The sequence below is a fragment of the Acinetobacter sp. 826659 genome (assembly GCF_000588515.1).
Taxonomy (GTDB): Bacteria; Pseudomonadota; Gammaproteobacteria; order Pseudomonadales; family Moraxellaceae; genus Acinetobacter; species Acinetobacter pittii.
This window is the reverse complement of sequence record NZ_JFYD01000004.1, coordinates 346,028-403,698: the sequence shown is the minus strand read 5'-3', so window position 1 is coordinate 403,698 and position 57,671 is coordinate 346,028. Positions and strand designations below refer to the sequence as shown.

At 40.1% G+C, this 57,671-nt stretch carries 55 protein-coding genes and 3 tRNA genes (2 of these 58 running past the window's edge); 36 read left to right on the top strand and 22 right to left on the bottom strand.

Annotation, left to right across the window (positions count from 1 at the left end; translation table 11 throughout):
- The 4 genes from rpoB to J663_RS10950 all read left to right on the top strand — a co-directional run.
- Positions 1 to 1,799 carry the 3' end of a DNA-directed RNA polymerase subunit beta gene (gene rpoB / locus J663_RS10965; RefSeq protein WP_033849653.1) on the top strand. It extends 2,290 nt beyond the left edge of the window, so only the last 1,799 of its 4,089 coding nucleotides appear in the window; the start codon falls outside the window, past its left edge; it ends in the stop codon at positions 1,797 to 1,799.
- 86 nt (positions 1,800 to 1,885) lie between these two features.
- Positions 1,886 to 6,079: a DNA-directed RNA polymerase subunit beta' gene (gene rpoC, locus J663_RS10960; RefSeq protein ID WP_002114988.1), complete on the top strand. Its 4,194-nt coding sequence runs from the start codon at positions 1,886 to 1,888 to the stop codon at positions 6,077 to 6,079.
- Positions 6,080 to 6,259: 180 nt separating this feature from the next.
- Entirely contained in the window at positions 6,260 to 6,625 is a 366-nt protein-coding gene (locus J663_RS10955; RefSeq protein WP_033849651.1) for a hypothetical protein, read from the top strand.
- 205 nt (positions 6,626 to 6,830) lie between these two features.
- Entirely contained in the window at positions 6,831 to 7,187 is a 357-nt protein-coding gene (locus J663_RS10950) for a hypothetical protein (RefSeq protein WP_033849649.1), read from the top strand.
- A 44-nt stretch (positions 7,188 to 7,231) separates the two neighbouring features.
- Here J663_RS10950 and J663_RS10945 read toward each other — a convergent pair whose 3' ends face one another.
- Positions 7,232 to 7,717 (bottom strand): DUF4442 domain-containing protein, encoded by a 486-nt coding sequence (locus tag J663_RS10945; protein ID WP_005079397.1) that lies wholly within the window; start codon positions 7,715 to 7,717, stop codon positions 7,232 to 7,234.
- Positions 7,718 to 7,834: 117 nt separating this feature from the next.
- Between J663_RS10945 and J663_RS10940 the strand changes: the two genes are divergently transcribed.
- The 5 genes from J663_RS10940 to htpG all read left to right on the top strand — a co-directional run bounded on the left by J663_RS10940 (position 7,835) and on the right by htpG (position 13,715).
- Complete coding sequence (locus tag J663_RS10940; protein ID WP_080776836.1) at positions 7,835 to 8,713, top strand: alpha/beta fold hydrolase; 879 nt, start codon at positions 7,835 to 7,837, stop codon at positions 8,711 to 8,713.
- Between the two features lie 101 nt (positions 8,714 to 8,814).
- Positions 8,815 to 10,239: a Na+/H+ antiporter family protein gene (locus J663_RS10935; protein WP_033849644.1), complete on the top strand. Its 1,425-nt coding sequence runs from the start codon at positions 8,815 to 8,817 to the stop codon at positions 10,237 to 10,239.
- 329 nt (positions 10,240 to 10,568) lie between these two features.
- Positions 10,569 to 11,153, top strand: coding sequence for an OmpW/AlkL family protein (locus J663_RS10930; protein ID WP_033849642.1), 585 nt, complete (start codon positions 10,569 to 10,571; stop codon positions 11,151 to 11,153).
- A gap of 187 nt (positions 11,154 to 11,340) precedes the next feature.
- Positions 11,341 to 11,694 carry a lysozyme inhibitor LprI family protein gene (locus tag J663_RS10925; RefSeq protein ID WP_033849641.1) on the top strand — a complete coding sequence of 118 codons (354 nt, stop codon included), beginning with the start codon at positions 11,341 to 11,343 and terminating at the stop codon, positions 11,692 to 11,694.
- Between the two features lie 101 nt (positions 11,695 to 11,795).
- Complete coding sequence (gene htpG, locus J663_RS10920) at positions 11,796 to 13,715, top strand: molecular chaperone HtpG (protein WP_033849639.1); 1,920 nt, start codon at positions 11,796 to 11,798, stop codon at positions 13,713 to 13,715.
- An 86-nt stretch (positions 13,716 to 13,801) separates the two neighbouring features.
- Here the strand turns inward: htpG and J663_RS10915 are convergent, their stop codons facing one another.
- From J663_RS10915 to J663_RS10905, 3 genes are all read right to left on the bottom strand, one after another.
- Positions 13,802 to 14,695: a hypothetical protein gene (locus tag J663_RS10915; protein ID WP_033849637.1), complete on the bottom strand. Its 894-nt coding sequence runs from the start codon at positions 14,693 to 14,695 to the stop codon at positions 13,802 to 13,804.
- Positions 14,696 to 14,819: 124 nt separating this feature from the next.
- The gene (locus J663_RS10910) at positions 14,820 to 15,962 is read right to left on the bottom strand and encodes a hypothetical protein (protein WP_033849634.1); all 1,143 of its coding nucleotides are present in this window, start codon (positions 15,960 to 15,962) and stop codon (positions 14,820 to 14,822) included.
- 359 nt (positions 15,963 to 16,321) lie between these two features.
- The gene (locus J663_RS10905) at positions 16,322 to 17,023 is read right to left on the bottom strand and encodes a DsbA family oxidoreductase (RefSeq protein ID WP_033849633.1); all 702 of its coding nucleotides are present in this window, start codon (positions 17,021 to 17,023) and stop codon (positions 16,322 to 16,324) included.
- Positions 17,024 to 17,200: 177 nt separating this feature from the next.
- Between J663_RS10905 and J663_RS10900 the strand changes: the two genes are divergently transcribed.
- A complete protein-coding gene (locus J663_RS10900) occupies positions 17,201 to 17,959 on the top strand; it encodes a hypothetical protein (RefSeq protein ID WP_033849632.1) in 759 nt (252 codons plus the stop codon).
- 21 nt (positions 17,960 to 17,980) lie between these two features.
- Here J663_RS10900 and J663_RS10895 read toward each other — a convergent pair whose 3' ends face one another.
- Complete coding sequence (locus J663_RS10895; protein WP_033849630.1) at positions 17,981 to 18,346, bottom strand: MerR family transcriptional regulator; 366 nt, start codon at positions 18,344 to 18,346, stop codon at positions 17,981 to 17,983.
- Positions 18,347 to 18,417: 71 nt separating this feature from the next.
- On the opposite strand from J663_RS10895, the gene J663_RS10890 reads away from it, so the two are divergent.
- Both J663_RS10890 and J663_RS10885 read left to right on the top strand, forming a co-directional pair.
- Entirely contained in the window at positions 18,418 to 19,065 is a 648-nt protein-coding gene (locus tag J663_RS10890) for an RBBP9/YdeN family alpha/beta hydrolase (RefSeq protein ID WP_068972718.1), read from the top strand.
- Positions 19,066 to 19,308: 243 nt separating this feature from the next.
- Complete coding sequence (locus J663_RS10885; RefSeq protein ID WP_032005710.1) at positions 19,309 to 19,800, top strand: hypothetical protein; 492 nt, start codon at positions 19,309 to 19,311, stop codon at positions 19,798 to 19,800.
- Positions 19,801 to 19,847: 47 nt separating this feature from the next.
- On the opposite strand, the gene fadA is transcribed toward J663_RS10885, so the two are convergent.
- From fadA to J663_RS18935, 3 genes are all read right to left on the bottom strand, one after another.
- Positions 19,848 to 21,020: an acetyl-CoA C-acyltransferase FadA gene (gene fadA, locus J663_RS10880; protein WP_005065826.1), complete on the bottom strand. Its 1,173-nt coding sequence runs from the start codon at positions 21,018 to 21,020 to the stop codon at positions 19,848 to 19,850.
- 12 nt (positions 21,021 to 21,032) lie between these two features.
- A complete protein-coding gene (gene fadB / locus J663_RS10875) occupies positions 21,033 to 23,186 on the bottom strand; it encodes a fatty acid oxidation complex subunit alpha FadB (protein ID WP_017398716.1) in 2,154 nt (717 codons plus the stop codon).
- A gap of 150 nt (positions 23,187 to 23,336) precedes the next feature.
- Positions 23,337 to 23,453 carry a hypothetical protein gene (locus J663_RS18935; RefSeq protein ID WP_081404698.1) on the bottom strand — a complete coding sequence of 39 codons (117 nt, stop codon included), beginning with the start codon at positions 23,451 to 23,453 and terminating at the stop codon, positions 23,337 to 23,339.
- A 307-nt stretch (positions 23,454 to 23,760) separates the two neighbouring features.
- Between J663_RS18935 and lpxO the strand changes: the two genes are divergently transcribed.
- From lpxO to J663_RS10835, 7 genes are all read left to right on the top strand, one after another.
- Positions 23,761 to 24,675: a lipid A hydroxylase LpxO gene (gene lpxO, locus J663_RS10865; protein ID WP_000598899.1), complete on the top strand. Its 915-nt coding sequence runs from the start codon at positions 23,761 to 23,763 to the stop codon at positions 24,673 to 24,675.
- Positions 24,676 to 24,843: 168 nt separating this feature from the next.
- A complete protein-coding gene (locus tag J663_RS10860; protein ID WP_033849668.1) occupies positions 24,844 to 25,374 on the top strand; it encodes a peptidoglycan hydrolase in 531 nt (176 codons plus the stop codon).
- Positions 25,375 to 25,507: 133 nt separating this feature from the next.
- Complete coding sequence (uvrC, locus tag J663_RS10855) at positions 25,508 to 27,307, top strand: excinuclease ABC subunit UvrC (RefSeq protein WP_033849665.1); 1,800 nt, start codon at positions 25,508 to 25,510, stop codon at positions 27,305 to 27,307.
- Positions 27,308 to 27,428: 121 nt separating this feature from the next.
- Positions 27,429 to 28,223: a thioesterase family protein gene (locus J663_RS10850; RefSeq protein WP_033849628.1), complete on the top strand. Its 795-nt coding sequence runs from the start codon at positions 27,429 to 27,431 to the stop codon at positions 28,221 to 28,223.
- 118 nt (positions 28,224 to 28,341) lie between these two features.
- Complete coding sequence (gene pgsA / locus J663_RS10845; protein ID WP_002114808.1) at positions 28,342 to 28,929, top strand: CDP-diacylglycerol--glycerol-3-phosphate 3-phosphatidyltransferase; 588 nt, start codon at positions 28,342 to 28,344, stop codon at positions 28,927 to 28,929.
- 127 nt (positions 28,930 to 29,056) lie between these two features.
- The gene (locus J663_RS10840) at positions 29,057 to 29,911 is read left to right on the top strand and encodes a methylated-DNA--[protein]-cysteine S-methyltransferase (protein WP_033849626.1); all 855 of its coding nucleotides are present in this window, start codon (positions 29,057 to 29,059) and stop codon (positions 29,909 to 29,911) included.
- The gene (locus J663_RS10835) at positions 29,908 to 30,519 is read left to right on the top strand and encodes an alpha-ketoglutarate-dependent dioxygenase AlkB family protein (RefSeq protein WP_033849625.1); all 612 of its coding nucleotides are present in this window, start codon (positions 29,908 to 29,910) and stop codon (positions 30,517 to 30,519) included. Before J663_RS10840 ends, J663_RS10835 begins: the two co-directional genes overlap by 4 nt.
- 184 nt (positions 30,520 to 30,703) lie before the next feature.
- Here J663_RS10835 and J663_RS10830 read toward each other — a convergent pair whose 3' ends face one another.
- Positions 30,704 to 31,477, bottom strand: a complete 774-nt coding sequence (locus tag J663_RS10830) for an IclR family transcriptional regulator (RefSeq protein WP_002114686.1) — start codon at positions 31,475 to 31,477, stop codon at positions 30,704 to 30,706.
- A 367-nt stretch (positions 31,478 to 31,844) separates the two neighbouring features.
- Between J663_RS10830 and J663_RS18930 the strand changes: the two genes are divergently transcribed.
- From J663_RS18930 to J663_RS10815, 4 genes are read left to right on the top strand one after another with little or no spacing between them, the layout of a single operon-like run.
- Positions 31,845 to 31,976 carry a hypothetical protein gene (locus tag J663_RS18930; protein ID WP_014208220.1) on the top strand — a complete coding sequence of 44 codons (132 nt, stop codon included), beginning with the start codon at positions 31,845 to 31,847 and terminating at the stop codon, positions 31,974 to 31,976.
- Positions 31,967 to 34,066, top strand: coding sequence for an FUSC family protein (locus J663_RS10825; protein WP_033849623.1), 2,100 nt, complete (start codon positions 31,967 to 31,969; stop codon positions 34,064 to 34,066). Before J663_RS18930 ends, J663_RS10825 begins: the two co-directional genes overlap by 10 nt.
- Entirely contained in the window at positions 34,059 to 34,265 is a 207-nt protein-coding gene (locus tag J663_RS10820; protein ID WP_002115096.1) for a DUF1656 domain-containing protein, read from the top strand. The genes J663_RS10825 and J663_RS10820 overlap by 8 nt, the downstream gene beginning before the upstream one ends.
- 39 nt (positions 34,266 to 34,304) lie before the next feature.
- Positions 34,305 to 35,306, top strand: coding sequence for an HlyD family secretion protein (locus tag J663_RS10815; protein WP_033849622.1), 1,002 nt, complete (start codon positions 34,305 to 34,307; stop codon positions 35,304 to 35,306).
- A gap of 31 nt (positions 35,307 to 35,337) precedes the next feature.
- Here J663_RS10815 and ruvX read toward each other — a convergent pair whose 3' ends face one another.
- The 3 genes from ruvX to recN form a co-directional block, all read right to left on the bottom strand.
- Entirely contained in the window at positions 35,338 to 35,778 is a 441-nt protein-coding gene (gene ruvX / locus J663_RS10810; protein ID WP_002115066.1) for a Holliday junction resolvase RuvX, read from the bottom strand.
- Complete coding sequence (locus J663_RS10805) at positions 35,778 to 36,332, bottom strand: YqgE/AlgH family protein (RefSeq protein ID WP_002114753.1); 555 nt, start codon at positions 36,330 to 36,332, stop codon at positions 35,778 to 35,780. The genes ruvX and J663_RS10805 overlap by 1 nt, the downstream gene beginning before the upstream one ends.
- A gap of 125 nt (positions 36,333 to 36,457) precedes the next feature.
- Positions 36,458 to 38,125 carry a DNA repair protein RecN gene (gene recN / locus J663_RS10800; RefSeq protein WP_033849620.1) on the bottom strand — a complete coding sequence of 556 codons (1,668 nt, stop codon included), beginning with the start codon at positions 38,123 to 38,125 and terminating at the stop codon, positions 36,458 to 36,460.
- Between the two features lie 114 nt (positions 38,126 to 38,239).
- Here recN and J663_RS10795 point away from each other — a divergent pair, with 114 nt between their 5' ends.
- From J663_RS10795 to J663_RS10780, 4 genes are all read left to right on the top strand, one after another.
- Entirely contained in the window at positions 38,240 to 39,550 is a 1,311-nt protein-coding gene (locus J663_RS10795; protein WP_033849618.1) for a tetratricopeptide repeat protein, read from the top strand.
- A gap of 76 nt (positions 39,551 to 39,626) precedes the next feature.
- Positions 39,627 to 39,953 carry a pyrimidine/purine nucleoside phosphorylase gene (locus tag J663_RS10790; RefSeq protein WP_002115102.1) on the top strand — a complete coding sequence of 109 codons (327 nt, stop codon included), beginning with the start codon at positions 39,627 to 39,629 and terminating at the stop codon, positions 39,951 to 39,953.
- Between the two features lie 102 nt (positions 39,954 to 40,055).
- Positions 40,056 to 40,805 carry a 23S rRNA (guanosine(2251)-2'-O)-methyltransferase RlmB gene (rlmB, locus tag J663_RS10785; protein ID WP_005065863.1) on the top strand — a complete coding sequence of 250 codons (750 nt, stop codon included), beginning with the start codon at positions 40,056 to 40,058 and terminating at the stop codon, positions 40,803 to 40,805.
- Positions 40,806 to 40,840: 35 nt separating this feature from the next.
- Positions 40,841 to 41,755 (top strand): DMT family transporter, encoded by a 915-nt coding sequence (locus J663_RS10780; RefSeq protein ID WP_033849617.1) that lies wholly within the window; start codon positions 40,841 to 40,843, stop codon positions 41,753 to 41,755.
- On the opposite strand, the gene coaE is transcribed toward J663_RS10780, so the two are convergent.
- The 4 genes from coaE to pilB are packed head-to-tail and all read right to left on the bottom strand — an operon-like array spanning position 41,752 to position 46,175.
- Positions 41,752 to 42,348, bottom strand: coding sequence for a dephospho-CoA kinase (gene coaE / locus J663_RS10775; protein WP_033849616.1), 597 nt, complete (start codon positions 42,346 to 42,348; stop codon positions 41,752 to 41,754). The genes J663_RS10780 and coaE overlap by 4 nt on opposite strands.
- 1 nt (position 42,349) lies before the next feature.
- Complete coding sequence (locus tag J663_RS10770) at positions 42,350 to 43,210, bottom strand: prepilin peptidase (protein ID WP_033849614.1); 861 nt, start codon at positions 43,208 to 43,210, stop codon at positions 42,350 to 42,352.
- Positions 43,210 to 44,436 (bottom strand): type II secretion system F family protein, encoded by a 1,227-nt coding sequence (locus J663_RS10765; RefSeq protein WP_005065874.1) that lies wholly within the window; start codon positions 44,434 to 44,436, stop codon positions 43,210 to 43,212. The genes J663_RS10770 and J663_RS10765 overlap by 1 nt, the downstream gene beginning before the upstream one ends.
- A 26-nt stretch (positions 44,437 to 44,462) precedes the next feature.
- A complete protein-coding gene (gene pilB / locus J663_RS10760) occupies positions 44,463 to 46,175 on the bottom strand; it encodes a type IV-A pilus assembly ATPase PilB (RefSeq protein WP_005065876.1) in 1,713 nt (570 codons plus the stop codon).
- Positions 46,176 to 46,466: 291 nt separating this feature from the next.
- Here pilB and tpiA point away from each other — a divergent pair, with 291 nt between their 5' ends.
- From tpiA to J663_RS10715, 9 genes are all read left to right on the top strand, one after another.
- A complete protein-coding gene (gene tpiA / locus J663_RS10755; RefSeq protein ID WP_017481951.1) occupies positions 46,467 to 47,261 on the top strand; it encodes a triose-phosphate isomerase in 795 nt (264 codons plus the stop codon).
- 12 nt (positions 47,262 to 47,273) lie between these two features.
- Positions 47,274 to 47,603, top strand: coding sequence for a preprotein translocase subunit SecG (secG, locus tag J663_RS10750; RefSeq protein ID WP_002115012.1), 330 nt, complete (start codon positions 47,274 to 47,276; stop codon positions 47,601 to 47,603).
- A 56-nt stretch (positions 47,604 to 47,659) separates the two neighbouring features.
- Positions 47,660 to 47,744, top strand: a tRNA-Leu gene (locus tag J663_RS10745).
- Between the two features lie 38 nt (positions 47,745 to 47,782).
- Positions 47,783 to 47,859 (top strand) — tRNA-Met (locus J663_RS10740).
- 89 nt (positions 47,860 to 47,948) lie between these two features.
- Positions 47,949 to 48,025 (top strand) — tRNA-Met (locus J663_RS10735).
- A gap of 215 nt (positions 48,026 to 48,240) precedes the next feature.
- Positions 48,241 to 48,765, top strand: a complete 525-nt coding sequence (gene rimP, locus J663_RS10730; RefSeq protein ID WP_002114922.1) for a ribosome maturation factor RimP — start codon at positions 48,241 to 48,243, stop codon at positions 48,763 to 48,765.
- A gap of 37 nt (positions 48,766 to 48,802) precedes the next feature.
- The gene (gene nusA / locus J663_RS10725; RefSeq protein ID WP_002115134.1) at positions 48,803 to 50,287 is read left to right on the top strand and encodes a transcription termination factor NusA; all 1,485 of its coding nucleotides are present in this window, start codon (positions 48,803 to 48,805) and stop codon (positions 50,285 to 50,287) included.
- Positions 50,288 to 50,297: 10 nt separating this feature from the next.
- A complete protein-coding gene (gene infB, locus J663_RS10720; protein WP_002114697.1) occupies positions 50,298 to 52,997 on the top strand; it encodes a translation initiation factor IF-2 in 2,700 nt (899 codons plus the stop codon).
- Positions 52,997 to 53,398 (top strand): ribosome-binding factor A, encoded by a 402-nt coding sequence (locus J663_RS10715; protein WP_002114836.1) that lies wholly within the window; start codon positions 52,997 to 52,999, stop codon positions 53,396 to 53,398. Before infB ends, J663_RS10715 begins: the two co-directional genes overlap by 1 nt.
- 57 nt (positions 53,399 to 53,455) lie before the next feature.
- On the opposite strand, the gene J663_RS10710 is transcribed toward J663_RS10715, so the two are convergent.
- The 6 genes in view from J663_RS10710 to J663_RS10685 are tightly spaced (at most 12 nt apart) and all read right to left on the bottom strand, a layout consistent with a single transcriptional unit that may run on beyond the window.
- A complete protein-coding gene (locus J663_RS10710) occupies positions 53,456 to 53,860 on the bottom strand; it encodes a Na+/H+ antiporter subunit G (protein ID WP_005065884.1) in 405 nt (134 codons plus the stop codon).
- A gap of 12 nt (positions 53,861 to 53,872) precedes the next feature.
- Positions 53,873 to 54,148, bottom strand: coding sequence for a monovalent cation/H+ antiporter subunit F (locus tag J663_RS10705; RefSeq protein ID WP_033849611.1), 276 nt, complete (start codon positions 54,146 to 54,148; stop codon positions 53,873 to 53,875).
- Positions 54,145 to 54,672: a Na+/H+ antiporter subunit E gene (locus J663_RS10700; RefSeq protein WP_033849609.1), complete on the bottom strand. Its 528-nt coding sequence runs from the start codon at positions 54,670 to 54,672 to the stop codon at positions 54,145 to 54,147. The genes J663_RS10705 and J663_RS10700 overlap by 4 nt, the downstream gene beginning before the upstream one ends.
- 2 nt (positions 54,673 to 54,674) lie before the next feature.
- Complete coding sequence (locus J663_RS10695; protein WP_033849608.1) at positions 54,675 to 56,486, bottom strand: monovalent cation/H+ antiporter subunit D; 1,812 nt, start codon at positions 56,484 to 56,486, stop codon at positions 54,675 to 54,677.
- Positions 56,486 to 56,854, bottom strand: a complete 369-nt coding sequence (locus tag J663_RS10690; protein WP_002115033.1) for a Na+/H+ antiporter subunit C — start codon at positions 56,852 to 56,854, stop codon at positions 56,486 to 56,488. The genes J663_RS10695 and J663_RS10690 overlap by 1 nt, the downstream gene beginning before the upstream one ends.
- Positions 56,851 to 57,671: the end of a monovalent cation/H+ antiporter subunit A gene (locus J663_RS10685; protein WP_033849605.1), read on the bottom strand. It continues 2,029 nt past the right edge of the window; 821 of the gene's 2,850 nt are visible here — the last part of the coding sequence; its start codon lies beyond the right edge, outside the window; its stop codon occupies positions 56,851 to 56,853. Before J663_RS10685 ends, J663_RS10690 begins: the two co-directional genes overlap by 4 nt.

The following is a 57,671-nucleotide window of genomic DNA, read 5'->3' as shown; positions in this document are numbered from 1 at the left end:
AATATACGCGTTCTAACCAGAACACTTGTATCAACCAAAATATTATCGTGAATTTGGGCGACAAAGTTGCTCGCGGTGATATCTTGGCAGACGGTCCGTCTACAGATATGGGTGAGCTTGCGCTTGGTCAAAACATGCGCGTTGCGTTCATGACTTGGAATGGTTACAACTATGAAGACTCGATCTTATTATCTGAGCGTGTACTTCAAGAAGACCGTTTAACTTCTATTCATATTCAAGAATTATCTTGTGTAGCGCGTGATACTAAGTTAGGTGCAGAAGAAATTACTGCCGATATTCCTAACGTTGGTGAAGCTGCACTTTCTAAACTTGATGAATCAGGTATCGTTTATATCGGTGCTGAAGTTACAGCAGGTGACATCCTTGTTGGTAAAGTAACGCCTAAAGGTGAAACTCAGTTAACTCCTGAAGAAAAATTGCTTCGTGCAATCTTTGGTGAGAAAGCAGCTGATGTTAAGGATTCATCTTTACGTGTTCCATCTGGTACAAAAGGTACAGTTATCGATGTTCAAGTCTTCACTCGTGATGGCTTAGAGAAAGATGACCGTGCATTGGCGATCGAAAAAGCACAACTTGATGCTTACCGTAAAGACTTGAAAGAAGAATACAAGATCTTTGAAGAAGCAGCTCGTGAGCGTGTAATTCGTTTGCTTAAAGGCCAAGAGTCTAATGGCGGTGGTTCAACTAAACGTGGTGACAAACTCGTTGAAGAGGTGTTATCTGGTTTAGAGCTTGTTGATTTACTTGAAATTCAACCGGCAGATGAAGCAATCGCTGAGCGTTTAACTCAAATTCAAGTGTTCTTAAAAGAAAAGAGCGCAGAAATTGACGAGAAATTCGCTGAGAAGAAACGTAAGCTTGCTACAGGTGATGAATTAACAACTGGCGTATTGAAAGTTGTTAAAGTTTACTTAGCTGTTAAACGTCGTATTCAGCCTGGTGATAAGATGGCTGGTCGTCACGGTAACAAGGGTGTTGTATCTAACATCTTACCTGTTGAAGATATGCCACACGATGCTAACGGTGTACCAGTAGATATCGTATTGAACCCGTTGGGTGTACCATCTCGTATGAACGTGGGTCAGATTCTTGAGACTCACTTGGGTATGGCGGCTAAAGGGCTTGGCGATAAAATCGAGAAAAAGTTGAAAGAACAGCGTACAGTTTTAGAACTGCGTGAATTCTTAGACAAGATTTATAACAAAGTCGGTGGTGAGCAAGAAGATCTTGATAGCTTAACTGATGCTGAAGTCTTAGCTCTTTCAGGCAACTTACGTGCTGGTGTGCCTTTGGCTACGCCTGTATTTGATGGTGCTGAAGAAAGTCAAATTAAAGACTTACTTGAGTTAGCTGGTATCTCTCGTACAGGTCAAACTGTATTGTATGATGGCCGTACTGGTGAACAGTTTGACCGTCCTGTAACTGTAGGTTACATGTACATGCTCAAATTGAACCACTTGGTTGATGACAAGATGCATGCTCGTTCAACAGGTTCTTACTCTCTTGTTACACAGCAACCGCTTGGTGGTAAAGCACAATTCGGTGGTCAGCGTTTCGGTGAGATGGAAGTCTGGGCACTTGAAGCTTACGGTGCTGCATATACACTCCAAGAGATGTTAACTGTTAAGTCGGATGACGTTGAAGGTCGTACACGTATCTACAAGAATATTGTAGATGGTAACCATTATATGGATCCGGGTATGCCTGAATCGTTCAACGTATTGACCAAAGAGATCCGTTCTTTAGGTATCAACATTGAACTGAAAAATGGTGACTAAGTCGTAAGACTCACGATTTTTTAGGTAAAAACAATATTTGTGACCCAGTCGGGTAAGCGTTGCTTCCCGACACACGGAGAAAAAAATTGAAAGACTTGCTCGATATCATGCGTAAGAAAACGGACTCAGATGGTCATGCACCAATTGAGTTTGACCGTATCCGTATTGGTCTTGCGTCACCAGAAATGATTAAGTCATGGTCTCATGGTGAAGTTAAAAAACCTGAGACAATTAACTACCGTACCTTTAAACCAGAACGTGATGGTTTGTTCTGTGCCAAAATTTTTGGTCCAGTAAAAGATTACGAATGCTTGTGTGGTAAATACAAGCGTATGAAATACAAAGGCGTCATTTGTGAAAAATGTGGCGTTGAAGTAACTACAGCGAAAGTTCGTCGTGAACGTATGGGTCACATTGAACTTGCTTCTCCAGTTGCACATATCTGGTTCTTAAAATCTTTACCGAGCCGTATCGGTTTATTACTTGATATGACACTTCGTGATATCGAACGTGTATTGTATTTTGAATCATACGTTGTAACTGACCCTGGTATGACTCCGTTTGAAAAGTATCAACTTTTAACAGACGAAGAATACTTCAATGCACTTGAAGAACACGGTGATGAATTCACTGCGAAAATGGGTGCAGAAGCGGTTCAGGATTTGTTGAAAGATATCGATCTTGAAGCTGAAATTGCACGTTTACGTGAAGAAATCCCTCAAACAACTTCTGAAACGAAGTTGAAAAAAGCGTCTAAGCGCTTGAAATTGATGGAAGCATTCAAAGATTCAAACAACAAGCCAGAATGGATGGTGATGAATGTACTTCCTGTACTTCCACCTGATTTACGTCCATTAGTTCCACTTGAAGGTGGTCGTTTCGCGACTTCTGACTTGAACGATTTATATCGTCGTGTCATTAACCGTAACAACCGTTTGAAGCGTCTTCTTGACCTTGCTGCTCCAGATATCATCGTACGTAACGAAAAACGTATGTTACAAGAGTCTGTAGATGCATTGCTTGATAACGGTCGTCGTGGTCGTGCGATTACTGGTTCTAACAAACGTCCATTAAAATCTTTGGCAGATATGATCAAAGGTAAACAAGGTCGTTTCCGTCAAAACTTATTAGGTAAGCGTGTTGACTATTCTGGTCGTTCGGTAATTACTGTAGGCCCTACTTTACGTCTTCACCAATGTGGTCTTCCGAAGAAAATGGCACTTGAATTATTCAAGCCATTCATTTTCGCGAAGCTACAAGCTTCAGGTCAGGCGACTACCATTAAAGCTGCGAAGAAAATGGTTGAGCGTGAGACTCCGGAAGTTTGGGACGTTCTTGCTTCTGTAATTCGTCAACATCCAGTCATGTTGAACCGTGCGCCAACACTTCACCGTTTAGGTCTTCAAGCATTTGAACCTATTCTTATTGAAGGTAAGGCAATCCGTCTTCACCCACTCGTTTGTGCTGCGTTTAACGCCGACTTCGATGGTGACCAAATGGCGGTACACGTTCCATTGACACTCGAAGCACAGTTAGAAGCTCGTGCATTGATGATGTCAACAAACAACATCTTGTCACCAGCAAACGGTGAGCCAATCATCGTTCCTTCTCAGGACGTTGTCTTGGGTCTTTACTACATCACACGTGATGCCGTAAATGCTAAAGGTGAAGGCATGGTGTTCGCGGATACTCATGAAGTAAACCGTGCACTTGCTACTGGTCAAGTTGCAATCCATGCGCGTGTTAAAGTACGTGTACACCAAACTGTTATCAATGAAAATGGTGAACGTGAACACCAAACTATTATTGTTGATACAACACCTGGTCGTTGTTTGCTTTGGGAAATTGTTCCACAAGGCTTAAGCTTTGACATGATCAACCTTGAGATGACTAAAAAGAACATCTCTAAATTGATCAACTCTTGCTACCGTAAACTTGGTTTGAAAGATACAGTTATCTTTGCTGACCAATTAATGTACTTGGGCTTCCGTCAAGCGACTCGTTCAGGTGTATCTGTAGGTATGGAAGACATGCTCATTCCACCTACTAAGCACACGATTATTGATAAAGCAGAAACAGAAGTTCGTGAAATCGAACAACAGTTCGAACAAGGCTTCGTAACTGCTGGTGAGCGTTATAACAAAGTTGTCGATATCTGGGCGCGTACAAACGACCAAGTTGCTAAAGCAATGATGGATAACTTGTCTTATACACTTGTTAAAAACAAACAAGGTGAAGACGAGAAACAAAAATCATTCAACAGCATCTATATGATGTCTGACTCTGGTGCCCGTGGTAGTGCGGCACAGATTCGTCAGCTTGCTGGTATGCGTGGTTTGATGGCAAAACCGGATGGCTCGATTATTGAGACTCCGATTAAAGCGAACTTCCGTGAAGGTTTAACAGTACTTCAGTACTTTATTTCAACACACGGTGCGCGTAAAGGTTTGGCCGATACAGCATTGAAAACTGCGAACTCTGGTTACTTGACTCGTCGTCTTGTAGACGTAGCGCAAGACTTGGTAATTACTGAACCTGACTGTGGTACAGCGGGTGGTTTAGTAATGACTCCATTCATTCAGGGTGGTGATGTCATCGAGCCATTACGTGACCGCGTATTAGGTCGTGTAACTGCTGAAGACGTACGTCGTGCATCTGATGATGAAGTTGTATTACCTCGTGGTACGTTAATTGACGAGAAAATCGCAGCTCAGCTTGAAGAGGCTGGGGTCGATGAAGTTAAAGTGCGCTCTGTAATCGCATGTGAATCAACATTCGGTGTGTGTGCTCGTTGTTATGGTCGTGATCTTGCACGCGGTCACTTGGTAAACCCAGGTGAATCAGTAGGTGTAATGGCTGCACAGTCAATCGGTGAGCCAGGTACACAGTTAACGATGCGTACCTTCCACGTAGGTGGTGCTGCGAGCCGAACTTCTGCTGCGAACAGTGTTCAAGTACGTAACAAAGGTACTGTACGTTTCCATAACGTGAAAACTGTACAACATGCAAAAGGCCACTTGGTTTCAGTTTCACGTTCAGGTGAAATTGGTATTGCCGATGATTTAGGTCGTGAGCGTGAGCGTTACAAACTTCCTTACGGTGCAAGCATCTTGTTGAAAGATGGTGAAGCTGTAGAAGCTGGCGGTATCGTAGCGACTTGGGATCCGCATACACATCCATTAGTAACAGAAGTTGCTGGTAAAGCGCGTTTCAGCCAAATCGCTGATGGCGTAACTGCAACATCGAAAACTGATGATGCAACTGGTATGACTACTGTTGAAATCTTGCCTGTAACAGCTCGTCCTGCTTCTGGTAAAGATCTACGTCCTGCAATTGTGTTAGATACAACAGATGGCGGCGAACAGTTCTACTTCTTACCACAAAACACAATCGTAACTGTCCGTGATGGCGAAACGATTGGTGTGGGTGACGTTATTGGTCGTGTACCACAAGAAACATCACGTACTCGTGATATTACCGGTGGTCTTCCGCGTGTAGCTGACTTGTTCGAAGCGCGTAAGCCAAAAGAGCACGCGATTCTTGCTGAAGTATCAGGTGTTGTAAGCTTCGGTAAAGAGACTAAGGGTAAAAACCGTTTGGTAATTACTCCTGATGATGGTTCTGAGATTTACGAAGAATTGATTCCAAAATGGCGTCAAATCAACGTATTCGAAGGCGAGCATGTAAACCGTGGTGAGACTATTTCTGATGGTCCACAAAACCCGCATGACATCTTGCGTTTGAAGGGCGAAGTTGCATTAACTAACTACATCGTGAACGAAGTTCAAGACGTTTACCGTCTCCAAGGTGTAAAAATCAACGATAAGCATATTGAAGTTATCGTACGTCAAATGTTGCGTAAAGTTGATATCACTGATGGCGGTGATACAAGCTTCATCAAAGGCGAGCAAGTGGATTACATCCGTGTTGTTCAAGAGAACCAAGCTGTCTTGGCTCAGAACAAGTTCCCTGCGAAGTTTGAACGTCAATTGATGGGTATTACTAAAGCGTCGCTTTCTACTGACTCGTTCATCTCTGCTGCATCGTTCCAGGAAACAACTCGTGTGTTAACTGAAGCGGCTGTAACAGGTAAAGAAGATGATTTACGTGGCTTGAAAGAAAACGTTGTAGTAGGTCGCTTGATTCCAGCAGGTACTGGTCTTGCGTACCACTTAGAGCGTCGTCGTCAAGAAGCAGAAGCTGCAGAGCATGAGCTTCATAATGACTTCAGCGAAGTAGACCAAGCATTCAGCCAAGCATTAAACTCTGAACAATTCTAAGTTTAGAATGGCACTAAAAAAGGCACCTTAGGGTGCCTTTTTTATTTATATTTATTTATAACAATTTTAAATTGTAATTACATAAATATATTAAAGAGCAATTATTTTATTACTTAAGCGGGATAAAGACTCCACAAAAACACATTAGGCTACCTGCTTATGAAGACTGGAGTAAATCTAATGAAAAAAATGATGATGATTGTTAGTATTGGCCTGATGTCTACAACTTTGTTTGTTGGTTGTCAGAATGCAAGCCCAGAAAGTCAACGTATTGGTTCAGCTGCTATTGGTGGTGGCGCAGGTGGTGCGGTAGGAAAACACGTGGGCGGTAATATCGGTGCAGGTCTAGGAGCGGCACTCGGTGCAGGTGTTGCGGCTAATGCAAAAGGGTCTAGCAGTAAAACCGTACGTAATAGTGCAATTGGTGCTGGTATCGGCGCAGTATTAGGTGGAGCAATTATTGGTGGCGATGCTGGTGCTGCTACAGGCGGAGCATTGGGTGGTAGTGCTGGTGCAGCCTATGAAGAGAAGAAAGGGAAGTACTAAAACTATTCTTAATAATATCTAAACCTAGAAGTCTTTAACTTATTAAGGACTTCTTTTTTATAATTAAAATTTTGCTTAATAAATATAAAAGGCAGAGCTTTACAAAATATCAATCGATTGGGACAGATGGATAACACAATCTGACTAAATTCCTCATAAAAGGGGATTATTCTTTTCTCTAGAACAGATCATTGTGAGAACGGTCATGAAAAAAACAATTGGATTAGTTTCTGCTTTAATGTTGTCTACGCTTGTGTTTACGGGCTGCCAAAATATGAGTCCATCTGACCAGCGTATTGGTGCAGCAGCAGCAGGTGGTGCACTAGGTGGCGGTTTAGGTAACCATGTAGGCGGTGGTGTTGGTGCAGGCTTAGGTGCAGCAGTAGGTGCTGGTGTTGGTTCAAATAGCCAAGGTGGTAGTAAACAGACAACGACTAAGAGTGCGATTGGTGCTGGTATCGGTTCTGTAGTAGGTAAAGCACTGATCGGTGGTGACTCTGGTGCTGCAATTGGTGGTGCGATCGGTGGTGGTGCTGGTGCTGCGATTGAAGAAAAAAGATAAAAATTTAGCAAATAAAAAAATAAGCGCTAAAAGCGCTTATTTTTTTATTGAGGGAAAGGTTTCGCCTTTTTACGTCTGATATAAAGCGTTTTTTGAACCTCTGCAATTCTTACCCCAGATTCATCAAAAATGTTTAGATGATAAGTTCTTAAAACAGGTTCATAGTTCTCGGCAAGTTCACGAATTTGTTCTATTTCAGCTAAATCAACTCGAATATCTGCATGTACAGTACTGCGTCCTGGAGAAAGAAAATTGATTTCGGCAGCTTTGTCCCAAACAATATATTTTGATCCGAGATGATGCATAAGAATCATCATATAAAATGGGTCAACCATTGAATAAAGGCTTCCACCAAAATGTGTACCGACTAAATTTTGGTTTTTCCAAGTCAGCGGCATCTTTACACGCACATGGCAAAGTTCTAAATTCATGATTTCAATATAAATCCCTGCGCCACGATAAGGGGGATAGTGATTAAATAGAAATTTTGAAATCGTAGGATTGTTCTGCAGTCTTCTTAAAATAGCCATAATAGTCAATTTTTTTTATTGCAACAGTATTCATACTAGATAAGTATCATCTTTTTAATATTGATGGCAATGCTCTATCCGACTAACGACATGATCGATTGAAAAACAAGATAGGAAATGATTATGCAGCCAAAAGTTCATACAGTAACAACAAGTGATCAACAAACGCTTTGTGCTAAAACATGGGGTGACGAAAAAAATACTCCCTTGGTTTTAGTACATGGCTATCCAGACAATCAAGAAGTATGGGAATCAATCATTGAGCATTTGATTAATGACTTCTATATTGTTACTTACGATGTACGTGGAGCTGGTTTGTCATCTATACCAAAACGTATACGTGATTACCGTTTAGAGCGTTTATCTCTAGATCTCCAAGAAGTTATTGATGAGTTATTGCCAAATCGTCAATTCCATATGGCTGCACATGATTGGGGTTCGATTCAGTCTTGGGAGTCGGTCACTGAGCCTAAGTTCAAAGGTCGTTTATTATCATACACCACCATTTCTGGACCATGTCTTGATCATGCCGCTTTATTTTTACGTGATAAATTTAAATCTTCACCAGCTCAAATCTTAAAAATATTAACCAAATCTTGGTATATCGGGGCATTTCATCTTCCATTATTAGCACCCACCGTATGGTCTCTATTTAGTCCTGAAAAATGGGGTAAAGTTCTTACTCAGTTGGAAAGGAAAAGTAATTTACCTTTAAATAATAATATTAATGCTGATGGTAAATATGGCATTAATTTATATCGTGCCAATTTTATTCCCCGCTTAACTGGCCCACGTCAACGTTATGCACAGTGTCCAGTTAAGGCTGTTATTTTAAAATATGATACCTTTGTAAGCCCAGAATACATCACTGAAGCTATGCCAAAGTGGGTTGAAAAATTTGAATATGTAGAGCTTAACGCAAATCACTGGGCCATTCTGAGTGAGCCAGAGAAAATAGCAACTCATATTCGTGAGTTTATTAAAGCTCAAGCGTAACAGTGAAATAACTGCATAAAACTGTTAATTCGGCGATATTTTCGGCTTCATAGATATGAATCTGCTAGAATATCGCCTTTTGTTTTGCTCTGAACTTATTCATGAATGCTGTCGTTATTGCGATTGCAGTGATGTTCTTATTATCACTGGCGCGCGTTTCTGTCGTACTGACTTTAGTGGTTTCTGCCATTGTGGGCGGCCTCGTAGCAGGTTTAAGCCTTTCTCAAACCGTTGAAGCTTTTAACGCTGGTCTTGGCGATGGTGCTGAAGTTGCACTTGCCTATGCAGTGTTAGGGGCATTTGCTCTGGCTCTATCAAAATCTGGTTTACCTGATTTACTTGCCCATAAGCTGATTGGTTTATTGGGAATGGAAGCTGGGAAAAGCCGTCAGACTAAAGTGAAGTATCTCCTCTTAGGTATTTTATTAATTTCTGCTATTTTCTCTCAAAACCTTATTCCAGTTCATATTGCCTTTATTCCTGTACTGGTTCCGCCACTGTTACGGGTAATGAACCATTTAAAATTAGACCGCCGCGCCGCAGCCTGTGTACTTACGCTAGGTTTGGTTGGTACTTATATTTTTCTTCCGGTTGGATTTGGTGCAATTTTCCTTGAACAGATTCTGATGGGAAATATCAACAAAATTGGGGCAGCGTACGGCTTACATGTTGATCGGACAATGATGCCAATTGGCATGGCTATTCCTGTTTTAGGTATGGTGTTAGGCACCTTGGTTGCTGTATTTATTAGCTATCGTAAACCAAGAATTTATGCTGATCGTGCGATTACGCCTGTGACCACGATTGATTTAGATAAACCTATTCGCGCAACTACTCAAGTTGAAACAGCCGACTTAAAAGCAGATGCTGAAGAGTTAAAGCATGAAGCAGAGCAAGCACCAGTTATTGCAAAGAAAACAATCTTGATGGCACTACTCGCAATTGGCTTAACGCTCGCTGCGCAGCTATATTCAGGTTCGATGATTTTGGGTGGCTTAGTCGGTTTTGCTGTTCTATCTACTGCCGGAATTTTTAAATGGCAAGATGCAGATGATGTCTTTGTACAAGGCATGCGAATGATGGCTTTAGTGGGCTTCATCATGATCTCTGCTGCCGGTTTCGCCTCAGTAATGACTCATACTGGTGATATTAATCAGTTAGTAAATGGTGTAGTCGAGATTATTGGAGATAACCGCGCGCTTGCAGCATTCTTAATGCTTTGTATTGGCTTATTTGTGACAATTGGTATTGGTTCATCTTTCTCAAGTGTTCCTGTATTAGCTGTTATTTACGTGCCTTTATGCGTGCAGTTTGGTTTCTCACCATTAGCAACGATTGCACTTATTGGTACAGCAGCAGCATTAGGTGATGCTGGATCGCCAGCCTCTGATTCAACCTTAGGGCCAACAGCTGGTTTAGGTGTAGATGGGCAACATGACCATATTTGGGATACAGTCGTACCTACCTTTATTCACTTTAATATTCCGCTATTAATTTTTGGCTGGATCGCTGCAATGGTTTTATAAAGTTTTTATAAAATATTAAAGTATAAACCTTCTTGATAATGATCATTAGATTTAAATTAAGAAGGTTTTTTATTGTCTAAATAAAACATGTATTTAAAATAAATTATATTAAAACACTCGGAATTTAAAAGTATATTAAAATAGTTGGTAATATAAAATAATCTTGATTAATGAGGTTGGGATAAAAACCTATTAAAATAGTTGGATAATATATAATTTTATTTAAAACAGTAGTTTAAAAATAAACTATAAAATAATTTTATAATGAGTATTGCATGGTTTTAAAATAAATGTTTATTATAAATATAAATAAGATTGGAGATATTAAAGTGTTCAAAAAAGCTTTGGTTATTGCATTAATGGGGATGTCTTCTTTTACTTTTGCTGGTAACTGGCAAGTGAAATTTGGTGGTAGTGTTATTGCGCCATCAGAAGATACGACACTTGCTGAAAACACTGTAGTTGAAGCAGATGATGAATATGCTTTTACACCATCAGTAGAATACTTCTTTGGCCAGTCTCCATTTTCGGCAGAATTATTATTAGCAACGCCTGTTAATCACGATGTGTTGTTAAATGGAAATAAGGTAGCACGTATTAAACAATTACCACCAACAATTACAGCAAAATATCATTTTAAAAATTCGACTCGTTTCACTCCGTATATTGGTGTTGGTGCTACAGCATTTATTGCTTGGGATGAAGATGGTATTGTAAAAGATGTAAAAGAAGATTTTGGTGTAGCAGGACAAGTTGGTTTTAACTTCCAACCTGCTGATGCTAAAAATTGGGGCGTATTTGTAGATGTTCGTTATGCTGATTTAAGTCCTAAAGTTACTTTAAATGATGGGACTAAATTTAATTTAGATATTAATCCTTTTGTTTACACTTTAGGTTATAGCTATAAATTTTAAGCATAATAATAAATAGAAAAATATAATAATAAACCTAGACTCAGGCACCTCACATATATTTTATGTGAGGTTTTTTTATGAATTTTATTTGCACTAAAAAAAGCATAAAACAGACAGTTTTACACATCTTTTCTGCAAGTTTTTTTCTAAACTAATTTCTATTCATTACAAGCATGGGAATAAAAACATGAATAACAAATTAGTGATTTGTTTAGCACTCTTGAGCGGTATTGCTTTTACTCAAAATTTACAAGCTGCAAGTTTTTCGTGCGATGCTGTAAAAACAAAAACGGAAAAAAGTATTTGTAAAAACCGTTCTTTAAATGATGCAGATGTAAAAATGGCAACGACGTATCAAATCGTTCTGCATGCTTTACCTATGGGTGGGCGAGATAACCAGAAAGATACCCAGCAGCAATGGCTGAAAAAAAGAAATGCTTGTGCTGCCAATGTAAGTTGTATTAGCAAAGCTTACCAACAACGTCAAAAGCAGTTAGATACGATATTGCAAGATAGGGTGTTAAGCCACGGCCCATTTTAATTAGAGTAAAAATTTTTAATATTCAGGATTGAAAAATTCTAGAAGTACTCCATTCATAAAGCATTCGAGAACAAACAGCTTCAAAATTTAAGGAGTGATTTATGAGTGAACAAGCATCACAAAATTATAGTTTCCAAGCAGAAGTTGCCCAGCTTTTACATTTAGTGACGCATTCTCTCTATTCTAACCCTGAGATTTTCTTACGTGAGCTTATCTCTAATGCATCAGATGCATGTGATAAGTTACGTTTTGAAGGAATTAATCATCCTGAATATTATGAAAATGATCCAGACTTGCATGTACGAATCAGTTTAAATAAAGAAGATAAAACGTTAACGATCTCTGATAACGGTATTGGTTTAAGCCAGCAAGAAGCGATTGATAACTTAGGTACGATTGCGAAGTCAGGTACTAAAGATTTCATGTCAAAATTGACTGGCGATCAAAAAGCAGATGCTCAGTTGATTGGCCAATTTGGTGTGGGTTTTTATTCAGGTTTTATTGTTGCAGACAAGATTACGGTTGAATCACGCCGTGCGGGTCTAGATACATCTGAAGGGGTGCGCTGGATTAGTGGTGGTACAGGCGAGTTTGAAGTTCAGCAAATTGATAAGGCTTCCCGTGGTACTGACATTATTCTTCACTTACGTGATGATGCGCTTGATTATTTAGAATCTTATAAAGTTAAGCAAATCGTTAATAAATACTCTGACCACATTAGCTTGCCAATTGAAATGCAAAAAGAAGTTTGGCAAGAAGAAGAGGTTGCTGAAGGTGAAGAGCCTAAAGGCGGCCAAATGGTCAAAACTGACGAGTGGGAAGCGATTAACTCGGCAAGTGCTTTATGGACACGTAATAAAAGCGAAGTGACTGAAGAGCAATATATTGAGTTCTATAAAAACTTAACTCATGACTTTGAAGCACCACTGGCTTGGGCACATAACCGTGTTGAAGGTAGTACGGAATATACCCAATTACTCTATATTCCAAGTAAAGCGCCACATGACATTTTTACACGTGAAGCAAAAGCAGGAATTAAGCTGTATGTAAAACGCGTCTTTATTATGGACGATGCGGATAATTTAATTCCAAACTATTTACGCTTTGTCCAAGGTGTAGTGGACAGCGCTGACTTGCCGCTTAATGTTAGCCGTGAGTTGTTGCAAGAAAGCCGTGACGTCAAAACGATTCGTGAAGGTAATGCACGCCGTGTATTAACTGTACTTGATGGTTTGGCTAAATCGGAAGATGAAAAAGACCAAGAAAAATTCAAGACTTTCTATAGTGAGTTTGGCTCAGTACTTAAAGAAGGCTTGGGCGAAGACTTTGGTAACCGTGAACGTATTTTAAAATTATTACGTTATGCGACTTCAACAAATGATGAAGTAACGACTTCTTTTGCTGACTATAAGGCACGTATGAAAGAGGGCCAAAAAGCCATCTATTATGTGACTGCTGACAGTCTAGTAGCAGCGAAAAACTCGCCGCAGCTTGAGTTGTTTAAGAAAAAAGGCATTGAAGTATTATTAATGGCAGAGCGCGTTGACGAATGGGCAATGAATTTTGTTCAAGAGTTTGACGGTACGCCATTAAAGAATGTGTCGAAAGGGGCTGTTGATTTAGGCGATTTGCAAGATGCTGAAGAGAAGAAAGCACTTGAGCAAGCAGCTGAACAGTTTAAGCCTGTTGTTGAGAAACTAAGTGACTCATTAAAGGCTAAAACTAAAGAAGTACGTGTAACTACACGACTAGTTGATTCTCCAGCGTGTTTAGTAACAAGTGAAGGTGAATTATCTCCACAACTTATTCGTATGCTAAAACAAGGGGGGAAAGCCGTACCTGAAATTAAGCCAATTTTAGAAATTAACCCTGAGCATCCTTTAGTGAAAAAACTTGAAGGTTCAGAGCAGTTTGATGACTTGGCAAACGTGATTTTCGATCAGGCTGTAATTGCAGAAGGTGGTTTACCAGAAGACCCAGCAGCTTATGTGAAACGTATTAATAGCTTATTGTTGAAATAATTTTATGATATAAAAAAGCCTCTGGACTATCAGGGGCTTTTTTTTGTGGATAAAGAAAGAGTTATCCACAATTTGGGAATTTGTGATTAAAAATTAGCTTCTAGATTTATTTGAACGCTGAGTTGGTGTTTCGGATCATCATCAATATGGTTAAAAAAATTAAGATCATTTTGCATAAAAATCCAATCTCTCCATATCGGTTGGCGCCATGAAATATAAGGACCCCAGCTATTTAGTCGAATATCATTTTTGGTATATACGCCACCGCTATAAATACCGTAAGTTAGACTATTATCTTTTACAAACTCAAATTGTTGAAAAGTCCAATTGCCCCAGTTGTAATCTTCATTTTCGCTCTTATTTACATTAAATTTATTAGAAAATAATGTGTTATCTTGCATTTTTTGCGTTAGGTTTAGCGTGGTTTCAGTGTAGTTTCGGCTAGTAGAGCCGTAGCGAAATATCTGCTCTGTATCAAAGCTAATGTTATGTCTCAAATTCCATTTCTTTTTTGCCAGAAACTGGACATACACATCACTCTCAGAGTTAGAGCCTAAATCAAGGTTATTTTCAAAAGGCATCCATGTTGAAATGGTGGCCCAGCTTGCACTCAGTGGATTAGTAGCCGAAATCTGTGCCGATGAGGTCTTCTTTTTTTTCTTACCAAAGGCTTTATAAGTTTGTTCAGGCTGAGTCGCACGTTTCCATAACGTATCATTTCCAAATACAGCCATAAGCTCTTGAATTAAACCAGTATCAGCTAAAGCATTGTTTGCTTCTACTTCACAAGGTGAGCGTGAAAGTGATTGTGTTTTTACTTTAGTGAAACTCGTAGAAGAATAGGGATAACGCCGTGACCGTTGGTGTTTTAAAGAGTTATAAAAAAATTGAGTATGTGGAAGTAAAGCTAATACACCTAAACTATAAATACAAATGAAGACTGTCGATTTATTTTGAAATGAAGAAGATAATTGATTCATTTTTAAAGATAAGGAATCAAAAATAAAATTAGAACAATACTTTAAAAGGCTAATCTTAAAATTTTATTTAAAAGTATTTTGTTATTTATCACCTTGGATGAGGTCCAAGGTGATGCTTTTTAGCTTAAAAGAGTGCTTCTAGGCGTAAGAAGGTGCTGACAAAATGGTTACGGTCTTCGCGGTGATCATTCAAGTAATTTACATCGCCTTGTACAAAGAACCATTCACGTAAAACAGGTTGGCGCCATGAAACAAACGGTCCCCAACTGTTTAAACGCAAGTCATTGTTGTTGTAATAACCACCTGTATAAATCCCATAGTTAAAACGGTTGTTTGCAAAGAAACTGTGTTCGCGGAAAGTTCTGTTTTCCCAAGCTAAATCATCGTCTTGATCATCTGCATAGGTCAGGCTGAATTGATTCGATAAAAACGGTTGATTTGGTCTAGCATGTGTAAGCTCAAGATTGGTACGCAAGTAGTTTTCGCTATCTATGCCGTAACGATAAATTTGTTCAGCATAAAACTTAAAATCATTACGAAGTTGCCAATCTCTCGATGCTTTTAAACGAACATAAATATCGTCCCCAGAACGAATACCTAAGTCGGCATCTGTTTCAAAAGGCAATTTTTTCGAGAAATTTGACCAACGTAAAGCAATTGAGCTGTTGTCATCTCGAGTTTGCTTACCATCTAATTTCTTATTAGAGTCTTGATTTGGGTTTTGGTTAATATTGGCTGGGCTGTTATTAAATTCATTATCTAAAGAGTCATCACCAAATACCACGCTTAAACGTTTTTCTAGCGTAGGGAGCTTAATTTTACCGCGAATTCTGGGCTTAATTTCAAAGTTGTCGTATTCATTCCAATAGTTATCAACCATTACCCGAATGGTTGCTGTTGCCGGTTTTTGTGGATCGACTTCACCAAACCAATTATCAATTTTTTCAGAAGTACGATCGGCCCAATTACGAATTTTCTTTTGCTTACGATCAACCCAGGTTTGGTCTTCTGTTTGTTCGGTAGGCGGAACAATAGGCTCATTAGACTGCTCTGGAAAAATGGTTGGGGTTGCATCCACCCAGCGCGGAATTTGATCTAAGAGGTTCTCGTCTGTGGTGACTTCAGTTTGTACTCCAGATGATGTACTTCCTATTTGTTGGTTTGCAGAAGAAGAGGCGGCCTCTGCATGAGCGATGCATACTGAACCAAATCCAATCGTTAAAAGTGCAAAAAGCTGCCGGTACGGCATTACATGAAATGTTTTCATATCTATCTTTATGTTTTGTTGTTGTTTCCACTTTTGTTGATTTTTCTAATAAAATCAAGAGGGAGACACAAAAGTTAAGTAAATTTAACTTTTTTTACATATTTGAAATAAATGAAAAAGTTTAAGCTATTAGCGATTATTTTTAGCCAAAAAAAATCCCCCAGTGAAGGGGGATGATAGATCAAGGAAACTTCAAATTCCGATCATTAAACACATAAAAAACAGAACATTACAGCGCGAATATTCTTAGCGGCAATAATAAACTGATTTTTAGCAATTAGATAGTTCTTTTTTTAGAACGCTCTATTGCTAAAATGATGATAAAACATACGATTTGATCACATTTTAATTGTGTTCATTTATTTCTTTGGAATATCACAAGTTTCATCGGTACAAACAGCCGCATCATCTTGCTCGACTTCTTCAGTATTTGCTTTGATTTGTGCTTTTTCCAAAACTTGTAAAAAGACTTCACGTGGTTGAGCGCCAGCAAGAGCGATTCTTTGGTCGAATACAAAAAATGGCACACCTGTTACATTAAGCTGCTCACGTGCAATTTTTTCATCATGGCGGACAAAGTCAGATAGTTCGTTGGTATCTAGTACGTATTCGACTTCAGCATTGTCTAAACCAATACGAGATGCAATTTCTTCTACAACTTCACGTTCGCCAATTGCGAGACCTTCGGTCATATAAGCATGGAAAAAAGCTTCTTTAGCTTCATTACCTAAACCTTTGCTTTGCGCAAGGTGAATAATACGGTGTGCATTGAAACTATTGCCTGAGTTCGCCTTTTGCCATTGGAAATCAATACCTTCAGAAGCAGCCATGGCCGCAATATTGCGCTCCATTTCTTCCATCTCTTCATAGGTACGGCCATATTTTTTAGCTAGACGTTCAGTATTTGAAGTGTCATGTTTAGCTGGCGCATCAGGATCTAATTCAAAACTATGCCAGTGAATTTCAAGATCAATACCTGCTTCAGCAGCTACATGCTCAAGGCGTTTTTTGCCGATATAACAGAAAGGGCAAACTACATCAGACCAGACATCAACACGCATGGGAGAATCTCATAAATTTTAATTACCCATCATAATAGGGATGATGGATAAGGATTTAAAGCTTTCAGTAGCGAATACAGTGTTGCGTATTGTGAAATAAATGGCATATAAAGAAGAATAAGCTCTATTTTATAACTATAAAGAGCAAAACTATAAGAAGGGAAATAGGAGGTGTGTATGCGCCGAGTTTTGATTGCGATTGCAAGTTTGATTGTTATCACAAGCATTATTTTTTTCACCTATCAGCATATCAAACAGCAGCAAGCCAAAGACAGTAGTCAAATGTTTGATGTCGTCATGACTGAAAAAATGAATCAGCTTTACGAACAAGCACAAGACTGGTCTAAACCCGTCCAGCTCGATATTCACGATAAGCGTTTGGCAGGACACTATAAGCAAATTTCAGAATTCCTTTTAAGTTATTGGATTCAAAATATTAATGCACGTAATGCATACTTAAGAGAACTCAAAGCAGCCAAATGGGATACTTTCTTAAATGTGGACCGTTTAGATATTGATAAAAAACAAAAATTTGCAGAAACCGAAAAGATGCTAGCTGATGTTCGTACAGCTTCGGATCAGTATCAAACTGAATATGAAAAGATTCATAAAACTTTCTTAGCAAAGGTTCAAGAATTATCTGTTGATGCAGAAATGAGGCAACTGCTCGAAATGAAATTGGGAACTCAGCAAAAAGCAGATCAAGACCATGCAATTTTTATGATTGAGTTACAAATTTTGGATAAAGCAGAAGAAATGTTTAAGCTTCTAAAAAATTATGAATGGCAAAAGAAAGATCAGATGATTCTTTTTCATGAAAATGCTCAGGTCAAAAAATTTAACGGGCTTTATCAAGATGTTCTAAAGCTAAATGCAAAAATTGAAAAAATTAAGAAAAAAAATGTAGCTGCACTCGAAGGAGATTTAAAAGAATAAGCAAAGCATGAGCATCAAATATTATGATTTGGTGCTCTCGACTTTTCCTTTGGTTAAAAAAGATTGTAATAAACTTTGAGAAGTTTGTAGTTTGTTTAACTGCTCAGACACATGCATGAGTTCAGTTTGCAATTTTTCTTGAACCACTGAACACAGGGTAAATATACGTTCATCTAAATCAAAACAAGGCAGCAAAACCTGAATATCTTTTAGATGCATGCCTGCATCATTTAATATTTTAATTTTCTTAATATTTTCAATATCTTTTTGCGTATAACTTCGATAGTTATTACTCGCTCGAAGAGGCTGTATAAGCCCTAAGCTCTCGTAATAACGCAGCATACGAGGACTTACTTTTGTGAGCTCGGCAACTTTAGCTAAGTTCATAAAATGGGGTTGACCTTAACATTGGTGTCATAGTTTAGCATGTTTTTATCTTTCAAAATGGTACTTGTTCAATGATCAGAAAACTCATTTTATTGGTGTTATTCGGATTAATGTCATTTGTTGCAAATGCCAAAACACTTGAACTTCAGGAGAAGAACATGCCTCAAATATTTGTGCTTCATGGTTACTCTGCTTCTATCGATGATCATTGGTTTCTAGATTTAAAACATCAAATAGAAGATGAACATACAACGGTTACCTTAATTCCATTTCCAGATTCTGAGAATCCGGACGTAGATGCATGGCAAAAGGTTTTAGACCAACAGATCCCTAAGGTGGATGAGAATACCTATTTTGTTGCGCACAGTTTAGGGGTGATTACGTTACTGCACTTTTTGCAAAGACATGACTATCAAAATATTGGAGGAATAATTTTAGTATCCGGATTCTCTGGTCTCATTTCAGATTCTTCTGTTCTTAATAGTTATATAACGAAGAGTAAAGTCGATACGGATTACTTTAAGGACATAAAGAAAAAGCTGGTGTATTTATCTGATAATGATGATTTGGTTCCGCCCAAACTGACTATTGAATTGGCGAAAGAAATTGATGCGCCGTACATTACTGTTCCTAATGGCGGGCATTTTTTAGGTAGAGAAGGTTATACGAAATTTCCGCAATTAGTTGATTCTTTAAAACAGATGTTAGAGAGCAAATAAAATTTATAAGATAAATCGCACTCTATAATCTGAACACTTTTGTTCAAGTTATAGAGTGCTTTATAGGATGCAGTTTTTATAAATAGAAGAACCGTACTTTTACATTAAAAAATTTAATTATATTTACCGTTTATCTGAGCCTTACTGAATCAAATTCGACTTTGTTGTAGCCTATTTATAGATACTTTTAATTTAATCATCATCTTTTAATTGAAATAGGGTGACTGATTTTTGGAGCAAGTTATGAACTTTCTAAAACAATCAGCTTTCATTGCTGCATTTGCTTTTATGGGTTTACCGACTGTTCAAGCAGAAGAAGTGGCTACTTTACCAACAATTCGCGTTATGGCTGAATCTGAGTTACGTGAAGAGGTGGGTTTTGTACCTTTCCAAGAAGATAAAAAAGTGCGCCAGGCACTGCAACATCATGAGTATAAAACTCATTACGATATACAGAATGCTTTAGTCCCTGAAGGCATGACGACAGTAGATTATCAGCCAGTTATGGCACAACCTGATTTGTCTCAACTTTCTCCATTCTTACAACAATACATTTTAGCGGTAGCGGGTGGAATACAGTCTTCTGATCCAACCAACGGCATTTTTGAAATGTTAAGACCTTTGAATATTAACCGAAGTAATGTTGGTGCTTATCGTGATGGTACGATGAAAGTTAACCTTAATGACCTCATAAATTTACAACAGCAAATTCAAGATGGGTTAAAAGGCCGATAAAATAAAAATCCCCGCATTGAGCGGGGATTTTTTTATCTTGGTGTTAATTAAACACGTTCGATCACTGTTGCAATACCTTGACCAAGGCCGATACACATGGTCGCAAGACCGATTTGAGTATCTTGTTGTTCCATTACGTTTAACAACGTAGTGGTGATACGCGCACCAGAACAGCCTAGTGGATGACCCAAAGCAATTGCACCACCATTTAAGTTAATGATGTCTTGCTTGTCATAAATACCTAAGCCTTTCATTACTGATAAGCCTTGAGCAGCGAATGCTTCGTTTAACTCGATAGTTTGAATATCAGCCATCGTTAAACCAGCACGTTTAAGCGCTTTCTGAGTTGCTGGAACTGGACCGTAACCCATGATTGCAGCATCACAACCTGCAACTGCCATAGAGCGAATTACAGCGCGTGGTTTTAAACCTAACGCTTGGGCGCGTTCAGCAGACATAAGTAACATTGCAGAAGCACCATCAGACAAAGCTGAAGATGTAGCCGCAGTTACCGTACCGCCTTTCGGGTCAAATACAGGACGTAATGCTTTGAACGCTTCAAGGTTTGCATCTGGACGAATTACTTCGTCGATGTCGCAAAGGATTTTAAAGCCATTAGCATCGTGGCCTTCAACACCAACGATTTCGTTTTTGAAACGACCTTCTTGAGTTGCAGCCCAAGCACGGCGGTGAGATTCAACACCAAAAGCGTCTTGCTCTTCACGGCTAATGCCATTCATACGACCTAACATTTCAGCAGTTAAGCCCATCATGTTAGATGCTTTTGCATAGTGTTTAGATGCTTCTGGGTTTAGGTCGATGCCATGCATCATACCTACGTGGCCCATGTGCTCAACACCACCAATAATGAAGATATCACCTTGGTTAGTTGCAATCTGTGCAGCAGCAGTATGAAGCGCTTGCATAGAAGAACCACAAAGACGGTTTACTGTTTGACCAGCAACAGTTTTTGGTAAGTCAGCCAATAAGCCGATGTTACGGCCAATGTTCATACCTTGTTCTAGAGTCTGGTTTACACAGCCCCAGATCAGATCTTCAACTTCGTTTACATCAAACTGGTTACGGGCAACGAGTGCACGAACCAATTCAGCAGATAAGCTGTCAGCACGTACATTACGGAACATACCGTTTTTGGTTTTACCCATTGCAGAACGTACGCCATCAACGATGACAACGTCACGTGGATTTAAAGTAGCCATTCACGTTGCTCCTTAACCGTAGAATTTTTTGTTGTTAGCAGCCATGTCGCGCAACATTTGTGGCGCTTCATAAGCCTTACCTAAGTGTGCATATTTGTCGCAAAGTGCAACGTATTCAGCAACACCTGTCTGGTCGATATAACGACATGGACCACCACGGAATGGAGGGAAACCTACACCCATAATCATTGCCATGTCTGCTTCAGCAGCAGTTGCAACGATGTTGTCTTCTAAGCAACGAACTGTTTCGTTACAGAAAGCAAGCATCATGCGGTCAATGATTTCTTGGTTATCAAACTCGCGTTTCTCACCCGTTACGAAAGGAGCAATGATTTCATACGCTGTTGGATCAACAGTTTTTGCTTTTTTGCCTTTCTTATCGAGTTCGTATTTGTAGAAACCAACGTCATTCTTTTGACCAAGTCGTTTAGCTTCGTACATTGCTTGGATTGAACCTTTAAAGTCTGGCTTCATACGGTCTGGGAAACCTTCAGCCATGACTTCTGCACCATGTACACCCGTGTCGATACCTACAACGTCGATGAGGTAAGCAGGACCCATTGGCCAGCCAAATTTCGACATTACATTGTCAACTTGCTGGAAGTCTGCGCCGTCTTTTACAAGAAGGTCAAACGCACCAAAGTAAGGGAACAATACACGGTTAACCAAGAACCCTGGGCAGTCGTTTACAACGATTGGTGTTTTACCCATTTTTTGAGCAAGAACAACAGTAGTTGCAATCGCTTCTTCAGAAGTCTTTTCACCACGAATCACTTCTACAAGCGGCATCATGTGAACTGGGTTGAAGAAGTGCATACCTACAAAGTTTTCAGGACGTTGTAATGCTTTTGCTAAACGTGTGATTGAAATCGTAGAAGTATTAGAAGCAATAATCGTATTTTCACGAACATTCTTCTCAGTATCCGCAAGTACCATTTCTTTTACTTTTGGATTTTCTGTAACTGCTTCGATCACGATGTCAACTTCTTTAAACTCATCGTAGCTTAAAGTAGGACGGATACGTGCAAGCGTTTCACCCATTTGCGCAGGTTTCATTTTCTTACGTTCAACTTGTTTAGTTAACAAGCTGTTCGCTTCTTTCATACCTAGGGCAAGTTGTGGATTACCAATATCTTTCATGATAATTGGTGTGCCTTTGCTTGCTGCTTGGTAAGCAATACCACCACCCATGATACCAGCACCAAGTACAGCTGCTTGGTTTACAGGGTGTGCACCTTTTTCATATTTTTTAGCAGTTTTCTTAACAACTTGGTCATTGAGGAATAAACCAATCAATGCACCAGCTTGTGGCGTAATCGCAGCTTTTGCAAAACCTTCAGCTTCAGCTTTTAATGCTTCGTCACGCGCAAGACTTGCACCCGCTTGTAATGAATCAAGTAATAATTTTGGAGCAGGGTATTGAGCAGGGTTTGCTTTAGCAAGCACTGCACCTTTTGCAGTATTGAACGCCATCATTTGTTCAAGTGGGTTCAATTTTACAGCTTCAAGCTTTTCTTGACGTTTTGCTTTCCAGTTTAAACGACCAGAAATTGCTTGCTTAACTAAGTCAGTTGCAGCTTCAAGTAATTTATCAGCAGCTACAACCGCATCTACCGCACCATCTTTTAGGGCAGCAGCTGGTTTTTTAGGAGCAGCCATCGCCATCCATTCAACCGCGTTGTCGATACCAATCAGACGGCTTAAACGTACGCTACCGCCAAAACCTGGGTAAATACCAAGTTTAATTTCCGGTAAGCCCACTTGTGCAGCTTCTGACATCACACGATAGTCACAAACTAAACACATTTCAAAACCGCCACCTAACGCCATACCGTTAATAGCAACAACTTTTGGAATTTCTAAATCTTCAAAGCTATTGAAGATTTCGTGAACAGGCATAAGCCAGTCAACAATCGCTTTTTCGCCTTGTGCGAAGTTTTCACCAAATTCGGTAATGTCTGCCCCAACAATAAATGTCGATTTGCCCGAGGTAACAACTAAGCCTTTAATATCATTATTTGCTTTTACCGCAGCAATAGCAGCTTGGAAATCTTCAATTGTTGCACGGTTAAATTTATTGACCGACTCACCTTGTAAGTCAAAGCGGAATTCTGCAATTCCGTCCGAAAGCATTTGGACGGTAATGGCATTGCCAGCGTGGATCATGCCTGATCTCCTTAGTTTTGGAGGACTTCTAAGTTGATGTTATGAAGCGTGTGCACATCTTAGGTACACATTTATGCTTCGCTAATCTTACGATAACTATATCTAAAAAAAACCTGACAAGTTGTATCAAGCCGTGACGCAAGGGTCATCTTATTTATTATTCAATTCATCTATATGAAATGCATAAAAGAAATCATAAAGATAGCTAATAACGAAAGACATTTGTTTTAATTTAACTTTTTCTTGATAATGCATTGGAATTATCAAATTTTTATATAAAAAACGAATAAGTTTTAAAAGTTAATTTTTTGTCAAAAATGTCAATTGTTAGGGGGATCATCTGTAAATAACAGTAATAATAGTAATAAATTTTAACTTCCTTAAATTTATGGAAAAATACACTATATTTAAAATTTTTATTACACCAGCGCTGTCTATTATTTGACTTAATTTTTTTACATTCGCTTTTTCTAAGTCAATTTTGTTAAAATTTGCGCCAATTAAATAAACTTCCGGTTTCTCTCTCCTTAAATATAAGGTGAAGTTGCCCCTAATCTTTTGAAAGAGTAGCAATATGATTAAGTGGATCATATTAGCGATTTTTGTGATATCAGCATTGTATATCCAACATCGCGGCAAAGTGCGTCACTCGTTTTATCGTCAATTTTTTGACCATTCAACCTTGCTCGCACCGATTAATTTTTTAATGTACATCTTTTCAAAGGTGCCGAATCAGCCTTATATCGACACACAGCATTTTAAAGATTTAAAAGTGCTGGATGAAAATTGGGAAATGATTCGAGATGAAGCGAAAGCTTTATATGACCAAGGCGGAATTAAAGCTTCAAGTACCTATAACGACTTAGGTTTTAACTCATTCTTTAAAACAGGTTGGAAGCGTTTTTACCTAAAATGGTATGAATCGAGTCATCCATCTGCTGCTGAGCTTTGCCCAAAAACTACAGCACTTCTTAAAACATTGCCGACAATTAAAGCAGCAATGTTTACCGAGCTTGCACCTGACAGCCGTTTGGTAAGACACCGTGATCCATATGCAGGTTCTTTGCGTTATCACTTAGGTCTAATTACACCAAATGATGACCGTTGTTTTATTGATGTCGATGGTGAAAGATATTCTTGGCGTGATGGTCAAAGTGTTGTGTTTGATGAAACTTATATTCACTATGCTGAAAATAAGACTGATCAAAACCGTATTATTTTCTTTGCAGACGTTGAGCGTCCAATGAAAGTAAAATGGATGGAGCGTTTCAACCATTGGTTTGGTCGTAATGTGATGACTGCGGCAAGTTCACCGAATGAAACAGGCGACCAAACAGGTGGCCTAAATAAAGCTTTTGGTTATGTCTATCAAATTCGTATTAAAGCTAAAGCATTAAAAGCTAAAAACCGTAAGTTGTATTACTTCTTAAAATGGTTCCTCATGCTTGGGATTTTCTTCCTGATTTTTGTTCGACCATATGTATTTTAATTAAAGCGCCCGAAAGGGCGTTTTTTTATGACATAAAGCATTCAATAGCTTTTGTGATCTATTTCACAGCGCTGGTAATTTGTTACAACTATTAAAAGCCAATAGGCAATTTTGATTCTACAATGGCGCGGTTTTTTCGAAGACTGGTCAGCGGAAGTAGGTTTTAAAATGGCTCATGCTCATCACGCAGCTCATGCACATGTTCATCATATCGAAGAGAGAAAAGAAGACAGTTCTCAAGGCGATTTAAAAACAAAAGTGATGTTAAGACAAGCAGCTTCGACAACTGAAAAATCTAATCGATCTAGAACTAAAAATCATAAAACTGAAGACCAAAATATTAATTTGCATAAGTTCTCAAGTAAGCTCGAAAGTATCTCTGCCAACCATAGTAAAGAGAAATGCGCCAAAAATATCCGTATTGCTCTACAAGCGGCTGGAGCAGATGTATCAAAGCATCCTGTAGCTGCTTCTGATTGGGGGCAAACGTTAGAAAAGAATGGTTATAAGAAAATTAAACCTGCTTTCAACCGTCCACAAGAAGGTGACATTTACATTATTGAGCGAACAAGTGGTCACACTTATGGTCATATTGCAGGCTATACGGGCAATGGTTGGTTCTCGGATTTTCGTCAAAAAACCTATGCGGTGTATAAAGAAAAAGACGTTAAATATAGTTACTATCGTCTAGATTCTTAAGCGAGTACGACACAATCTGTCGGACCATATTTAAATCCCTTTCCAAATTTATGTTCTGGCACAGTAAAGCACTTGAAAAGTAAGGATGAAAACATCACATTAGGTATTCAGTATTAAGCCATGCATGCCAATAGTGAATCAAAACGCTCGTCCTCATATTGAAAAAATTTTAGCCAACATGACCCAGCTTCCAGGTGTTTATAAAATGCTAGGGAAGGAGGGTGAATTGTTATATGTCGGCAAAGCAAAAAACCTAAAAAATCGGGTGACGAGTTATTTTGTTAAAACGATTGAGCATCCTAAAACACAAGCTTTAGTTGCACGAATTTATGATATTGAAACTTTGGTTACTCGTTCAGAAACTGAAGCTTTACTCTTAGAACAAAATTTAATTAAACAGCATCGTCCGCCGTATAACATTATGCTGCGGGACGATAAGTCTTACGTCTATATTTTTGTTTCGGCTGACAAGCCTTATCCTCGGCTTGCGAGCGGGCGTGGTAAAGGTAAGCACCAAATTGGTAAGTTTTTTGGCCCGTACCCAAGTGCCTATAGTGCACGCGATACATTACTGGTTTTACAAAAACTTTTTAATGTGCGTCAGTGTGAAAATAGCTATTTCTCACAGCGTAAACGTCCATGTTTGCAATATCAAATCAAGCGTTGTTCGGCCCCGTGTGTAGGTCTGATTTCACCCGAAGATTATAAAGAAGACGTTAATAATAGTATTCGCTTTTTGCAAGGTGATACCAAAGAGCTTAATCAAGAACTCATTGCCAAAATGGAACAAGCAGCGGCTGAGCTTGAATTTGAAAAAGCTGTTTTTTACCGCGATCGATTGTCTTTACTGCGTGAAGTTCAAGCGCAACAAGCCGTTTTTAAAGTTAAAGGCGAAGCGGATATTCTGGCAATTGCATATCAGGCAGGTGTGACATGCGTGCAAATTATGTATGTACGCAATGGGCGAATGCTGGGTGGAAAAAGTTATTTCCCAGACATGCTCGGTGATGATCTTGGGCAAATGCTGAGTGACTTTATGGCGAACTTTTACTTTCAGGTTGCAGATGAAGTACCGAATGAGCTTATCGTAAATATTGCTTTGCCTGACTGTAAAGAATTAGAAGAAGCGTTGGCACAGCAATTTGGCAAAAAGGTTCAGATTAAGAGTAATGTTCGAGAAACTCGTGCCGAGTGGCTAGAGTTAGCTGAAATGAACGTTCAACATGCCATTAAGGGGCAGTTGAGTAATCATTTAGAACTTAATGAACGTTTCCACCAGTTAGAGCAAGTGGTGGGAAGACCTGTCGATCGGATTGAATGTTTTGATATTAGTCACACCATGGGTGAAGCTCCAATTGCCTCTTGTGTCGTGTTTGACCAAGGTGGGGCACGTAAGCGCGACTACCGCCAGTTTGCGATTCAAGACATTACAGCAGGCGATGACTATGCTGCTATGCGCCAAGCCTTAACACGCCGTTATAAAAAGGCCATATTGCCTGATTTGCTGTTGATTGATGGTGGTAAAGGCCAACTCCATATGGCAATGGAAGTTATGCAAGAGCTTGGGTTAGATGCTTTTATGGTGGGTGTATCTAAAGGTGAAGGGCGTAAACCCGGACTTGAAACCCTGCATTTTACTGACGGCACAAAAATCCAATTACCGGAAGACCATAAGGCATTGCATTTGATTCAGCAGGTGCGTGATGAGGCCCATCGTTTTGCGATTACTAAACATCGTGCTAAACGTGATAAACGCCGAAGTACCTCAGTTTTAGAAGCAATTCCAGGGTTAGGGCCAAAGCGCCGTCGAGATTTATTAACCCATTTTGGTGGGATTCAAGGTGTTTTAAAAGCATCTGAAAAAGAGCTTACTCTTGTGCCTGGTTTTGGTGAAATGATGGCAAGAACGATTTATAAAATTCTGCATGAATAAAGATAGGTTTCTATGCCGAGTGACCAAATAGTTGGCATATAAGTACAAGAATGATCATTCACATTCCCTTTAAAATGATGAAAGATGTTTCATCAAGAGTCGGAGTGCTTTAGGGAAGTGAATGTCATTACTGCAATTGTTTGAAGAAATAAAACAAAAGGAATGGATTGAAATACCCGAAGGGTGGCTACAAGGGCGAACTGTTTTTGGTGGGCTTGTCGCTGGCTTACTCATGCAAAAGGCCTGCTGCAATATTCAAGATCCAAATAAAAGATTATTAAGTTGTAGTGTTACTTTCGTGGGCCCTGTACAACAGGGGCCTGCTCAATTGACTATTGAAATTTTAAGAGAAGGGAAATCGGTCACTACGCTTGAAACCCGTTTATGGCAAGATGGTGCGGTACAAACGATTTTGGTGGCAAGCTTTGGTGTGCCGCGTGCGTCGAATATTGAAGTGCGACATGAGCCTATCGTTCCAGTTTATAGGCAACCTGAAGAGTTACAACCTATTCCTTTTGCTAGACAAATGCCAGAATGCTATCAACATTTTGATGTATGCTGGGCGGAAGGTCATTATCCTGTTACAGGAAGTCAGTATGCTGACTTTGGAGGATGGTCAAGGTTTAATCCCGATAAGCATGAAAATCGTCAAATGACTTTGCCAGATTTAATTGTCTTGATGGATATTTGGCCACCTGGTGTATTGCCGATGTTTAAGCAAGTTGCTCCTGCAAGTTCTTTAACTTGGCACATTACCTATGTCCATCCGTTCCAACATCAATTGTGTGACTGGTTTAAATATAAAGTGATAACTGAATATGCAGGTGAAGGTTATTCCACAGAATATGCCCATCTTTGGGACCAAAATGATCATTTAATTGCAATTTTACGGCAAACTGTTACGGTATTTACCTAAGCAGTCCACTTCCTCGATTCATATATTTCGTATAAAGTGGCTGTTACAGATAGATACAATATTGAAGAAAGTATTTTTGTCTGTTACAAGATGCATGAAGACTTAATTGGCGGTGTTTATGACCACAGGGCGAATCCTGAATATCCCAAATATCCTAACATTAGCGCGTATCGCGCTTATTCCTGTATTTTTGGTGATCGCGTATTGGCCGCCTGCAATGGGTATTGGTGAGCATGAAGGTAGTATGAGTCGTCATATTATCTTGACGGCTATTTTTGTGTTTGCTGCTATTACCGATTGGTTTGATGGCTATTTAGCACGAACTTTAAACCAAACTTCAGCATTTGGCCGTTTTTTAGATCCAGTTGCAGATAAGCTCATGGTGGCGGCTGCACTGATTGTTTTAGTGCAGTGGAATCCAACCATTTCAATGGCTTTTGCGGCAATTGTGATTATTTCACGGGAAATTACAGTTTCTGCTTTACGTGAATGGATGGCAGAACTTGGCGCACGTACCAGTGTGGCAGTATCGACTGTAGGTAAATATAAAACAGCCTTTCAGATGATTGCCATTAGTGTGTTCTTACTTAATTGGCAGCCTTTAGAAATGCTTGCCTATGCTTTGTTATATACAGCGGTCATTTTAACTCTATGGTCAATGTTTATTTACCTCAAAGCAGCTTGGCCTTATTTAAAGCAGCCTTAAGTGCATATTGAAAGATTAAGCCTTTCTACAATGAAAGGCTTTTTTTATTTTTAAAGAGTGCAAGAATCGGGTCGTCATAGGGCTTTGGCTACTTTAATGTAAGATATAAGTGCTAAGGAGGTGACACATGCAAATGCTTTCTTCTCGGCAATTTGCTGTAATTGCCACTGTAATTGAATATTTATATGAACATCTAGATCAGCAACCCAGTCTGGACGATGTTGCGAGCCATATGAATTTAAGTTCAGGTTATATTCAACGCCAGTTTCAAGAATGGGTAGGGATTAGCCCGAAAAAATTTGTGCAATATATGAGTTTGCAACAGGCTAAATATTATCTGTTGCAACAGCGGAGTTTATTGGAAACCGCTTTAAATACGGGGTTGTCTGGCACAGGACGTTTACACGATCTGTTTATTCAGCTTGAAGGGATGACGCCTGGGGAATATAAACAAAAGGGCGAAGGCGTTATTCTTAATTATTCGGTTGAGACAAGTCCCTTCGGTGAGTTGTTGGTGGTCAGTAGTGAAAAAGGCATATGTTCTATAAGGTTTATCGAAACTCACGCCAATATTGAACAACTCATTAAGCAGTACTTTCCGAAAGCTCAATTGAAAAATCAGTCACCGATTTGGCATCAACAAATTGCAAAGTGGTTTGAACAGGATTTTTCAGAACACTTACAGCAAAAACTTCCACTTAATTTGGCTGGAACCCCATTTCAGCTACAAGTATGGGAAGCCTTGCTCACCATTCCAGAAGGGCAACTTCGGACTTACCAAGATATTGCAGAGCAGATTGGGAAGCCTAAAGCAGTTAGAGCCGTTGCTACAGCAATTGGACAGAATCCGATTGCATATCTGATTCCTTGCCATCGAGTGATCCGTGCCACAGGGATGATCGGAGAATATCATTGGCAAAAAGGGCGTAAATTGGCATTGTTAGCGTGGGAGATGTCAAAGCAATATGGAGAGACCGTATGACCTTGGATTTATTTTCTCCAGAGCCTTGTGAGAATTTATTACCCTACGATGGTGAAGTTCAGGACTATGGTTGTATTTTAAGCCCTGAAGAAGCTGAACAATATTTTCATTATCTTTATCAACACCTCGCATGGAAACATGACGAGGCTAAGTTGTATGGTAAGCACTTTATTACAGCTCGAAAAGTTGCATGGTATGGAGATGATTACTATCAATATAAATATTCGGGTGTCGCACGTGATTCTTTACCTTGGGACAAAGCACTCGCCAAACTAAAACAACAGGTAGAGCGAATACTTTCAGAAAAATTTAATTCTTGTTTGGCAAATCTTTATGAAGATGGAACTCAAGGTATGGCTTGGCACAGTGACTCGGATGTATCTTTGGCAAGAACGACAACAATCGCCTCTTTAAGCTTTGGTGCTACTCGTAAATTTTCTTTTAGACATATTCAAAGTAAAGAGAAAGTTGAATTGTGGCTACAACCAGGCCAACTCATTGTGATGCGTGGTGAGACTCAACAATATTGGCAACACCGTTTAAATCGCTCAACAAAGATTTTACAACCACGTATTAATCTTACTTTTCGGCAATTTAAGTTTTTATAAAAATAAGACAAGAAAAAAGCCCATGATGGCAGCATGAGCTTATTCCTCTGAGGGGGATGCTTCTACTGATGAGCTGCTGATGAAAAGAATTATCAATAGGAGCTAAAATCATAATATGAGAATATTGTGATATATTCAATGTTTTAAAGTGTAAGAAAACTTTAAATTATCATAAGGTGGGGTTTTAGATTTCACCTTTTTCAGATAATTCCATAAAACGTTGTTCAATAAGTGCTGCATTTTCTTGCAAAATTTCGATGAGCTTTTCAACATTTAAAAAATCAAAACGATTTTTAGAGGCAACTAAAGTCAAAGCTAAAGGTACTTCTTTGTTTGAAAAACGAACAGGAACCGCTAGACCTGAAACATTTGGGTCAATCTCACCTTGTGAGAAATAGAAGCCTTGTTTTTTAATTTTACGCATACGCTGAATAAAGCTCGGTTCATCTTCAGCAAAACCTGATTGTTTTAATTCTTGCTGGTAACGGTGATAGTAGTCTTGCATGCGTTGTTTACTTAAATGCGAAACCATTGTTTTTGGAGATGATCCAACGTAAATCGGTCTTGGGCAGCCTCGGCCATATGAAAGTAGCTCAGTGTCTTTAAATATTTCATGATGTATGTCAATGCAATAGTCATCATTTAAATAGGTAAGCAAACAGCACAGTTCAGTACGCTCTACAATATTTCGCATAAATGGCGTGCTGATTTGAACCAGTGGGTCGGTTGTTCTAGATATATAGTCAAGAACTGCAATTTTTGAGCCTAAGGTATAATCGCCAGAGGTTCCATTAATGCGTTTTAATAGATCAGCTGAGACTAGCTCTTTGAGGTAACGGTAACTCGTTGGTTTGGACAAGCCAAGTTCTTCGCAAATAATATCGACATTAATGATTGGACGCGAAACTGAAAATAGGTCCAGTACAGTTAAAATTTTGCCAAAACTTGAAATTGCCATAGTGTCTTGTTCGTATCCTTTAACAACGAGTCATCTTTGAGTTTTTATAACAGAAAAAAAGAAGATTTGTCTCAATTCTAAAATAAATGCCTGATTTGAGTATTTTACTCTGACAAAGAGAAAACTTCTCTCGGCTTATACATCATATACGATAATTAAAAAATATATCAAATTATCAAATGGAGATATTTTAGTTGACTAAATCGCTTTATTTTGAAAAAATTGCCAAACAAAATATCTAATCGAGAAATTGGTCGGTTCTAGATTGATTTCTTGATACCTCTTCTTTCCAAAGCTTGGCCGTTTAAATGGCGCCCAAACTGAAATCATCTCTGCCAATCAGGCGAGATGTGGAAAAATCATTGTATTGAAGGATGCTCCTCATATCATTTGCTTTGAGGCAAATGGCAAAGTTGTGTTGTCTTTAGAAAGACGATCAAATATTGAAGGGCATGCTCATCAGTTCAAATCTGTATTTGAGATGAGTTCATGTTATTAAAGCAAATACTGGCGTTCCGCCCGAGTAGGCTTGATCTGATCTTTGCCTTAAAAACATTTATTGCCGGAATGTTGGCACTATTTGTTTCGTTTGAATTAGATCTGATTAACCCGATGTGGTCGATTGGTACGGTCCTGATTATTGCCAATCCATATTCAGGAATGGTGTCTTCTAAATGTGTCTATCGAGTGGTAGGGACAATTGGCGGAGCTGTGATTGCCCTAACCCTAACGCCCCATCTAATTAATACACCTTGGATATTTACCGTGGTGTTGTCGTTGTGGGTGGGTTTTGCGCTTTATGTGTCGTTACTCGATCGTACTCCACGTAGTTATGCTTTTATGCTGGCGGGCTACTCGACAGCCATGATCGTCTTCAATGCGATTACGTATATTGATCAATACAATATATTTGATATTGCTTTAGCTCGGGTTATAGAAATTTCGATTGGCGTGATTTCAAGTGCAGTGGTTTCTGCCACGATTCTTCCAATGCATATTGGCTCGGCAATTAAACAGCGGGTGATAAAAACCCTAAAAGATACAGAGAATCTGTTTGCTAATTTATTAAATACAGATTTGCAGCAGAACAATACTCAGCTCTTGGCTGCCATTACTCGCGACACCACAGATATTCATGCTTTGGCAGTACATTTGAGCTATGAGAAGGGCGAGTTGCATGGTATGACCAAACCCTTGCAAGAAATGCTTCATCAAATCTCAATGGTGGTGGCTAATCTAGTCGCTTTATCTGAGCGTATTAAGCAGCTTAAAGAACTTCGGTTTATCGAGACTCATGCAGAAAAACTGCAACAGCTTTCAGCTCATGTTGTACAGTTTTTAGAGCAAAAAGATCTGATTATTGATGAAAATATTTTGCAGTTGCCTGATGAGTTTGAAAGCGATTTTGCAAGTTTGATGGAGTCGGCTTCTACACATCAACAAGTTTTAGTTGCAGCCATGAAAATGGATGTGCGTCATTTCATTAGCAATGTTTTAGCGGTTAAAGTTTTGTGGCAGCGAATTCAGCAAGGTAATAAAGAAATTCCTGACAACATTACCCCAATGACGACCAAATATCCAAGTTTGCACCGTGACCATGGTGTGGCAATACGAGGCGGTATCAGTGCAGTCCTTATTACATTTATTGTGACTGGAGTCTGGATTGTTTCGGGGTGGAAAGCTGGATTTATGATGGCACAGATGGGCGCAGTAACCGCCTGTATTTTAACAGCCTTAGATAACCCGGTTCCAGTTCTGCGTATTTTTATCTGGGGCAGTATAGCTTCAGCAGTTTTAGTCTTTGTTTATGCATTTGGTATTTTCCCGCATGTCACAACTTTTTGGGAACTTGGACTGGTTTTATTACCGATGTTCTTATTCGCAGTGTCTATGATGGCTAACCAGATGCTGATGCCAGTAGGTATGGTGTTGGGTATTAATACCATGATGGGACTAAACCTGCACAATGCTTATAGCATGGATGCGGTGTCTTATCTTGATAGTTCATTTGCCATGATCTTAGGTGTTTTAGTGTCCTTGATTGTCATTGACGTTGTTCGTGCCATGTCACCAGATACAAGTGCAAGCCGTATTTTAGCCTTGCATTATCGCGCCATGCGACAAGCGATCTATCTGCCATATGGTCTTGATTTTAAAGTTCATCTACGCAGTATGCTAGATCGGATTGGGATTCTAAACAGCAAAATGGTGCAATCAGACGAGATTAAAACTTCAATTCATCAGGCTCTGATTGAGTCGAGTAGTATTGTTGATTTAAGCCGATTGCAAGAGTTAGCCAATCAGTTTCCTCAAACATCCGAACTCACTCAGCATATTGGCGATTTGCAACAAAATCTGGATGAGTTGTTTAGAGCTAAAGAAAACGATGAAAATGATACGACCGCTTTAGTAGAGCGAATCTACCGAGCGTTATTTGAATTAAAACAGCTTGCTTCAAATGTTGAAGATATGACTATGCGACAAAGACTACTCATTTCACTGAACAATATTGCTTATAGCATGTGCCACGTTTCATCAGAGCAAATGAATGAAAATAGCACCCTGAGAGGAGCCACAGCAAATGGGTGAGTTTAATGTTTATGGTATTTATGTGCCTTCTTTGCTCGTTCAAGCACTCTTGGCATATATCTGTTTCCGTGGGTTAAGTCCTTTAACAAATAAGTTGATTGCACAAGGCTGGATTGCATTACCTAGTATTTTTAATTTGTGTTTTTACCTCTTATTACTTTTGGTAATACATCAAATTTTTGTTGGGGTCGGTGCGTAGAGATGTTTGCGAAATTAAAGATTGAGTTAGGTGAGTGAAATGAATCAGGTGGATTTGAAAAAAGTCATCCGTCCAGTAATTTTGATTGTCGCATTAATAGTGGCAGTCTATACCATTGTGCATTTGTGGAATTACTATAACGCGGCGCCGTGGACGCGGGATGGTCGAGTTCGTGGTGACGTTATTCAAGTATCTTCGGATGTCGCGGGGCTTGTGACAGAAGTATTGGTTCAAGATAACCAGACTGTGAAAAAAGGTCAGGTGCTCTTTAAAATTGATGTTTCCCGCCGAGCTTTAGATGTAGAGCAGGCAAAATCTGATTTAGCAAAAGCAAATGCAGCCTTTGCCCAAGCGCAAGCTGGTTTAGCACAAGCCAAAGCGAACCTGATTAAATCAGATACGAATATTAAACTAGCCGAGAAAAACGCAAGCCGCTATTCAAATCTTATGGATGGCGCTATCTCTAAACAAGAACAAGATCAGGTTTTCGCAACACGTGATCAATCTCACGCTGAACATGAGCAACTCCAAGCTGCTATTCAACAAGCGGAAGCAACTGTTAAGCAACAACAGGCTCTGATTGAGGCGGCAACGAGCAATTTGCATTTGGCCGAGCTTAATATGCATCGTGCTGCGGTAATTGCTCCAGCTGATGGTACTTTATCTAACTTTGATATGCGCCCAGGTAACTATGTTCAAGTTGGTCAGGCTGTTGCGGCATTACTTGACCGTAAACAACTCTATGTTGTGGGCTATTTTGAAGAGACGAAGTTAAACCGTATTCATGTTGGTGATCAGGCCAGTGTACAGTTAATGGGTGATAGCCAGAAAATTAAAGGCCATGTACAAGGTATTGCATCGGGTATTGAAGATCGTGAACGCTCAAGCAGCTCTAAACTTCTTGCCAATGTAAATCCAACGTTTAGTTGGGTTCGTTTAGCGCAGCGTGTGCCTGTGAAAATCGTATTAGATGAAACACCAAAGAACCAGCTTGCTTTTGTTTCTGGACGTACGGCAACTGTGCATATTATCGAGAAATAAAAAAGGAAGGCTTTAGCCTTCCTTTTTAATATTAAGGGGTTAAACCGACCGGATTTCGATACCAACTCTGAATGAGTAAGGCGGCTGCAAAACTATCTGCAGAAAGTTTTTTTGCTCGACCTTGCTCTTGGTAGAAACCGAGTTCTTCTCGTGCTTCACGTGTAGTTAAACGCTCATCTACCATTAATGTTTCAATATTGGTTTGATGGCGTAAACGTCTCGCAAATTTGCGAGCACGTGTAGAAAGTTCTGACTCGCTATCATCCATATTCAAAGGCAAACCAACCAAAAATAGATCAGGTTGCCATTCTTTCACGATTTTTAAGAGTTGATCCCAGTTTGGAATACCATCTTTCATCACAAATAGAGGGAGAGGATTGGCACTTTCAATTGAAGACTGGCCAATCGCCATTCCCATTTTTTGAGTACCAAAGTCAAAAGCCATAATCGATTTTGATTGTGTTTCGGTCATTAAGCATGTCCGATTTCAGATGCTAACCAAGCACGATCTACACCGATTTTTTTATAAGCTGCATCCCAACGATCGTCATAAGGCAGGTTAAAAATCAGATCCATATCGGCATCACAAATGAGCCAATCACCGCGTGTAATTTCATCTTCTAACTGATTTTTACCCCAGCTCGCATAACCTAAAGCAATTTGATATCGACCAACACCTTCATTATGGGCAATCGCATCAAGAATATCTTTACTGGTGGTAATACAAACATTTTCACCTACAGCGATAGATGAATGCCATGTCGGTTGTCCAGTATGAAGAACGAATCCAGCTTCGGGACGTAATGGGCCGCCTTGTAAAACCACATGTGGATTTACATTGTCTGCTTCAATGTCGAGATCATTGAGTAATTCTTTAATTTGAATGCCGGAAGGGCGGTTAATAATAATGCCTTGAGCACCTTCTTCATCATGACGGGCAAGATAAATTACAGTGTTTGCGAAAAAGTCATCTGCCATTTCTGGCGGGGCAATCAGACAACGGTGAGTCAGATATTGTTTGGTCACCTAAGCGGTTCTCCCTCAAAAAATGTCACTAGAGGGTCTCTCGACCCTTTTATCTATATAGGTTCTTTTTATCAACATACAAGAGTTAATCGGTTTTCGCCAATCTTTTTCTCTCATTTTCTTTATTAATTTGAAGAAGCCTGAAATTTAAGTTGGCGTAATTGTTTTGCGTGTTGCAAGGTTGTTTCATTAATTTCAACACCGCCTGACATGCGTGCTAACTCAGAAATAATTTGATTTTCATCAAGTTGTACAATGGTACTGCTTGCTGGATCAGTTTGTTGTTTCTTCACTAATAAATGCTGATCTGACTGAGCAGCAACTTGTGCTTGGTGAGTAATACATAAAAGTTGAACATGTTGGGCTAGGTCGGCAAGTAAACGTCCAACAACTTCTGCTGTACCGCCACTAATACCAACATCAATTTCATCAAACACTAACACTTCTGCTTCGGTTTTTTCAGCGTTCATCACTTGCATGACAAGTGCAATACGTGAAAGTTCACCACCTGAAGCTACTCGTGCTAATGGTTGTGGAGGAATACCCTTATTGGCAGTAAATAATAGTTGAATAAAGCTTAAGCCTTCAGCGGTAGGTTGCTCTAGTGGTTCAAACTTAAACTCGAAATGTGCCTCTGGCAGCGCTAAAGGTTTAACTTGTTCGGTTAATTGTTTAGCAAGTGGGGCAGCAGCTTCACGACGAATATGGTCTAAATGCTGGGCTTTTTCTAAAAATTCTTGATGTGACTTTTCTACTTGTTCAGCCAGAGTTTCAGGGTCTTCTAACTTATGTAATTGCTCAAGCTCACTTTGCCAAGTTTCGTACTCTTCTTTAAGTGTTTCTGGTTGAGTACGGTATTTACGAGCAAGTCGATGGAAAACTTCAAGTTTAGAGTTAAGTTCTTCCATTCGTTCTGGATCAAAACTTTGACGATCAATAAATTGACGCAAGTTTGCTGTTGCATCATCTATTTCACTTTGAGCATTCAGTAAAGAATTATAAATCTCGGAAAGTTGTTCGCTACGGCCCGCGTGGGATTCTAATCTACGAATAATCGAAGACATTTCTTGAGTAATGTTTTGCTCAGCTTCATCTAAAACATTTAAGCTATAGCTACAATCTTGCATGATATGTTCATGATGACTGAGGCGATCGAACTCTTGCTCAATTTCTTTATAGTCAGTTTGAATGACCTCTTCGAGTTCTTCAATTTGATGCTCTAAAGTACCAATGCGTTGTAGACGCGTTGCTTGTGCATCTAGGGCCGCTTGGTGCAAACGAATGGTACGTTGCCATGTGCTATAAGCTTCACGTACATCATTCGCTTCAGCATAAAAATTGTTATAACGGTCTAACCAATGCTTTGGATAAGGCGGTTCAAGAAGTTGCTGTTGACTGTGCTGACTATAAAGTTGAACCAGCAAACGCCCTAATTCTTTAAGTTCAGATAAGCTGCTCGGACGTCCATTGACCCAAGCTTTACTACGTCCAGTTGCAAAAATAACACGACGTAAATGAATTTCCCCAGAATCATCATCTAGCTCGTGGTCTTGGAGCCATTTTGCTTCAGGACTATTATTTTGATAGGTAAAAACAGCGGTAATATCCGCTTTGTCCGAACCATAACGGACATAATTTGTATCTGTACGTTCCCCTAGGCAGGCAGAGAGTGCATCCAGTAATAATGATTTTCCGGCACCTGTTTCGCCTGTTAGAACATTAAATCCTTGTTCTATATCAATAGCCAAATGATCAGCTAATGCAAAATTAATTAAAGTTAAATGTGTGAGCATAAACGCATCCAACGCGCCAAATTATGGGTTAAAGATAGAGAAGTTTTGAATTTGCTACAAGTGATCTATTATTCTAACTGAAATTATAGAACAGCAAGATTGCGGATATTTACAATGAAAAAAACATTAAGCTTACCGAAACCACCAATAGGGATGATCAACCGCCATAAAAAAAATAATCCTGCGGAAATGAATAAAATTTTAAATCAGCATTTTAATGCATTTAAACAGGCAGCAGCACAAGGGGATTATGCCAAAGCTTATCAACATGTTAAACAAGCTGTTAATTTGGTTCCCAAGCATGCTGGCGCCTTATCAGATTTAGCTTATACCGAATTGCGCTTAGGCCGTTATAACGATGCCTATCAACATTATTTACAAGCGATTCAAGCAAGTGGAGCTAACGTAAATACAAATTTATATGATGGACTCACAGAAGTTTGTCATCATTTAAAGAAAAAAGAAGAAACAATCAAATTTGGACGTTTGGCAATTGCAACCAAAAAAGAACTAGCGAAGAGCGAACCTGTTTTGGCAATTCCAGATCAGGTACCACCAACCTTTAGTGCAAACCCTCAAGAAAATATTATTGCTTTTTCTTTGTTTGGTGCAAACCCTCGCTATTGTGAAACCTCTATTTTAAATATTCAGTTAGCCAAACAAATTTATCCTGAATGGACGTGTCGCTTTTATGTCGATGATACTGTGCCAGTACTCGTACAACAGCGTTTAAAAGAGAAGGGCGCGCAAGTTATTCAGGTTACAGATTCTCAAAAACAGCTATCTGGTCTGTTCTGGCGCTTTTTGGTAATGGATGATCCGACAATTAAGCGTTTTCTGATACGTGATGCCGACTCCATTGTCTCGCACCGCGAAAAAGCAGCTGTAGATGCGTGGCTCAAGAGTGATAAATGGTTTCACTTAATGCGTGATAATTATTCTCATACTGAGTTAATTTTGGCTGGAATGTGGGGCGGGGGTACAGGGATTTTTCATAATATTGAAGCACATATCAGGGATTATGTTGCCACCGGACGTTATCTGGATAATCGGGTGATGGATCAACATTATTTGCGCTATTGTATTTGGCCGACTTTAAAACAAAGTGTGCTTATACACGATAGTCAGCAATTTGATTCAGATGCTATCGATTTTCCTGCTTATGATCTGGCGTTAATGCAAAACGACAGTGAAAATTTTCATGTAGGAATGAATGACGGTTCACCAATAATTGCTACAGCAGTTGCCCATCCAACTGCACAAAGAGTATGTTGGATACTCCTAGATGAAAATCAGGTCGAAGTTTGCAGATACGATGCAATTGTGTCGAGTAGTCGAAATATTGAGATTAACTTACCTTATGCTTTTGCCAAAAAAATTCAGGCACAGCAGTGGAAATTACAAGTCTATCCGTATGAAAACTGATTGATTAGTTATTTAGGCACAATTAAACTACATTCATCATAATTTATATAAATACGGCATTATCTGGAGAGTGTGCATGAGTTCAACCCAATTTGATCATGTAACGGTCATCAAAAAATCAAACGTTTATTTTGGTGGAGCATGTATCAGCCATACCGTGCAATTTGAAGATGGAACGAAGAAAACACTAGGTGTTATTTTGCCGACTGAGCAAGCTTTAACTTTTGAAACTCATGTTCCTGAGCGTATGGAAATTATTTCAGGTGAATGCCGTGTAACAATTGCGGACAGTAATGAAAGTGAGTTGTTCCGTGCAGGCCAATCATTTTATGTGCCTGGTAATAGTCTTTTTAAAATCGAAACTGATGAAGTGCTCGATTACGTGTGCCATTTAGAAGGCTAAGAAATTCCTATTCAAATCGGGTACACTATGCCCAAAGAAATCCTGTGAAGTTGGCTTTGCAGGATTTTTATTTTTTTGCTCAAACGTTGTTAGAGGTCATGCATGGCAAAACCGGAATATTATTATGGCGTTCATTCAGTGGAGTCATTGTTAGAACTTGAGCCGGAACGTGTGCTAACCCTGTTTACTTTAAAAGGACGGGATGACCAGCGTTTGCAAAAGATTTTGCAATTGGCAGAGCCTTTTGGAATTAGTGTACAAAAAGCAAGCCGTGATAGTCTCGAAAAGCTTGCAGGTCTGCCGTTTCATCAAGGTGTGGTTGCAGCAGTACGTCCGCATCCGACTTTAAATGAAAAAGATCTAGATCAGATTTTGGCTGAAACTCCAGATTCTTTATTGCTGGCATTAGATCAGGTAACAGACCCGCATAACTTAGGAGCCTGCATTCGTACCGCTGCTGCAATGGGCGTGCAAGCGGTGATTGTGCCTCGTGATCGTTCGGCAAGTTTAACCCCAACAGCTCGTAAAGTTGCAGCGGGTGGAGCTGAGAAAGTTAAATTCATTCAAGTAACAAACTTGGCTCGTACATTAGCTCATCTCAAAGAGACGACTCATACACGTGTTATTGGCACTATGCTTGATGAAAGTGCAATGCCAATTCAAAAATGTGATTTCTCTGGTCCAGTCGTGATCGTGATGGGAGCAGAAGATACGGGTTTACGCCCAATTACACAGGCACAGTGTGATCATAAAGTTTATATTCCGATGTCTGGAAATTTACAAAGCCTAAATGTGAGTGTGGCAACGGGTATGGCACTTTATGAGGCTTGTCGTCAGCGTTCTGAGGTATAATTTAGCTGCCTTTCTAGTTTTTAAGTCATCTTGATATGTCTCCCCGTAAGCAAGGCTATTTCTTTGTATTGGTGACCATGTGCATTTGGGGTGGGTTTACGCTTTTTGCCCGTTTAAATGCACAGTGGCACATAAGTGCTTGGGATATTGTCGCACTGCGCTTCGCTATAGCCTTCTTAATTTTAATGCCTATTTTGATCTATAAAAAAGATCTCGCTTTTTTATGGAGTAAGCATGCGGTTATTCTGGCCTTGATTGGTGGGGTCATTTATTGTCTCACCGTCTACACCGCATTTCTCTATGCTCCCGCCGCTCATGCTGCAATTTTCTTAAATGGCTGTATTCCAATTTGTACTGCGTTCGCAGCATATATTTTATTTAGACAACCATTTGATAAGCATACATGGGCTAGTCTGGCAATCATGATCGCTGCTTTAGGTCTCATGAGTGTTTTGATGCTGCAAGGTAATGCTTCTGCTTTTGGAGTAGGTGATTTACTCCTTTTTATTAGTGCGATTTGGTGGGGCATTTTCACTGTATTACTTAAACAGTGGAAACTGTCTGCATGGCACTCAATGGCAAGTGTTGCGATTTGGTCTGCAATTATTTATTTGCCCATCTATGTTTTATTTTTGCCTAAGCATTTCATGGAAGTTAGCCCTGTTCATTTAGCCATACAAGGCATTTTCCATGGGGTGTTTGTAGTCATTATTGCAACTTTGACTTATGTGGCAGCCATTCAGCGACTTGGTGCTTTTAAAACTGGAAGTATCGTCACTTTGGCGCCTTTTATTGCAGCCATATTGGCCGTACCTCTGTTAGGGGAGGCGTTAAGCCCATCGATTGTTGTAGGTTTAGTTGGAATGGGAGTGGGTGCCTTACAACCTTGGCGATGGTTTCGACCAGATAGCTTGGCACAAAAGATTCAGCAGCAAAATAAGCAAGATTAGTTGGCGCGCTTCAAATAGCTTTGATGTAAAGGCTCTAATTGCTGATATAAATGTTCGAGTAATCCGTCATTAAAGACAATGTCATTGGCAAGTTCACGTTTACGCTCGCGTGGCATTTGTGCGGCAATAATTTTCTGGATTTGTTCTTGGTTTTGCCCATCTCGCTGGCTTGCACGCTGAATTTGAGTTTGTTCACTCGCATCAACTAATAGAGTGTGATTAACCAATTCATGCTGGTTGGTTTCAAAAAGTAGGGGTGAAACTAAAATCACATACGGACTTCTTGGGTTTTGTAGCTGTTGAATAATAGATTGGCGAATGGCTGGATGCGTGATTTTCTCAAGTGTTTGTCTTGCTTCAGGGTTTTGAAAAATATATTCACGTAGTGCACGGCGGTCTAGATTGCCGTCGGGTTGAAGTACCCAATCTCCAAAAGTTTGTTGGATTTTTTGAAGGGCAGGTTGGCCTTTTTCAACCACTTCGCGAGCAACAATATCGGCATCGACGACTTGGATTCCTTGGGATTCAAACCATTGTGTTGCAGCAGATTTTCCACTGCCAATACCACCTGTGACTCCCAGAATAAAAGCCATCTTAACCTCCCAAATAAATTTTCATAATCTGATCACCCCATAAAAAGGCAACCCAACCCGCAATGGCAATATAGGGCCCAAACGCAAAGGGCTGATTATCATTACGTAATTTTAGTAAAATGATGCCAATAATTGCACCAAGTAAAGATGACAATAGCACAATTAATGGCAGCATCAATGGCCCCATCCACGCGCCTAATGCGGCAAGTAATTTAAAGTCGCCGTAGCCCATACCCTCTTTGCCTGTAATCACTTTAAATAAGTAATACACAATCCAAAGACATAAAAAGCCGATTAAATATCCCCAAATAGCTGAGTTAGGCGAGGTGTAAATATTAAAGGTATTAATACCTAAGCCGAGAGCAGCCAAAGGTAGAGTGAAACGGTCGGGTAGCAGCTGAGTATCAAAGTCTATAAATGTCAAAGCAATCAGAACCCAAGTGAGCACTAGTCCCCAAAGCATTTGTAGGGTTGGGCCAAATACCATAACCACGACTAATGAACATAGCATGGTGAGTAATTCAATCGCTGGATAACGAATACTAATAGGATGTTGGCAATGGCCACATTTTCCTCTTAACATCAACCAACTTATGACAGGAATATTTTGATACCAACGAATAGGTTGATGACACTCTGGACATGATGAAGCAGGTTTACTTAATGTCAGCTTTTCATGCTCAATGATGGGTTGTTCGGGATTAAGCAACATTTGACATTCCTGCTGCCAATCTTGTTCCATCATTTTCGGGGTGCGATAAATCACCACATTCAAAAAACTACCAATACATAGGCTCAATAGTGCAACTGCAATATAAAGTGCAGTTAAGTTTTGAATAAAATAAGCAATAATTTCTTGCATTATATGACTGAGCCCATTTGGAAAATTGGAAGGTACATCGCAATCACTAGACCGCCTACGAGCACCCCTAAAATTGCCATGATTAAAGGTTCCATCATTGAAGTTAAACCATCAACGGCATTATCAACTTCATTTTCATAATAAGTGGCAACTTTATCGAGCATGCTGTCTAGTGCACCAGATTCTTCACCAATTGCGACCATTTGTATAGCCATAGATGGAAAACGATTTGAAACACGCATTGCAAATTGGAGTTGTTGGCCTGTAGCAACATCTTCACGAATTTTCATGACGGCTTCTTCATAAATGACATTGTTGGTTGCCCCAGCCGTTGACTCAAGAGCATCAATGAGTGGGACACCAGCGGCAAACGTAGTGGCTAAGGTGCGGCTATAACGGGCAATAATCGCCTTATAAACCAGATCGCCAAAGATAGGTAGTTTCAGTGTGAGTTTATCTAAACCATCACGGAATTTTTTACTACGCTTCTTGGCTTCCAGAAATGCGGCAATAATTGCCCCAATCACAATAATCATAATGAACCAGTATTCCTGCATCCATTTCGACATGTTCACGACCATTTGGGTGAATGCTGGTAAATCAGCACCAAAAGAAGAAAATAGGTCTTGGAAAACAGGCACTACTTTAACCATCAAAATAATGGTAACAACCACAGCAACCACGATAACCGTTGCTGGATATTTCATAGCCTTCTTAATTTTCTGCTTAAGTAATTCACTTTTTTCTTTGTAAATTGCTACACGGTCCAACATGGTTTCAAGCGCACCAGATTGTTCGCCAGACTCTACGAGAGAACAAAACAAGTTATCGAAGTGTTGAGGATACTTTCTTAAAGCTGAAGCAAAGGTACTACCACCTTCAACTTCACCTTTAATCCCGAGTACCACCTCGCGCATGGCTGGGTTTTCTAGACCCTCCGCTACAATTTCAAAGCCTTGTACCAGTGGCACACCTGCTTTCATCATCGTTGCAAGTTGCCTAGTAAAAATTGTGATATCGAGTGTTGATACTTTCTTCTTAAATAAACCCTCAAGAATATTTTTACGCTTTTCCCGAATGTTACGGACAGTTACACCTTGTTTGCGTAGGGTGACTTTGGCTAAGGCCATATTCTTAGCTGGAAGTTCGCCCTTAATTTTTACGCCCTTACGGTCAACCCCTTCATAAGCAAAAGTCGGCATCATTTGTGCCTTTTTGATAGTCATGAATTATCCTTATTTTAAATTGTCTTTTATTCACTAGTCACGCGGTTGACTTCTTGTAAGGAAGTGACGCCTTGCATGACTTTCTTTAACCCTGAACGACGCAGATTATTAAACCCCAGTTTTTCAGAAGCAGCAGCGATTTCTAAAGCATTGCCATCTTCCATAATAATCTTGGAAATTTCAGGTGTAACTTTCATCACCTCGTAAATACCTACTCGACCTTTGTAGCCTTCACGACACTCAGTACAACCGACTGGTTGAAAAACTTGAAAATCGGGGTGGGTTAAATCCTGTTCGGTAAACCCCATTTCTATTAGGCTCTGTTTAGGGATGTCGGCAGGAATTTTACACTGCGGGCATAACCGACGCGCCAAACGTTGCGCAATCACCAGATTGACAGACGTCGCGATATTAAAGGATGGAACACCCATATTACGTAGGCGAGTAAGTGTTTCTGGAGCACTATTGGTATGCAGTGTGGACATTACCATGTGACCGGTTTGTGCAGCTTTAATCGCAATCTCAGCCGTTTCTAAGTCACGAATCTCACCGACCATAATAATGTCAGGGTCCTGACGTAAAAAAGATTTCAGTGCGGCCGAAAAAGTAAGACCTACTTTCGGGTTAACGTTAACCTGATTAATACCTTCAAGGTTGATTTCGACTGGATCTTCGGCAGTGGAAATATTAGAGCTTTCAGTATTTAAAATATTTAAGCCTGTATATAAAGATACCGTTTTACCAGAACCTGTAGGGCCTGTAATGAGAAGCATACCTTGTGGTTTATCGAGTGCTTCTAAAAAAAGAGCTTTCTGATCTTCTTCATATCCTAGAGCATCAATGCCGAGCATTGCGCTAGATGGATCTAGAATACGCAGAACCAATTTTTCACCAAACAAAGTTGGAAGTGAGTTCACACGAAAATCGATGGCTTTAGTTTTTGATAACTTAAGCTTGATACGACCATCTTGAGGCACTCGTTTTTCGGAAATATCCATTTGAGACATGACTTTTAAACGAGAAGCTAAACGGTTAGCCAATTGCAAAGGCGGATTTGCAATCTGACGCAACACGCCGTCGACTCGGTAACGGACCCGATATGATTTCTCATAGGGTTCAAAATGTAAGTCTGAAGCCCCCATACGAATTGCATCGATGAGTAATTTATTAATATATTTAACAATAGGTGCTTCATCGCCTTGAGGCGTTTCTTCCTCATCCTCTTGTGAGGGTGGAGCTTCTAGATCTACATCAAGATCAAACTCTTCATCACTAAATTCGAAGCTACTTTCTTCGGTAAATTGCTGTGCCAGAATTTTCTCAAGCTTATGGTGCTCGACAATAACTGGTTCAACCATGAGCTTGCTATTAAAGCGAATGGCATCAATCGCTTCAATATTACTCGGGTTGCTGGTCGCGACATATAAAATCTGTCCTCTTTGTATAAGAGGTAAGACCCGATGTTTTAAAATAAGTTTCTGGTCGACCAAATCTTTGGGAATTTGGCTTGTGTCGTAAACGTCCAGATCAAAATATGGTTCAGCAAATTCAATAGAAATTGTTTCAGCTAATAAAGAAGGGGAAAGATGAACCTCTTCAATCAGGTACGCAACCGTATCCCGTTTAGCTCTCTTTGCTGCATCTAATGCTGTTTGCATGGTCGCTGCCGACACATGTTTTTCTTCGACTAATCGTCGAAAAAACCCCGAAAATTTTGGAGATGTATGTATGACTGACATCTGCCTACCTGTGCTCATATGTTTATAATTGGTATATAAAAAATTATACTTTTGTTATCTAAAATTACTACCTGAGAAAATGATGCTCTGGTCTTGATCCACTCGCCAAAGCTTGAACTAGTCGAAGTTTTTATTCATTAATTTTTGAAAGACGATTCTTTAGATTCAATAAAGTTTTATAACTGTTTTCAATTAGTAGAAAAGATATGGGCAAAGCCGTTAAAGAAAAGTATCTGAAATTTGTATAAATGCGTGTAGAATGTGCTGCATTTTTGATGAAAGGTGAGCCGTATGTCGGGTTCGACGATTACGCCTTGGGTAGTTGGCAACTGGAAAATGAACCCAATGCGTGCCAATGCCAAACAACTTATAGAAGAATTTAAACAACTATTGCAACAAAACCAAATTGCAGATGAAAGCTGTCATGTAGGGGTTGCTCCAGTTTCTATTGCACTTGCAATGGTACAAACACAATTGCAAGATGCTGCAAGAACAGTATATACAGTTGCACAAGATGTATCGCGTGTAGCGGGTACTGGCGCTTATACTGGCGAAGTCAGCGCAGAACTATTAAAAGATAGCCAAATTAATTTTGTACTGGTTGGACATTCTGAGCGTCGCGATATTTTTGGCGATAACGTTGAAATTTTGAAAGCTAAACTCCAAAATGCATTAAATGCGGGCTTGACTGTCATTTATTGTGTTGGTGAAAGCCTTGAACAACGTGAACAAGGTTTGGCAGAACAAGTTGTATTGCAACAAATTTGTGATATTGCTCCTGTAGTAACTGTTGAGCAGTGGCAAAAGCAAATTGTAATTGCTTATGAGCCAATCTGGGCAATTGGGACAGGTAAAACTGCTTCTCCACAAGATGCACAGGCAATGCATGCTAAGATTCGTGAAGGTTTAAGTCAGATTACCTCAGCGGGTTCAGACATTGCGATTTTATATGGCGGTAGTGTAAAAGCTGAAAATGCGGTCGAATTGGCGGCATGTCCAGATATTAATGGTGCGTTGGTAGGCGGTGCTTCTTTAAATGCAGCATCTTTTTATCAAATTGTACAAGCCTTTGCACAAAGTAAATAACGAGGATAGGGTATGCACTCTTTTGTACTGATCGTACATATTATTTTAGCGGTACTGATGATTGCCTTGATTCTAGTGCAACACGGTAAAGGTGCTGATGCCGGTGCTTCTTTCGGCGGTGGCGGAGCAGCAACTGTATTCGGTGCATCAGGTTCAGGTAACTTCCTTACTCGACTTACTGCTATCTTAACAGCGTTGTTTTTTGTGACGAGTTTAACTCTAGCTGTTTTTGCGAAAAAACAGACTACTGATGCATATAGTTTGAAAACTGTACAAACTACAGCGCCAGTTCAAACGACATCGCCTGAAACTTCACCAAATGCACCAAAATCGAGTCAATAATTCGAAATAGGGCTTTCCTTTTGCAGTGGGAAGGACTAGAATGCGTCCCACAAGCTGCGGTGGTGGTGGAATTGGTAGACACGCTACCTTGAGGTGGTAGTGCCTTCGGGCGTGGGGGTTCAAGTCCCCCCTTCCGCACCAACTTTGAACCAGAAAGTTGAGTGCAAGCAGTTTTTTGATGCGGGATGGAGCAGTCTGGTAGCTCGTCGGGCTCATAACCCGAAGGTCGTTGGTTCAAATCCAGCTCCCGCTACCAATTTGATTAAGGTGCAACTTAATCAAGCGAATATTAAATAAGTTTACATTGACTTTTTTCGATATTTGTATATAATTTTTGCACGTTGATGCGGGATGGAGCAGTCTGGTAGCTCGTCGGGCTCATAACCCGAAGGTCGTTGGTTCAAATCCAGCTCCCGCTACCAAGTTTCTTAAAAGAGGCTCACAGACAGGTGGGCCTTTTTGCACAGTGGACTATTGTTTTCTGTGCTAAATAGGGGCGATTAACGCCCTTTTTTATTGGTTATCGTATCGCTATCGTGTAGTGTCGACATCAATTGGTCAAATAGTCATGCTTCACTATAGTAGGTCTGTGTCGGTTAAAACAACCGATTGAATCGCACGAGAATGACGAGAGTAAATGAAATTATCAAATAAATCCCAAGCATTGCATGACTTAATTGTTCCTGCAGTGGAAGCATGTGGTGTCGACCTTTGGGGAATCGAGTTTCTCCCACAAGGTAAACGTTCATTATTGCGTATTTATATCGATAAAGCGGTAAGTGAAGATGCTGAGCCTGTAATTAATGAAGATGGTGAAGTAGAACTAGGCCGTGGTATTGGTGTACAAGATTGTGTGCGTGTAACACAACAAGTTGGCGCAATGTTGGATGTTCATGATCCAATTTCAGGTGAGTATTCATTAGAAGTTTCTTCACCGGGTTGGGACCGTCCATTTTTTCAACTAGAACAGTTACAAGGCTACATCGGACAACAAATTGCTTTGCGTTTAATTGCAGCAGTAGAAAACCGTCGTAAATTTCAAGCAAAACTTATCGCAGTAGACCTTGAAAATGAAGAAATTCAGGTTGAAGTTGATGGGAAGCATGTGCTTGTGATCGACAGCAACAATATCGATAAAGCAAACTTGATCTATCAAGATTAAATTTATTTAAATTTTATAAGAAATCGGTAGGTGACTTATGGGCCGCGAAATTCTTACCGTTGTTGAAACGGTTAGTAATGAAAAAGGTGTTAGTCGTGAAGCGATCTTCGAAGCTTTGGAACAAGCTCTAGTTGCTGCAACGAAGAAAAGATTTTACGAAGGTACGCATGCTGAAGAAGCTCAGCTTCGTGTAGAAATTGATCGTAAAACTGGTGATTACCGTACGTTCCGTCAATGGACTGTTGTGGCAGATGAAGATCATGAAATGCCAGCTTGCCAAGATGCAATTTCTGACGTTGATCCAGCTAAATGGTCAATTGGTGACGTGCGTGAACTCGAAGTAGAGTCTATTGAGTTTGGTCGTATTGCTGCACAAATTGCAAAACAAGTTATTGTACAAAAAATTCGTGAAGCTGAGCGTGCTTTAGTTGCTGATGCATACGAGTCTAAAGTTGGTGAGTTAATTTACGGTGAAGTGAAAAAACAAACCAAAGATGGCTTCATTATCGACTTAGGCGACAACGCAGAAGCTTATCTTGCACGCGAAGAGATGATTCCAAAAGAAATTCTTCGTCCAAAACAACGTGTAAACGCTATTTTATATAATGTTAACCGTGAAGGTCGTGGCGCTCAGTTGTTGTTATCACGCGCTAAGCCTGAAATGTTAATTGCTTTAATGAAAAAAGAAATTCCTGAAATTTCTGAAGAAATTATTGAAATTAAAGCAGCGGCACGTCAACCGGGCGTTCGTGCTAAAATTGCAGTGAAAACAAATGATCACCGTATTGACCCTGTAGGTGCATGTATTGGTATGCGTGGTACGCGTATTCAAGCTGTACAACAAGAGTTAAATGGTGAACGTATTGATGTAGTGGTCTGGTCTGATGATCCGGCTCAATACATTGCTAGTGCATTAGAACCAGCTGATGTTTCAGGCATCGTGCTTGATGAAGATGCAAGAAGTGCCGATATTATTTTTGCAACCAGCGATCAATTAGCTCGTGCGATTGGCTCTCAAGGTCAAAACGTTCGTTTAGCTTCTGATTTAACTGGCTACAAACTCGACATGATGCTTGAAGAAGAGTATCGTGCTCGTCAGCAAAATGAAGCTCAGCAATATCTTGATATGTTTGTATCACGTCTCGATATTGAAGAAGATTTAGCAATGGCATTGGTGGAAATGGGCTTCACTTCTTTAGAAGAGATTGCTTATGTTCCTGCTGAGACTTTTGACGAAATTGAGCTTGATGCTGAATTGGTTGAGTTATTGCAAAGTCGTGCAAAAGAAGCAGCCCTTACTGATGCTTTGAAACAGCAAGAAAATATTCAAGAACCGAGCGCAGACCTTCTCACTATGGAAGGCATGACTTCTGAGATCGCTTACTCGCTTGCCGCTCGCGGTATTATTACTGTCGACGATTTGGCAGATCAAGCTACTGACGATATCTCCGATATTGAAGGACTTGGTCATGAAAAAGCAGGTCAATTGATCATGAAAGCTCGCGAATCATGGTTTAACTAGGAGATGAAATATGACGGACAAGTCGATTAAAGAGTTAGCTCTCAGTGTAGGACGTCCTGTTGAGAAGCTCCTAGAACAGGCTCGTGAAGCAGGGTTGCCTCAACGTACAGCAGACGACATTATTACCACTGAACAACAGGATACTTTGGTCAATCACTTGAAAAAAGTTCATGGTCAGGAAAGTGGTAACACAGGAAAAATTGCGTTGAAACGTAAAACAACCAGTACCGCTAAAGTTGCAAGTACTTCAGGTAAAGCAAAAACGATTAACGTAGAAGTACGTAAAAAACAGGTTTTTGCTAAACCAAACCCTGAACAAATTGCAGCCGAAGCTAAAGCACGTGCAGAAGCAGAAGCGAAAGCACGTGTAGAACAGCAAACGCGTGAAACTGCCGAGCAAAAAGCGCGTCTTCAAACAGAGCAAAAAGCTAAAGCAACTTTAGATGCGATGCGTGCTGCTCATCAACAAGATAGTGCTGCACAGACAGCTCCAAAAGCTGCTGTTGTAGTGAAAAAGCGTGGTGGCGGTACAGTAAAACCTGCGCCAAAACCAGCTGAAACTCCAGAACAGAAAAGAGCTCGTGAAGAGCAGTCAGCTCAGTTAAAAGCAACTGAAGAAGCTGCACGTCGTAAAGCGGCTGAAGAAGCTCAGCAACGTACACTTGAACAAATGCGCAAAATGGCGTCTAAGTATTCAAATGACGATGCTACTACGACAATTCGTGTGATTGATGATTCTCCACTTGCTTCAGGTCTAGTTGGCCAAGCTTATGAAGATTCATTTAAGCAAGAAGACCGTGAAATTAAACGCGGTGGCGCAACCACTAACCCACGTGCTGGGAAGAAAGGTGGCCGTCGTGGTCAAGAAGAGCAAAGCTTTGTTAACCATAACAAACGTGGTTTAAAATCAAGCCAAGCGAATAAACATGGATTTGAAAAGCCAGTTAAAAAGCAAGTTTATGATGTAGAAATCGGTTCAAGCATTGTTGTTGCCGATCTTGCTCAAAAAATGGCGATTAAAGTACGTGAAGTTATCAAAACACTTATGAAAATGGGTGAATTGGTTAATCAAGATCAAGCTATTGATCAAGACACAGCGGCACTTGTTGTAGAAGAAATGGGCCACAACCCTGTTTTAGTTTCTGATACACAAGCGGAAGATAACTTGCTTGAAGCAGCTGAAGAAGCTCGTGGTGAGCAAACAACTCGTCCGCCAGTTGTTACCATTATGGGTCACGTTGACCATGGTAAAACATCATTGCTTGACCGTATCCGTCGTTCGAAAGTAGCGGCTGGGGAAGCAGGGGGTATTACCCAGCATATTGGTGCATATCACGTTGAAACAGACAAAGGAATTATTACATTCCTTGATACACCGGGACATGCGGCATTTACTTCAATGCGTGCACGTGGTGCTAAAGCAACAGATATCGTTGTATTAGTTGTTGCTGCAGATGACGGTGTAATGCCACAAACTGCAGAAGCAATTGACCATGCTCGTGCAGCAGGTACTCCAATTATTGTTGCAATCAACAAAATGGATAAAGAATCTGCTGATCCAGACCGTGTGTTAAATGAATTAACAACGAAACAAATCGTTCCAGAAGAATGGGGTGGTGATGTTCCGATTGCTAAAGTTTCTGCACACAGTGGACAAGGTATTGATGAACTCCTTGATTTAATTCTTATTCAATCAGAATTGATGGAATTAAAAGCATCTGCTGAAGGTGCTGCGCAAGGTGTTGTTATTGAAGCACGTGTTGATAAAGGCCGTGGTGCAGTAACTTCGATTCTTGTTCAAAACGGTACATTAAACATTGGTGACCTTGTTCTTGCAGGTTCATCTTATGGTCGTGTCCGTGCAATGTCTGATGAAAACGGTAAGCCGATTAAATCAGCAGGACCATCTATTCCAGTAGAAATTCTGGGTCTTCCAGATGCTCCAATGGCAGGTGATGAAGTTCTTGTTGTAAATGACGAGAAGAAAGCGCGTGAAGTTGCCGATGCTCGTGCTGACCGTGAGCGTCAAAAACGTATTGATCGTCAAAGTGCTATGCGCCTTGAAAATATCATGTCGTCAATGGGCAAAAAAGATGTTCCTACAGTGAACGTTGTTTTGAAAACAGACGTACGTGGTACTTTAGAAGCATTGAATGCTGCTCTACATGAATTATCTACTGACGAAGTAAAAGTTCGTGTAATTAGCTCAGGTGTTGGTGCGATTACTGAGTCTGATGTAATTCTTGCTGAATCTTCAGAAGCTGTATTGTTAGGCTTTAACGTCCGTGCCGATACGACTGCTCGTCAACGAAGTGACCAAGACGGTATTGATATTCGTTACTACAGCATCATCTATGAATTAATTGATGATGTGAAAGATGCCATGAGCGGTAAACTTGCTCCTGAACATCGTGAAACAATCTTGGGTGTTGCGGAAGTACGTGAAGTATTCCACTCAAGTAAGTTTGGTGCAGCAGCAGGCTGTATGGTACTTGAAGGCACATTACATCGTAATAAACCGATTCGCGTATTACGTGATGATGTTGTAATTTTCCAAGGTGAGCTTGAATCTCTTCGTCGTTATAAAGACGTTGTTGATGAAGTTCGTGCTGGTATGGAATGTGGCCTTGCGGTGAAAGGTTATAAAGACATCAAACCACAAGATAAGATCGAAGTGTATGATGTTCAATTGATTAAACGGAGTCTTTAATGGCGGGTAGCCAACGCTTAAAGCGCATGGCGGATTCAGTACAACGTGAGTTGTCTGAGCTGATCCGTCAAGAGCTTAAAGATCCTCGCTTAGGTGGTCTAGTGACCATCTCTGCGGTGAAAGTCAGTGCGGATATGGGTTATGCTGAAGTTTATGTCACCGTTATGGGGCGTGAACTTGGCGATGAGCAAAGTGAAGCAGCAAATAAAGAAACTTTAGATGTATTAAATAAAGCTTCTGGTTTCTTGCGTCATGAATTGAGCCGTCGCATTAAGACTCGTATTACGCCTCGCTTACGTTTCCATTACGATAAGACGAATGCATATGGTAACTATATGTTTGGTCTAATCGAAAAAGCGGTACAAGATTTACCAGAACGTAAGTCAGATGACCAAGAGTAATTAAAACTCAAAATAAAAAAAGCCACCTTCGGGTGGCTTTTTTATTGATTCAATTTTTTATTCTTTAGGAGGTTCCATTGGCGGTTTGTTTTGTGAAAAGCGTTGACCAATTTTGTAACGGTCCCAAGGTAGAGGACGTTCAATGGCTTCAGGTACTTCACCACTCAGTGAGCGTAAACGTAAATGTAGGGCAGCTTGAGCAATCAAATTAGCCGAAACAGGCGCGGTAATGAAAGCTAAAAGGGTAATGAGTAGCTCAGCAAAACCGAACCGCCCTTGGAAAGCAAAAAAGATCATGGAAGCGATCAGAAAGCTTCCTAAGCCGAGCGTACTCGACTTAGTTGGCGCATGTAAGCGCATGAATAAGTCGGGTAAACGGACCATACCGATTGAGCCAACTAACATGAAGAAAGCACCAAAAACCAGAAAGACCGAAACAATAATTTCCATTGTAAATTGCATTTTGACCTCTCCTTAATCGATAACATGACCAGTTGTGAAGTAACGTGCTAAGGCAGCTGTAGATACGAAACCTAGCATTGCAACCAGCAGTGCTCCTTCGAATAGAGAAGTCGTTATCCAATATATGCCTAACACAACAATCAGGCATGTTGCATTGAGGAAAAGCGTATCGAGCGCTAAAAGGCGGTCTACAATTGAAGGCCCCATAACTAGTCTGAAAAGGCAAAGTAGCATCGAGATTGTAATGGCAATCAAGCTAATACCTAGAGCATAGGGTAGGATTGTCATGCACTTGCCTCCGTTTTACTTTTCACATCAAAAATTTCCATAAGAGGAATTTCATAACGTTCTTTGATGTCTTGAATATCAGATTCGGTATTATCCGTGCTTAAAGCGTGAACTAGAATATCCCCGCGTTCCTGATCGATACCCGCAGAAACCGTACCTGGGGTTGTGGTAATGATCATTGCCAGTAAGGTGTTAACCTGCTCATGTTCTGTCTCTAAAGGTACGCGATACCATTTAGGGTGTAATTTTTTAGTAGGCCCCAAAACAAGTTTTGCGACCTTAAAGTTGGAAATAATAATATCCCAAAGAACCACAAAACATAGTTTAATCGCAGGTTTCCAGTGAATATGCGGTGTGCGGGTAATAAACGGTTTGACTAAACGAGGGATGATTAAGCCCAAAAGCATCGCAGTCAAAAGATCACTCGCATCAAGACTATGCGCCAGCATCAACCAAAATAAAACGATGAGAACCGAAACAAATGGATGTGGAAACCAGCGTTCAAGCAAATGAGTTAACTGCATTGTTATGGCTCCATAGGTTTCAATTGACTTTCATCAACAATGGTAGGCGTTTGGAGTTTTTCCTGTTGCTGAATTTGTCGTTGTTTATATTCAGAAATATGTTCACCATTGAACGTATCTTTCGAAATAACATCTGGAACAAGATAAGCATTATGATCTTCAACTTCACCGCCGTACTTGGTTTCCGGTAAGTAAGCTGGGTCATATGGTTGCACACTGATGACTTCACCGTTTTGATCTACTTTAAGAATAGAGTGTTGGTAAAGTGCATGGTCTTGGATCTGTTGTGCGGTGCTTAATGTGTAATGCTGAATTGGTGCAGCAAAGACAACATAAGCGATTAAACCAGCCAGTAATAGATAGATAACTTGATCATTACGTGGTGGTGCGCGTTCCGGCAAAGCACGATAAAGAATATAAGCTGGATGGATTGGATCTTCTTCTGGAGGAGATGCGCGCCAAAATAAGATAAAACCAACACGTGTGAGTGCAATAATACTTAATAGGCTCACAACAAGCACAACACCAATAATCCAGCCTTGATAGCTAGCTTCAACTGTCGCTTGTAAAATGAATACTTTTCCAAGAAAACCACTAAAAGGTGGTAATCCAGCCATCATCATCGCAATCAAGAAATAAGTCAGCATAGCTGCTTTTTCTTGTTTGATTCTTGGGGCAACTTTTAAATGATCTTTAAAATCTCCACGTTGTGAAGTGATCCATCCACAGAATAGATAAAAAGCTGCGCCAATTAAGGTACTGTGCACTAAATAATATAAAGCACCAGACCATGCCTGCGTATTAGACATGGCAATTGCTGTAAGCAAGGTACCAATTGAAGAAAGGACCATAAAGCCGACAAATCGACGTAAACGATCTGCTCCAATTGCTGCAATCACCCCATAAAGAGAAGTAATTAAGCCAATAGGCAATAACCAGCTTTTTAAGATTTCTTGACTAAGCGCATCGTCAAATACTGTTCCATTTACACGTAAAATAGAATAGATCCCGACTTTAGTCATGATAGTGAAAATTGCAGCTACAGGCGTACTTGCAACAGCATAGGTTTTTGGTAGCCAAAAACCGACAGGAAGCATTGCTGCTTTAATACCGAAAACGACAAAGAGAAGTAACGAACCAGCGACTGCTAATTTGTGTTGATCTGCTTCAAGTGTCGGTATAAGACGTGAGACATCCGCCATGTTGAGGCTACCCACACTGCCATAAATCATACCAAGCCCAATTAAGAAAAGGGCAGAGGCTAAAAGATTGATAATGACATAGTGAACGCCAAGCTGAAAACGAGGTTTGCCTTGTCCATGTAAGAGCAACACATACGAAGCCATCAACAGGATTTCAAAAAAGACGAAAAGGTTAAATAAGTCGCCTGTTAGAAATGCTCCACAAATCCCCATTAATAGAAAATGTACCATGGCATGGAAATAGCGGCCACGGGTGTCCCAGTTATCACTTGCATACCATAAAACTGGTACTGCTAATGCATAAGTCAGTGCCAGCATAAAAGCAGAAAGACGATCGAGTACAAGCACAATACCAAATGGCGCTGACCATTCGCTTAATTGGTAAACAGTAATTTGCCCCGTGCTGGCGTAACTAAGATAAACAATAGCGGTAATTAATCCGGCAATTGCTGAGATAAGGCTAATGCCACGACGCCAAGGTTGGCGCCAGTCATCTTTTAAAGCACCTGCCCCAGGGTTGCCTAACAGTAATAAAATAAAAGCAGTAAATGCTGGGATGAGAATGCTAAAAATAGGCGTGTGTTGTTGCCAAAAAGATAAAAAATCAAACATTACGGCTCATCCTCACGTGGGTCGTATGTTGGGGAAGCATCTTCTTTAGCATCAACATGATCACTACCTGATTCATAACGGCTACGTAGCGCAAGTTGTACAATAAACGCTGTAGTTGCAAAACCGATCACGATGGCGGTTAACACCAATGCTTGAGGAAGTGGATCGGTTATTTTTGTGGTTTCAGTTAAAATTGCTGGTGAGCTGATTTGTAATCGACCCATAGCAAATAAAAATAGGTTTACTGCATAACCGATTACAGCCAATCCGAGCACAACAGGGAAAGTACGAGCACGTAAAATCAGATAAATACCTGTGGCAACAAGTAAACCAATAGCAGAAGCCAGTAAGAATTCTAAACTGATCATGATGATTCCTCCCGATGTGGTACAGGACCGGACATACTCGAATGACGAGAGTCGCCTAATACAGAGATGAGCAACATTGTCGCGCCTACAACGGTGATATAAACACCCAAGTCAAAACTTGCAGCTGAAGCTAGATGTAGTTTTCCTAGAATTGGTAATTCAACATAGACATGAGCACTCGTGAGGAACGGACGTAACCAGAACCATGCTGCTATACCAGTCAGACCTGCAATCGTTAATCCTGTGCCAATCCAGACTTCGTAAAGGCGGCCAGACTTCGCTTTTAACAGCTGTTCTGCTTGATCTTGACCTAGTGCAATATATTGAATGATTAGCGCCATTGAGGTGATTAGACCTGCAATGAAGCCACCACCTGGATAGTTATGTCCTCGCAAAAAGATATAAACACTGACGACAAGCGCTAGAGGTAGTACCCAAGAGGCCGTAATACGGAACATAAGCGGAGATGGATTGAAACGATAGGTGAGACCTTGCGTCATGGTGGTGCCATGTACACGCATACCATCCATTAAACATAGTGCACCAATCGCAGCGATTCCTAATACCGTAATTTCACCGAAGGTATCGAAGCCACGGAAGTCAACTAAAATGACATTTACAATATTTGAGCCACCCCCAAGTGGTAAAGACTGTTGGGCAAAGAACCAAGAAATTGAATTATGATCACGGGTTAAAATGAGCCAAGTAATCCAGCCAATTCCTAAACCTCCAATAATTGCTAAGGCAGCATCTCTCAAACGTCTAGAACGACGAGATTCATACGGTGTGAGCTGTGGAAGTAACGATAAGCTCATTA

What these genes read in the sequence shown, in the direction of transcription:
- J663_RS10945 (WP_005079397.1), bottom strand. Translation starts at nt 7,717, where the DNA reads ATGGCTATTTTAAGAAGACTGCAGAACAATCCTACGATTTCAAAATTT.
- J663_RS10780 (WP_033849617.1), top strand. Translation starts at nt 40,841, where the DNA reads ATGTCTCCCCGTAAGCAAGGCTATTTCTTTGTATTGGTGACCATGTGC.
- J663_RS10950 (WP_033849649.1), top strand. Translation starts at nt 6,831, where the DNA reads ATGAAAAAAACAATTGGATTAGTTTCTGCTTTAATGTTGTCTACGCTT.
- J663_RS10835 (WP_033849625.1), top strand. Translation starts at nt 29,908, where the DNA reads ATGACCTTGGATTTATTTTCTCCAGAGCCTTGTGAGAATTTATTACCC.
- J663_RS10825 (WP_033849623.1), top strand. Translation starts at nt 31,967, where the DNA reads ATGTTATTAAAGCAAATACTGGCGTTCCGCCCGAGTAGGCTTGATCTG.
- pgsA (WP_002114808.1), top strand. Translation starts at nt 28,342, where the DNA reads ATGACCACAGGGCGAATCCTGAATATCCCAAATATCCTAACATTAGCG.
- J663_RS10820 (WP_002115096.1), top strand. Translation starts at nt 34,059, where the DNA reads ATGGGTGAGTTTAATGTTTATGGTATTTATGTGCCTTCTTTGCTCGTT.
- fadA (WP_005065826.1), bottom strand. Translation starts at nt 21,020, where the DNA reads ATGGCTACTTTAAATCCACGTGACGTTGTCATCGTTGATGGCGTACGT.
- J663_RS10940 (WP_080776836.1), top strand. Translation starts at nt 7,835, where the DNA reads ATGATTATGCAGCCAAAAGTTCATACAGTAACAACAAGTGATCAACAA.
- J663_RS10935 (WP_033849644.1), top strand. Translation starts at nt 8,815, where the DNA reads ATGAATGCTGTCGTTATTGCGATTGCAGTGATGTTCTTATTATCACTG.
- J663_RS10890 (WP_068972718.1), top strand. Translation starts at nt 18,418, where the DNA reads ATGATCAGAAAACTCATTTTATTGGTGTTATTCGGATTAATGTCATTT.
- fadB (WP_017398716.1), bottom strand. Translation starts at nt 23,186, where the DNA reads ATGATCCACGCTGGCAATGCCATTACCGTCCAAATGCTTTCGGACGGA.
- pilB (WP_005065876.1), bottom strand. Translation starts at nt 46,175, where the DNA reads ATGTCAGTCATACATACATCTCCAAAATTTTCGGGGTTTTTTCGACGA.
- J663_RS10850 (WP_033849628.1), top strand. Translation starts at nt 27,429, where the DNA reads ATGTCATTACTGCAATTGTTTGAAGAAATAAAACAAAAGGAATGGATT.
- J663_RS10840 (WP_033849626.1), top strand. Translation starts at nt 29,057, where the DNA reads ATGCAAATGCTTTCTTCTCGGCAATTTGCTGTAATTGCCACTGTAATT.
- rlmB (WP_005065863.1), top strand. Translation starts at nt 40,056, where the DNA reads ATGGCAAAACCGGAATATTATTATGGCGTTCATTCAGTGGAGTCATTG.
- J663_RS10795 (WP_033849618.1), top strand. Translation starts at nt 38,240, where the DNA reads ATGAAAAAAACATTAAGCTTACCGAAACCACCAATAGGGATGATCAAC.
- recN (WP_033849620.1), bottom strand. Translation starts at nt 38,125, where the DNA reads ATGCTCACACATTTAACTTTAATTAATTTTGCATTAGCTGATCATTTG.
- infB (WP_002114697.1), top strand. Translation starts at nt 50,298, where the DNA reads ATGACGGACAAGTCGATTAAAGAGTTAGCTCTCAGTGTAGGACGTCCT.
- J663_RS10700 (WP_033849609.1), bottom strand. Translation starts at nt 54,672, where the DNA reads ATGCAGTTAACTCATTTGCTTGAACGCTGGTTTCCACATCCATTTGTT.
- J663_RS10925 (WP_033849641.1), top strand. Translation starts at nt 11,341, where the DNA reads ATGAATAACAAATTAGTGATTTGTTTAGCACTCTTGAGCGGTATTGCT.
- J663_RS10695 (WP_033849608.1), bottom strand. Translation starts at nt 56,486, where the DNA reads ATGTTTGATTTTTTATCTTTTTGGCAACAACACACGCCTATTTTTAGC.
- J663_RS10765 (WP_005065874.1), bottom strand. Translation starts at nt 44,436, where the DNA reads ATGACTATCAAAAAGGCACAAATGATGCCGACTTTTGCTTATGAAGGG.
- J663_RS10690 (WP_002115033.1), bottom strand. Translation starts at nt 56,854, where the DNA reads ATGATCAGTTTAGAATTCTTACTGGCTTCTGCTATTGGTTTACTTGTT.
- J663_RS10705 (WP_033849611.1), bottom strand. Translation starts at nt 54,148, where the DNA reads ATGACAATCCTACCCTATGCTCTAGGTATTAGCTTGATTGCCATTACA.
- tpiA (WP_017481951.1), top strand. Translation starts at nt 46,467, where the DNA reads ATGTCGGGTTCGACGATTACGCCTTGGGTAGTTGGCAACTGGAAAATG.
- lpxO (WP_000598899.1), top strand. Translation starts at nt 23,761, where the DNA reads ATGATTAAGTGGATCATATTAGCGATTTTTGTGATATCAGCATTGTAT.
- rimP (WP_002114922.1), top strand. Translation starts at nt 48,241, where the DNA reads ATGAAATTATCAAATAAATCCCAAGCATTGCATGACTTAATTGTTCCT.
- J663_RS10905 (WP_033849633.1), bottom strand. Translation starts at nt 17,023, where the DNA reads ATGCGTGTTGATGTCTGGTCTGATGTAGTTTGCCCTTTCTGTTATATC.
- J663_RS10895 (WP_033849630.1), bottom strand. Translation starts at nt 18,346, where the DNA reads ATGAACTTAGCTAAAGTTGCCGAGCTCACAAAAGTAAGTCCTCGTATG.
- secG (WP_002115012.1), top strand. Translation starts at nt 47,274, where the DNA reads ATGCACTCTTTTGTACTGATCGTACATATTATTTTAGCGGTACTGATG.
- J663_RS10860 (WP_033849668.1), top strand. Translation starts at nt 24,844, where the DNA reads ATGGCTCATGCTCATCACGCAGCTCATGCACATGTTCATCATATCGAA.
- htpG (WP_033849639.1), top strand. Translation starts at nt 11,796, where the DNA reads ATGAGTGAACAAGCATCACAAAATTATAGTTTCCAAGCAGAAGTTGCC.
- coaE (WP_033849616.1), bottom strand. Translation starts at nt 42,348, where the DNA reads ATGGCTTTTATTCTGGGAGTCACAGGTGGTATTGGCAGTGGAAAATCT.
- J663_RS10715 (WP_002114836.1), top strand. Translation starts at nt 52,997, where the DNA reads ATGGCGGGTAGCCAACGCTTAAAGCGCATGGCGGATTCAGTACAACGT.
- J663_RS10955 (WP_033849651.1), top strand. Translation starts at nt 6,260, where the DNA reads ATGAAAAAAATGATGATGATTGTTAGTATTGGCCTGATGTCTACAACT.
- J663_RS10710 (WP_005065884.1), bottom strand. Translation starts at nt 53,860, where the DNA reads ATGCAATTTACAATGGAAATTATTGTTTCGGTCTTTCTGGTTTTTGGT.
- J663_RS10900 (WP_033849632.1), top strand. Translation starts at nt 17,201, where the DNA reads ATGCGCCGAGTTTTGATTGCGATTGCAAGTTTGATTGTTATCACAAGC.
- ruvX (WP_002115066.1), bottom strand. Translation starts at nt 35,778, where the DNA reads ATGACCGAAACACAATCAAAATCGATTATGGCTTTTGACTTTGGTACT.
- J663_RS10815 (WP_033849622.1), top strand. Translation starts at nt 34,305, where the DNA reads ATGAATCAGGTGGATTTGAAAAAAGTCATCCGTCCAGTAATTTTGATT.
- J663_RS10770 (WP_033849614.1), bottom strand. Translation starts at nt 43,210, where the DNA reads ATGCAAGAAATTATTGCTTATTTTATTCAAAACTTAACTGCACTTTAT.
- J663_RS10910 (WP_033849634.1), bottom strand. Translation starts at nt 15,962, where the DNA reads ATGAAAACATTTCATGTAATGCCGTACCGGCAGCTTTTTGCACTTTTA.
- nusA (WP_002115134.1), top strand. Translation starts at nt 48,803, where the DNA reads ATGGGCCGCGAAATTCTTACCGTTGTTGAAACGGTTAGTAATGAAAAA.
- J663_RS10830 (WP_002114686.1), bottom strand. Translation starts at nt 31,477, where the DNA reads ATGGCAATTTCAAGTTTTGGCAAAATTTTAACTGTACTGGACCTATTT.
- J663_RS10790 (WP_002115102.1), top strand. Translation starts at nt 39,627, where the DNA reads ATGAGTTCAACCCAATTTGATCATGTAACGGTCATCAAAAAATCAAAC.
- J663_RS10915 (WP_033849637.1), bottom strand. Translation starts at nt 14,695, where the DNA reads ATGAATCAATTATCTTCTTCATTTCAAAATAAATCGACAGTCTTCATT.
- J663_RS10885 (WP_032005710.1), top strand. Translation starts at nt 19,309, where the DNA reads ATGAACTTTCTAAAACAATCAGCTTTCATTGCTGCATTTGCTTTTATG.